At 72.7% G+C, this 57,252-nt stretch carries 45 protein-coding genes (2 of these 45 cut by a window edge); 17 read left to right on the top strand and 28 right to left on the bottom strand.

Features of this window, described 5'->3' with window-relative positions:
- Positions 1-2,540, bottom strand: partial view of an ATP-binding protein gene (locus OEIGOIKO_RS39490; protein WP_170251985.1) — the 5' portion only. The gene continues 145 nt to the left of window position 1, outside the view; the window shows 2,540 of its 2,685 coding nt (coding positions 1-2,540); the start codon lies at positions 2,538-2,540; its stop codon lies beyond the left edge, outside the window.
- Between the two features lie 612 nt (positions 2,541-3,152).
- Here OEIGOIKO_RS39490 and OEIGOIKO_RS39485 point away from each other — a divergent pair.
- The 3 genes from OEIGOIKO_RS39485 to OEIGOIKO_RS39475 all read left to right on the top strand — a co-directional run bounded on the left by OEIGOIKO_RS39485 (position 3,153) and on the right by OEIGOIKO_RS39475 (position 5,918).
- Positions 3,153-3,452 carry an alpha/beta fold hydrolase gene (locus tag OEIGOIKO_RS39485; protein WP_125058087.1) on the top strand — a complete coding sequence of 100 codons (300 nt, stop codon included), beginning with the start codon at positions 3,153-3,155 and terminating at the stop codon, positions 3,450-3,452.
- Positions 3,453-3,614: 162 nt separating this feature from the next.
- On the top strand, positions 3,615-4,892 hold the full coding sequence (locus OEIGOIKO_RS39480; RefSeq protein ID WP_125058086.1) for a tetratricopeptide repeat protein: 1,278 nt from the start codon (positions 3,615-3,617) through the stop codon (positions 4,890-4,892).
- Between the two features lie 87 nt (positions 4,893-4,979).
- A complete protein-coding gene (locus OEIGOIKO_RS39475; RefSeq protein WP_125058085.1) occupies positions 4,980-5,918 on the top strand; it encodes a hypothetical protein in 939 nt (312 codons plus the stop codon).
- A 123-nt stretch (positions 5,919-6,041) separates the two neighbouring features.
- Here OEIGOIKO_RS39475 and OEIGOIKO_RS39470 read toward each other — a convergent pair whose 3' ends face one another.
- Positions 6,042-6,323, bottom strand: coding sequence for a hypothetical protein (locus OEIGOIKO_RS39470; RefSeq protein WP_125058084.1), 282 nt, complete (start codon positions 6,321-6,323; stop codon positions 6,042-6,044).
- A 268-nt stretch (positions 6,324-6,591) separates the two neighbouring features.
- Positions 6,592-9,459, bottom strand: coding sequence for a nitrite reductase large subunit NirB (gene nirB / locus OEIGOIKO_RS39465; RefSeq protein ID WP_125058083.1), 2,868 nt, complete (start codon positions 9,457-9,459; stop codon positions 6,592-6,594).
- A gap of 220 nt (positions 9,460-9,679) precedes the next feature.
- On the opposite strand from nirB, the gene OEIGOIKO_RS39460 reads away from it, so the two are divergent.
- The gene (locus OEIGOIKO_RS39460) at positions 9,680-10,483 is read left to right on the top strand and encodes a sirohydrochlorin chelatase (protein ID WP_125058082.1); all 804 of its coding nucleotides are present in this window, start codon (positions 9,680-9,682) and stop codon (positions 10,481-10,483) included.
- 72 nt (positions 10,484-10,555) lie between these two features.
- Entirely contained in the window at positions 10,556-10,870 is a 315-nt protein-coding gene (locus tag OEIGOIKO_RS39455; RefSeq protein ID WP_170251984.1) for a hypothetical protein, read from the top strand.
- A 37-nt stretch (positions 10,871-10,907) separates the two neighbouring features.
- Here the strand turns inward: OEIGOIKO_RS39455 and pflA are convergent, their stop codons facing one another.
- Entirely contained in the window at positions 10,908-11,723 is an 816-nt protein-coding gene (pflA, locus tag OEIGOIKO_RS39450) for a pyruvate formate-lyase-activating protein (RefSeq protein WP_125058081.1), read from the bottom strand.
- Entirely contained in the window at positions 11,723-13,981 is a 2,259-nt protein-coding gene (gene pflB, locus OEIGOIKO_RS39445) for a formate C-acetyltransferase (protein WP_125058080.1), read from the bottom strand. The genes pflA and pflB overlap by 1 nt, the downstream gene beginning before the upstream one ends.
- A 246-nt stretch (positions 13,982-14,227) precedes the next feature.
- Here pflB and OEIGOIKO_RS39440 point away from each other — a divergent pair, with 246 nt between their 5' ends.
- Together OEIGOIKO_RS39440 and OEIGOIKO_RS39435 are read left to right on the top strand one after the other, a co-directional pair.
- On the top strand, positions 14,228-15,097 hold the full coding sequence (locus tag OEIGOIKO_RS39440) for a universal stress protein (RefSeq protein ID WP_125058079.1): 870 nt from the start codon (positions 14,228-14,230) through the stop codon (positions 15,095-15,097).
- 157 nt (positions 15,098-15,254) lie between these two features.
- Complete coding sequence (locus OEIGOIKO_RS39435; RefSeq protein ID WP_125058078.1) at positions 15,255-15,752, top strand: pyridoxamine 5'-phosphate oxidase family protein; 498 nt, start codon at positions 15,255-15,257, stop codon at positions 15,750-15,752.
- A gap of 47 nt (positions 15,753-15,799) precedes the next feature.
- Here the strand turns inward: OEIGOIKO_RS39435 and OEIGOIKO_RS39430 are convergent, their stop codons facing one another.
- Positions 15,800-16,807, bottom strand: coding sequence for an ArsR/SmtB family transcription factor (locus OEIGOIKO_RS39430; protein WP_125058077.1), 1,008 nt, complete (start codon positions 16,805-16,807; stop codon positions 15,800-15,802).
- Between the two features lie 154 nt (positions 16,808-16,961).
- On the opposite strand from OEIGOIKO_RS39430, the gene OEIGOIKO_RS39425 reads away from it, so the two are divergent.
- Both OEIGOIKO_RS39425 and OEIGOIKO_RS39420 read left to right on the top strand, forming a co-directional pair.
- Positions 16,962-18,200: an MFS transporter gene (locus OEIGOIKO_RS39425; RefSeq protein WP_125058076.1), complete on the top strand. Its 1,239-nt coding sequence runs from the start codon at positions 16,962-16,964 to the stop codon at positions 18,198-18,200.
- A gap of 131 nt (positions 18,201-18,331) precedes the next feature.
- The gene (locus tag OEIGOIKO_RS39420) at positions 18,332-18,844 is read left to right on the top strand and encodes an NUDIX hydrolase (protein ID WP_125058075.1); all 513 of its coding nucleotides are present in this window, start codon (positions 18,332-18,334) and stop codon (positions 18,842-18,844) included.
- A 63-nt stretch (positions 18,845-18,907) separates the two neighbouring features.
- On the opposite strand, the gene OEIGOIKO_RS39415 is transcribed toward OEIGOIKO_RS39420, so the two are convergent.
- Entirely contained in the window at positions 18,908-20,626 is a 1,719-nt protein-coding gene (locus OEIGOIKO_RS39415; RefSeq protein WP_125058074.1) for a sensor histidine kinase, read from the bottom strand.
- Between the two features lie 291 nt (positions 20,627-20,917).
- On the opposite strand from OEIGOIKO_RS39415, the gene OEIGOIKO_RS39410 reads away from it, so the two are divergent.
- Positions 20,918-21,628: a CBS domain-containing protein gene (locus OEIGOIKO_RS39410; protein ID WP_246177873.1), complete on the top strand. Its 711-nt coding sequence runs from the start codon at positions 20,918-20,920 to the stop codon at positions 21,626-21,628.
- A 167-nt stretch (positions 21,629-21,795) separates the two neighbouring features.
- On the opposite strand, the gene OEIGOIKO_RS39405 is transcribed toward OEIGOIKO_RS39410, so the two are convergent.
- The 12 genes from OEIGOIKO_RS39405 to OEIGOIKO_RS39350 all read right to left on the bottom strand — a co-directional run bounded on the left by OEIGOIKO_RS39405 (position 21,796) and on the right by OEIGOIKO_RS39350 (position 40,198).
- Positions 21,796-22,155 (bottom strand): hypothetical protein, encoded by a 360-nt coding sequence (locus OEIGOIKO_RS39405; protein ID WP_125058073.1) that lies wholly within the window; start codon positions 22,153-22,155, stop codon positions 21,796-21,798.
- 381 nt (positions 22,156-22,536) lie between these two features.
- A complete protein-coding gene (locus OEIGOIKO_RS39400) occupies positions 22,537-23,274 on the bottom strand; it encodes a response regulator (protein WP_125058072.1) in 738 nt (245 codons plus the stop codon).
- Between the two features lie 163 nt (positions 23,275-23,437).
- Positions 23,438-24,157: a respiratory nitrate reductase subunit gamma gene (narI, locus tag OEIGOIKO_RS39395; protein ID WP_125058071.1), complete on the bottom strand. Its 720-nt coding sequence runs from the start codon at positions 24,155-24,157 to the stop codon at positions 23,438-23,440.
- Positions 24,154-24,798 (bottom strand): nitrate reductase molybdenum cofactor assembly chaperone, encoded by a 645-nt coding sequence (gene narJ, locus OEIGOIKO_RS39390; protein WP_125058070.1) that lies wholly within the window; start codon positions 24,796-24,798, stop codon positions 24,154-24,156. The genes narI (OEIGOIKO_RS39395) and narJ (OEIGOIKO_RS39390) overlap by 4 nt, the downstream gene beginning before the upstream one ends.
- The gene (narH, locus tag OEIGOIKO_RS39385) at positions 24,795-26,549 is read right to left on the bottom strand and encodes a nitrate reductase subunit beta (protein ID WP_125058069.1); all 1,755 of its coding nucleotides are present in this window, start codon (positions 26,547-26,549) and stop codon (positions 24,795-24,797) included. The genes narJ (OEIGOIKO_RS39390) and narH (OEIGOIKO_RS39385) overlap by 4 nt, the downstream gene beginning before the upstream one ends.
- Before the next feature lies 1 nt (position 26,550).
- Complete coding sequence (locus OEIGOIKO_RS39380) at positions 26,551-30,270, bottom strand: nitrate reductase subunit alpha (RefSeq protein ID WP_125058068.1); 3,720 nt, start codon at positions 30,268-30,270, stop codon at positions 26,551-26,553.
- Positions 30,271-30,394: 124 nt separating this feature from the next.
- Entirely contained in the window at positions 30,395-31,921 is a 1,527-nt protein-coding gene (gene hemG, locus OEIGOIKO_RS39375) for a protoporphyrinogen oxidase (protein ID WP_125058067.1), read from the bottom strand.
- Between the two features lie 80 nt (positions 31,922-32,001).
- Positions 32,002-33,249, bottom strand: coding sequence for an MFS transporter (locus OEIGOIKO_RS39370; protein WP_125058066.1), 1,248 nt, complete (start codon positions 33,247-33,249; stop codon positions 32,002-32,004).
- Positions 33,250-33,419: 170 nt separating this feature from the next.
- Positions 33,420-34,202, bottom strand: coding sequence for a respiratory nitrate reductase subunit gamma (narI, locus tag OEIGOIKO_RS39365; protein ID WP_125058065.1), 783 nt, complete (start codon positions 34,200-34,202; stop codon positions 33,420-33,422).
- Complete coding sequence (narJ, locus tag OEIGOIKO_RS39360) at positions 34,199-34,960, bottom strand: nitrate reductase molybdenum cofactor assembly chaperone (RefSeq protein WP_125058064.1); 762 nt, start codon at positions 34,958-34,960, stop codon at positions 34,199-34,201. The genes narI (OEIGOIKO_RS39365) and narJ (OEIGOIKO_RS39360) overlap by 4 nt, the downstream gene beginning before the upstream one ends.
- A complete protein-coding gene (gene narH, locus OEIGOIKO_RS39355) occupies positions 34,957-36,501 on the bottom strand; it encodes a nitrate reductase subunit beta (RefSeq protein ID WP_170251983.1) in 1,545 nt (514 codons plus the stop codon). Before narH (OEIGOIKO_RS39355) ends, narJ (OEIGOIKO_RS39360) begins: the two co-directional genes overlap by 4 nt.
- Before the next feature lies 1 nt (position 36,502).
- Positions 36,503-40,198, bottom strand: coding sequence for a nitrate reductase subunit alpha (locus tag OEIGOIKO_RS39350; protein ID WP_125058062.1), 3,696 nt, complete (start codon positions 40,196-40,198; stop codon positions 36,503-36,505).
- A gap of 227 nt (positions 40,199-40,425) precedes the next feature.
- Between OEIGOIKO_RS39350 and OEIGOIKO_RS39345 the strand changes: the two genes are divergently transcribed.
- Positions 40,426-41,667 carry a TIGR04053 family radical SAM/SPASM domain-containing protein gene (locus OEIGOIKO_RS39345; RefSeq protein WP_170251982.1) on the top strand — a complete coding sequence of 414 codons (1,242 nt, stop codon included), beginning with the start codon at positions 40,426-40,428 and terminating at the stop codon, positions 41,665-41,667.
- Here OEIGOIKO_RS39345 and OEIGOIKO_RS39340 read toward each other — a convergent pair.
- A complete protein-coding gene (locus OEIGOIKO_RS39340; RefSeq protein ID WP_218040037.1) occupies positions 41,652-41,891 on the bottom strand; it encodes a hypothetical protein in 240 nt (79 codons plus the stop codon). The two genes, OEIGOIKO_RS39345 and OEIGOIKO_RS39340, sit on opposite strands and share 16 nt — an antisense overlap.
- A 10-nt stretch (positions 41,892-41,901) precedes the next feature.
- On the opposite strand from OEIGOIKO_RS39340, the gene OEIGOIKO_RS39335 reads away from it, so the two are divergent.
- Positions 41,902-43,029, top strand: a complete 1,128-nt coding sequence (locus OEIGOIKO_RS39335) for an acetylxylan esterase (RefSeq protein WP_246177871.1) — start codon at positions 41,902-41,904, stop codon at positions 43,027-43,029.
- On the opposite strand, the gene OEIGOIKO_RS39330 is transcribed toward OEIGOIKO_RS39335, so the two are convergent.
- A complete protein-coding gene (locus tag OEIGOIKO_RS39330) occupies positions 42,947-43,867 on the bottom strand; it encodes a helix-turn-helix transcriptional regulator (RefSeq protein ID WP_125058060.1) in 921 nt (306 codons plus the stop codon). The two genes, OEIGOIKO_RS39335 and OEIGOIKO_RS39330, sit on opposite strands and share 83 nt — an antisense overlap.
- Positions 43,868-44,022: 155 nt before the next feature.
- On the opposite strand from OEIGOIKO_RS39330, the gene OEIGOIKO_RS39325 reads away from it, so the two are divergent.
- Together OEIGOIKO_RS39325 and OEIGOIKO_RS39320 are read left to right on the top strand one after the other, a co-directional pair.
- Entirely contained in the window at positions 44,023-44,976 is a 954-nt protein-coding gene (locus OEIGOIKO_RS39325) for an aldo/keto reductase (RefSeq protein ID WP_125058059.1), read from the top strand.
- Between the two features lie 323 nt (positions 44,977-45,299).
- Positions 45,300-46,391 (top strand): serine hydrolase domain-containing protein, encoded by a 1,092-nt coding sequence (locus OEIGOIKO_RS39320; protein WP_246177869.1) that lies wholly within the window; start codon positions 45,300-45,302, stop codon positions 46,389-46,391.
- A 31-nt stretch (positions 46,392-46,422) separates the two neighbouring features.
- Here the strand turns inward: OEIGOIKO_RS39320 and OEIGOIKO_RS39315 are convergent, their stop codons facing one another.
- Both OEIGOIKO_RS39315 and OEIGOIKO_RS39310 read right to left on the bottom strand, forming a co-directional pair.
- Positions 46,423-48,042 (bottom strand): PucR family transcriptional regulator, encoded by a 1,620-nt coding sequence (locus OEIGOIKO_RS39315; protein ID WP_125058057.1) that lies wholly within the window; start codon positions 48,040-48,042, stop codon positions 46,423-46,425.
- A gap of 154 nt (positions 48,043-48,196) precedes the next feature.
- Positions 48,197-49,111 (bottom strand): NmrA family NAD(P)-binding protein, encoded by a 915-nt coding sequence (locus OEIGOIKO_RS39310; protein ID WP_125058056.1) that lies wholly within the window; start codon positions 49,109-49,111, stop codon positions 48,197-48,199.
- Positions 49,112-49,284: 173 nt separating this feature from the next.
- Here OEIGOIKO_RS39310 and OEIGOIKO_RS39305 point away from each other — a divergent pair, with 173 nt between their 5' ends.
- The gene (locus OEIGOIKO_RS39305) at positions 49,285-50,145 is read left to right on the top strand and encodes a helix-turn-helix domain-containing protein (RefSeq protein ID WP_125058055.1); all 861 of its coding nucleotides are present in this window, start codon (positions 49,285-49,287) and stop codon (positions 50,143-50,145) included.
- A gap of 17 nt (positions 50,146-50,162) precedes the next feature.
- Here OEIGOIKO_RS39305 and OEIGOIKO_RS39300 read toward each other — a convergent pair whose 3' ends face one another.
- On the bottom strand, positions 50,163-50,789 hold the full coding sequence (locus tag OEIGOIKO_RS39300) for a TetR/AcrR family transcriptional regulator (protein ID WP_125058054.1): 627 nt from the start codon (positions 50,787-50,789) through the stop codon (positions 50,163-50,165).
- 163 nt (positions 50,790-50,952) lie between these two features.
- On the opposite strand from OEIGOIKO_RS39300, the gene OEIGOIKO_RS39295 reads away from it, so the two are divergent.
- Positions 50,953-52,449, top strand: coding sequence for an amidase (locus tag OEIGOIKO_RS39295; RefSeq protein ID WP_125058053.1), 1,497 nt, complete (start codon positions 50,953-50,955; stop codon positions 52,447-52,449).
- Positions 52,450-52,479: 30 nt separating this feature from the next.
- Here OEIGOIKO_RS39295 and menC read toward each other — a convergent pair whose 3' ends face one another.
- The 4 genes from menC to OEIGOIKO_RS39275 form a co-directional block, all read right to left on the bottom strand.
- Positions 52,480-53,589 carry an o-succinylbenzoate synthase gene (gene menC, locus OEIGOIKO_RS39290; protein WP_125058052.1) on the bottom strand — a complete coding sequence of 370 codons (1,110 nt, stop codon included), beginning with the start codon at positions 53,587-53,589 and terminating at the stop codon, positions 52,480-52,482.
- 30 nt (positions 53,590-53,619) lie between these two features.
- Positions 53,620-54,390 (bottom strand): GNAT family N-acetyltransferase, encoded by a 771-nt coding sequence (locus OEIGOIKO_RS39285; RefSeq protein ID WP_246177864.1) that lies wholly within the window; start codon positions 54,388-54,390, stop codon positions 53,620-53,622.
- Complete coding sequence (locus OEIGOIKO_RS39280) at positions 54,387-55,469, bottom strand: M20 family metallopeptidase (protein WP_125059554.1); 1,083 nt, start codon at positions 55,467-55,469, stop codon at positions 54,387-54,389. The genes OEIGOIKO_RS39285 and OEIGOIKO_RS39280 overlap by 4 nt, the downstream gene beginning before the upstream one ends.
- 198 nt (positions 55,470-55,667) lie before the next feature.
- Entirely contained in the window at positions 55,668-56,690 is a 1,023-nt protein-coding gene (locus tag OEIGOIKO_RS39275; protein ID WP_125058051.1) for a dipeptidase, read from the bottom strand.
- Positions 56,691-57,208: 518 nt separating this feature from the next.
- Between OEIGOIKO_RS39275 and OEIGOIKO_RS39270 the strand changes: the two genes are divergently transcribed.
- Positions 57,209-57,252 carry the 5' portion of a fibronectin type III domain-containing protein gene (locus tag OEIGOIKO_RS39270; RefSeq protein WP_125058050.1) on the top strand. It continues 1,576 nt past the right edge of the window, so the window shows 44 of its 1,620 coding nt (coding positions 1-44); the start codon lies at positions 57,209-57,211; its stop codon lies off the right edge, out of view.

Genomic DNA, 57,252 nt, shown 5'->3' with positions numbered 1-57,252 from the left:
GCGATCAGCCGTTCCTGCGCGGTGAGCAGGCCCAGTGGGTCCTCGCCGGGCCGGCGCGGCTGTCCGCCGGTGGCGCGCAGTTCGCGGGCCGCGCGCTCGGCGAAGCCGCGGGCGCCGATGCACGACAGTGTGTCGTGCGCTGCCCGCAGTTCGTCACGGGCCTCGGCCCGCCGGTTCTCCCGGCGCAGCCATTCCCCGTACGTCAGGCGGGCGCGCGCGTGGAGCACCCGTACCCGGGTCCGGGCGAACTGGTCGATGGCCTGCCGGTACAACGCCTCGCAGTCGTCGCCCCGTTCGAGGAGGGCCTGTGCCCGGAGCCGTTCGGCGACGGCCCACGGGACGGGGTTCGCGCGGGCCAGCGCCTCCAGGTGGTCCATGGCCTCGGCCGCGTCCTCGCCGCGTCCGGCGCGCGCCGCGGCCTCGACCAGTTCGGAGTGGACGGCCCAGATCGAGTACGAGCCTGCCTGGTTCCGGCGCTGGGCCGTCAGCGCGGCGTCCAGTGCCGCTTCGTAGTTGCCGAGGCCGTTGTGCAGGACCGCCCTGGCGTAGTGTTCTCCGGCGGCTTCGAACGGCCGGCCCTCGCGTCCCACCAGTTCCCGCAGCTCGGCGAACCGTTCCTCGTCGCCTCGGAAGCCGGTGAGGACGAGTTCGGGACCCAGCAGGGGCACCGTGCCGGCCGCTTCGTCGACGGCCCGGGCCTCGCCGAGGCTGGCGGCCGCCTCGTCGAACCGGCCGACCGACACTCTGGCGACCGCCTGGTACCGCAGGGCCTGCGGCAGCGAGGCGAGGGAGCCCTGGCGCCGCGCCTCGTCCACCTGCCGGTCCGCGATCTCCTCCGCCGCCTCGTCGTCCCGCAGGTCGATGGCGACCTGACAGAGCAGGTTCATCCGCCACGGGCCCGGCGAGGAGTCGGCCGCACGGTACGCCGTCACCGCGTCGCGCATGGCCGGCACCGCCCGCTCCACGGGCAGCATGGCCTGGTCCAGCAGCGCGTCGAGCAGCAGATCGGCCGGCCCGGCGGTCTCCCGCTGCGGCGCCCGCTCCCGGATCCGGGCGCCGAGGTCCCTGAGGAGGCCCGGGTGGATGTCGTTGTACATGAACGACGCGAACGCTTCCAGGTAGGTGTCCCGCGCCTGCTCGGGAGGCGCCGACTCGGTCACGGCGTCGACGAGTCGGGCCGTTGCCCGCGGCGCGTGGGAACGCTGGTACTCGATCCGGGCCCGCAGCAGGCGCGCCTTGGCGCGGCCCTCGTCGTCCATCCGGCGCCGCTCCGCACGGGTGACCAGTGCGCGGGCCGCGTCGGGCGCCCCCGCCCGCAGCCGCAGGGAGGCCGCGACGAGCAGCCGCGTGGCCTGGCGGTCGGGGGCGGGGGTCAGCTGGCCCGCCCGCTCCATGAACGCGGCGGCCGCGGCGAATCCGCCGCGCAGGCGTGCCCGGTCGGCGGACCGTTCCAGTTCCGCGGCGACGTCCTCGTCGGCGTCGATGACGGCGTGGGCCCGGTGCCACGCCTGACGGTCGAGGTCGGTCTCCGGGTCGGTCACCGCCGCGAGGGCGCCGTGCATGCCCCGGCGTTTCTCCGGGGTGGCCGAGGCGTAGACCGCGGAGCGCACCAGCGGGTGCCGGAAGCGCAACAGCGGCCCCAGGACCAGCAGTCCGGCGTTCTCCGCGTGGGTGAACCCCGCGGCGTCCAGCCCGAGGCGCCGCGCCGCGCTGCGCAGCAGGTCGAGGTCGCCGACCGGCTCGGCCGCGGCGAGCACCACCAGCGACCGGGTGGCGTCCGGCAGCCGCTCGAAGCGGTGGACGAACTGCTCCTCCAGCGTGTCCACCACACTGGCCCGGAAGCGCCGGGGCCCGGGGACACCGAACGGTTCCGCGTGGTGGGCGAACTCCAGCAGCGCCAGCGGGTTTCCGTGCGCCTCGGCCAGGATGCGGTCGACGACCTCGGCGTCCGGCCCGATGTGCGTCGCGGCGCCCAGCAGGGCCCGGGCGTCCTCGTCGTCCAGGCCGGTGAGGGGCATCCGGGGCAGCTCGGCGAAGCCGGACGACGCGCCGGCGTCGCGGGTGGCGAAGACCATCGCGATCCGCTCGGCGGACACCCGCCGGGCCACGAACACCAGCACGCGCCGCGAGGCGTCGTCGATCCACTGGGCGTCGTCCACCACACAGCAGACCGGCGTGTCCTTCGCCACCTCGTGCAGCAGCCCCAGGACGGCGAGGCCGACCGTCAGCGGATCGGGCGAGGTCTGCGCGCCGAGCCCGAACACCGCCTCCAGGGCCCTGCGTTGCACCACGGGAAGCCCGCGCCGGTGGTCGAGGACCGGGGCGCACAGCTGGTGCAGCGTCGCGTAGAGCAGGTCGTGCTCGAACTCCGTACCGGCGGCCCGCAGCACCTGGAACCCGTCCAGCGCCTCCACCACGGCGTCGACCAGCGCCGACTTGCCGATGCCCGCCTCCCCGGCCACCACGACGGCCCCACCACGCCCGACGGCGGCCGAAGTCACCAATCCATCGAACTCTCGCCGCTCCGCATGTCTGGCCACGAGCTGCACCGGGATCTTCCTCCGAGTCGACAATGCTAGGAGTTCCTCACGTTCTTCTTCAGCCAGGCCACGGCCGGACCGCTCCCCACGGCGCGGCACACCGGTGCGTTCCCTCGACCGGCGCCCTCCTGACTGATCTCACGCTGGTAGATGACAGTCACGGCCGACAGGTTCTTGATCGATGGCGTCATTCGGCCAACGCCGGGAACGACCAGGGGCGTTCTCCGGGATGACGGCGAGCGCCGGGCCCGGCCCCGCCCGTGACGAGCGAACCTGACCTACCGCCACCTGCCCGGAGACGGCGCGCCGGACAGTTCGCCCGTGACCCGGACGAGCCGCCCCGGACTCCTGGCGCAGCCCGGCCGGGTCGACCGCGGTCACGGCCGTCCTCCCGTCCAGCTCCCAGTCCGTACCGTACGCCGCGGCGAGGGCGTCCTCGCCCAGCGCGGCCCGCCCCGGCGGCCGAGGTCACGAACCTGCCGGTCGGTACGGTCGTGAGCGCCGCGCAGCCGGGCGGCCTCCCACGCGTCGACCGGAACAGCATCTCGTAAGCGGGACGTCCTGCGCACAGGCATCAGAGACCGCATCACCGTCGGCGGGGAGAATCTGGTCGTGCGCAATTCCGCCGCCTTCCGGAGATTCGTCGACAACAGGGAATTCCTGCCCCAGGACGGCTTGCCGCAGCCGACGCTCTTTTCCGCGGGCGAGCACGACACCCTCACCCCGCTGGAAGCGCTCCGCTCCCTCGCGGAACGCTGCGCCGATGCCCGTCTGTTCTCCATTGACGATTGCGACCACCTGATGGCGCTGGAGCGCACGGACGAGGTCGCCGATCTGATATCGCGATTCTTCGGAGGGCAGAGTCCGGAAAATCTTCCGTACGGCCATCAGCTCTTCGCTCCGCCTGCCTGACGTATGGCCGGCCCGCCGGGTCCGGAATACGCGAGCACGTGTCGCGGACCGGGTTGGGTCGTTGTTCCGCGTGCGGGCCGGGAAATGCATGCGTGGCCCTGGGCAAGTCCTCCGTCCGATCCGGCGGAACGGCTACGGCGAGACGGGCGGACGGCAGCGCAAATGGCGACGGGAGTTTCGGCGGTGAAGGTGGCGGCGGGCACGGGGCTGCAAGATCAGGCGGTGACCGAGCTGCTGGCCCTGAGCGGGCGGGCCCTGCCCCTGCTGCGGCGGTGGGCGGCCGAGGACCCGGGCAGCGGGACGGCCCGGGCGCTGCTGACACTGGCGACCTCCGACAGCCTGAGCGACGCGGCGCTCAAGGACCAGTTGGTGGTCGCGCACCGGGACGCGCAGGCGGCGGGCGAGCGGGCGGCGAGCCTGGTGTACGGGGTGTACCTCCACACGCACCGGCAGTTCCGGCTGACCGCCGACCACCTGATCGCGCACTTCGCCCGGTGGCCCGCCGACGAGGTGGCCGGGCTGCTGATCGGCGCGTTCGCCGCCTGCGGGGAGGCTGCCTACCGCGTTCACGGTGACGCGCTGGTCGAGGAGCAGTCGGCGCTGGCCGGCCCGGACAGCTGGGCCTGGACGAGCTGGCTGGCCGTGACGAGGGCGGAGCAGGGACGCGTACGGGAGGCGCACCGGCTGGCCCGGCAGGCGCTGGAGATCCACCCCCGCTCGGGCGTGGCCGTGCACGCCCTCGCGCACGCGGAGCACGAACTGGGTGCAGGGCGGGCCGGCGTCGCGTACCTGGACGGGTGGCTCGCGGCGGACCCGCACGCCGTACAGGCGCGGCACCTGAACTGGCACGCCGCGCTGCACTCGATCGCCTGCGGCGACTTCCCCGACGCACGCCGGCGGGCCGACACGGCGCTGGAGCGCGGGGACGTGGGGATGCGGGCCGGGGTGAACTGGCGGCTCATGCTGGCGGGACAGACACCGGCAGGCCGTAGCGACGTGGCGCAGGTACGGGACCTGCTCGCCGGGCCGGGCGGTACGGCAGAGGTCTTCCACACCTTCAACCTCGCCCTGGCGCTGGCCGTCGAAGCGGCCACCGACGAACTGCACGCCCTGGCCTACCGAACGGCCACCGACCAGCGGTCCGACTTCCGCGACGTCCTGACGCCGGTGGTCCAGGCCCTGGCGCAGATCACCGAGGGCCGCCCCGCGGCGGCGGCCGCCCTGCTCAGCGCGCTGGGCGAGCGGACGCGGCGGATCGGCGGGGTGCGGGTGGAGCGCGAGATCATCCAGGACACCCTCGCCCGTGCCCTGGCCGGAGCCGGAGCGTACGAGCACGCCGCCCGGCTGCTGCGCCACCGCACGGCCGGCCGCCGGCACCACGTCTACGAGGACCTGCTGCTCACCGCCCGCGCCCCCGTCGCGGTGCCCGGCCCGCTGTGATCACCCGGTGCGGTGGACCGTCCGCCCGGTCCGCCCGCCCACCCGGGGCGGCCGGCCGCCCCGCCTTCCTTCGGACGGAGTTGTGCCATGGCCGTGCCTCAGATGATCGTCGTGTCGCTGCCCGGCAGCGGCACCCCGCTGCTGGCCGACATCACCACCGCACTCGGTTTCACCCCTTACGGCACGATGAGCGGCGACCCGCGCATCCCGGCCGGGCAGCCGGATCCCGGTGAGGTCTACCCGCTGCTGCGCGCCGCCTACGGCGCCGACCGCGCCGGGCTCCTGCTCAACCCGGCCGACCGGATCCGGAGCTCCGCGCTGCAGGACGCCTTCCAGGTCGCGGTCAGCGCCCTGTGGCGGGTGTGGTGGACGCGCCTGGGCCAGCCGACGACGCTCGTCCCCCCGGCCGCCCCGGACACCGAGGCCCGCCTGGCGCGCCTGCCGGAAGCCGAACTGCTCGGGCTGCTGCCGGGCCGGGGCTGCTGGTATCTCAGCGGCCTGGACCTGCACACGGCCGACGCGGGGTTCCTGCGCGCCTGGCACGCCGACGGCCGGCCGCCCATCGTCCTCCACCACCGCGATCTCCGCGACCGTATCGTCAGCCAGATCCACGCTCTCTCGCAGCCCGTGGACCGGGTCGGCTCGCTGCCGGGACACCTCGTCTACCACGACATCCTGGCCGCTCAGCCCACTCTGGACGCCAAGATCACCCTCGCCCTCAGCGATCCCGGCTTCCCCGGTATGCGCGAAGCGCGCCGCAGCCGGTGGCTGCTGCACCACCCCGCCGTCTGCGTGATCAGCCACGAAGAACTCGCCGGTCCCGCGCACGGCGGCACCACGTACGCCCGTGAACAGGCCCTCGCCCGCCTCCTCCGCACCATCGGCCACCCCGGCCCCGTCCAGGCCCTCGCCTCGGCGCTGCCCCCGCCCGCCTGCGACGCCGACGACCTGGCGACGGGCGCCGGACGGCAGCACTTCACCCCGGCGCACGAACGGCTGCTGTCCCGCCTCCACGGCGTCTGCTGATCCCCGGCCGCCGGCGGCTCCTCCGGCTTTCTTCCGACCGCACGAAAACGGGCCCAGGGGTGCTCCGGTAGCCCCTGGGCCCGTGATCCGTCCGCTCCCTGACGGATCAGGCCGTCCCGTCCGCTACTTCAGGCCGGCCCGGTGGCACCCGTCGAAGGCGATCTTCGCGGGGACGTAGGCCCGCCGCAGCTCGAAGTAGCAGGCACGATGGCTCTCCTTGGTTCCCTTGGCGCCGAGCTGACAGCCTCGTTCGACCACCTCGGGGTCGGCGTCGGGGTGCTGTTCCATCACGTAGTAGAAGCAGTTCTGCGGGGTCGCCTGGACGGCCGGGGCGGCGACGACGACTCCGCCGAGGGCGAGGGCGAGACCGCCGAGGGCAGCGGTGAGGCGCGGGACGAGACGCATGGTGGACGGGTCCTTTCGGGCGATGCACCGAGCCGGTGACCCAGTGCGAGTGATCCACTGCGGACAGTGCCCACCGCGGGGGCCGGTGACGCCATGGGGCGCGGGGCGCGAAAGGCGAACGGCAGGCGCGCGGGGAGCGAAACCGGGGGCTGGGCGTGCTCCGGCGCGCGTTCGCCCTGCCGCTGTGTACGGGGCGGCCGGGCGCCCGGGTGGGAAGGGAGTGCCCTGTCCCGCCCGGGCGCCCGGCCCGTTCAGCGTGTCCGGTGGATCACAGCACCCGGACCGCGTGCACGGAGAGGTGCTTGCCCTCGTCGTCCAGGCAGGTGCCGGTACGCAGGTCGAAGCGCTGTTTGTACATGGGTGAGGTCACGACCGGGGCGCCGTCGACCGCCCCGTAGATGCCGCGGGAGATGACTCCGGCCTGGGAGACGGGGTCGGTGTCGGAGACGGCGAAGACCTCGCCATCCGGTGAGCGGAAGAGCGCGACCGGGTCCGCTTCCTCGCCGACGCTGACCGGTATGCCGCGCCCCGGCTCCAGGTCGTCCAGCAGGCAGACGGACTGCCACTCGCCCTCGGGCGTACGGACCTGGACGTGTCCAGGGGCGGCCGGCCCGGCCGGAGCGGGGTAGGAGCTGGTGAAGCGGCGCAGTTTCGCCGGGTCTTCGAGGACGGCCCGCCATTCGTCGCTGTAGGCGTCGACGTGCCGCTGCATCTGGGATTCGAGTTCTTCGGCCAGCCCGAGGGAGTCGTGCAGGACGACGTCGCGTACGTGGGCGACGCCGCCGTCGATCCGCTCCAGCCAGGCCGCGGTGCGTTCCAGGCGGTCGGCGGTGCGGACGTAGAACATCAGGAAGCGGTCGACGACCCGGATCAGTTCCTCGTCGCCCAGGTCTTGCGCGAGAAGGTCCGCGTGGCGGGGTTTGACGCCGCCGTTGCCGCCCACGTAGAGGTTCCAGCCCTTGGCCGTGGCGATGACGCCGACGTCCTTGCTCTGTGCCTCGGCGCACTCGCGGACACAGCCGGAGGCTGCCAGCTTCAGCTTGTGCGGGGACCGCAGCCCCCGGTACCGCAGTTCCAGTTCCACGGCCATGCCGACGGAGTCGCGCTGCCCGAAGCGGCACCAGCGGGAACCGGCGCAGGATTTCGCGGTGCGCAGGGACTTGCCGTACGCGTGGCCCGATTCGAGCCCGGCGTCGACCAGCCGGCGCCAGATGTGCGGGAGCTGGTCGACGGTGGCGCCGAACAGGTCGATGCGCTGGCCGCCGGTGAGCTTGGTGTAGAGGCCGAACTCGCGGGCGACCTCGCCGAGCACGACGAGGTGGTCCGGGCTGATCTCCCCGGCCGGCAGGCGGGGCACCACCGAGTAGGTGCCGTCCTTCTGGAGGTTGGCGAGGAAGAGGTCGTTGGTGTCCTGGAGCGCGGCCTGCTCGCCGTCCAGGATGTGGTGCAGGCCCAGTTCCGGGCCGAGGGTGGCGAGCAGCGAGGCGACGGTCGGGCGGCAGACCGCGCAGCCGTGCGGCGGCTTGCCGTCCGGGCCGGGTACGCCGTACTCCCGGGCCAGCCCGGAGAAGCTGTCGATGCCGGTCACCCGGATGATCTCGTACAGCTCCCTGCGGGTCTGCGTGAAGTCCGGGCACAGGCCGCCGGGGCCCGTCTCGACGCCTTCGGCCGCCATCTGCGCTTCCATGATGGAGGTCACGGCGCCGACGCAGCCGCCGCACTGGGTGCCGGCGCCGGTGCACTTCTTCACCGCGGCCAGGTCGTGCGCGCCGCCCTTCACGGCCTCGCGCAGCGTCTTCTTGGTGACGCCGTTGCACGAGCAGATCACCGCGTCGTCGGGAAGCACCGCGGTGGTGTCCACCGGGCCCGACTCGTCGGCGGGCAGCAGGAAGGAGGCGGCCGGTCCGGGCAGTCGGGCGCCGACGAGGGGCCGCAGGGTGCCGTACGCGTCCGCGTCGCCGACCAGGATGCCGCCCATCAACTGCCCGTCCGGACCGAGCACCAGCTTCTTGTAGACACCCGAACCGGAGTCGGCCCAGAGCACCGAGCCGCCGGCGTCCGGGGCGAAGGGGTCGCCGAAGGAGGCGACGTCCGCGCCCAGCAGCTTGAGCTTGGTGGAGGTGTCGGCGCCGGTGAAGCTGCCCTCCTTGCCGGTCAGGGTGTCCGCCAGGGCTTCCGCCATCCGGTAGCCGGGCGCGACCAGCCCGTAGACGTTGCCGTCGGCGGCGCGGGCGCACTCGCCGAGCGCGTAGACCTCCGGCGCGGAGGTGCGGCACCGGGTGTCGATCACGATGCCGCCGCGGTCCGCGACGTCGAGGCCGGCCGCCCTGGCGAGTTCGTCGCGGGGCCGTACGCCGACGGAGAAGACGATGATGTCGGCCTGGACGCCGGCGCCGTCCGACAGTGACAGGCCGCGCACCCGCCCGTCCGCACCGGTCCACACCTCGGTGATCGCCGCGTCGGTGTGCACATGGACGCCCATCGCCTCCACGGTGTGGGCCAGCACGTCGGCGCCGCCCGTGTCCACCTGACCGGGCATCAGCCGGGGCGCGGCCTCGACCACGCTGGTCTCCAGGCCGAGCGAGCGCAGGGCGCCGACCGCCTCCAGGCCGAGCAGCCCGCCGCCGACGACGGCCGCGGTGCGGGCGCCGCGCGCCGCCTCCTGGATGGCGTGGACGTCCTCCACGGTGCGGTAGACGAAGCAGCCGGGCGCGCCCCGGCCGGGGACCGGTGGGACGAAGGCGTACGAGCCGGTGGCCAGCACCAGCGCGTCGTAGTGCCACTGGTCGCCGCTGCGCGTGGTCACCGTGCGGGTGGCGGTGTCGACGGCGGTGGCGGGGTCGCCGAGGCGCAGCGTGATGTCGTGCCGGGCGAAGAAGCCGGGTGCGGCGAGGTTCAGTTCTTCCGGGGTGGTCCCGGTGAACAGGGAGGAGAGGTGGACGCGGTCGTAGGCGCGGCGCTCTTCCTCGGCGAGGACCACGACGCGCCATCGCGCGCTGCCGTCCGGGCTGACGGGCCCATCCGGTCCGTCCGGTCCGGCGAGCGCGTCCCGTGCGGCGAGTTCTTCCAGCAGCCGCTGGCCGACCATTCCGTGACCGACGAGAACAAGGGTGGGCCGGTCGGTGGATGACACCATGAGAGCACTCCTGCCAGCTGCTTGGCGACGGGACGCGTTCTTCCGTTTTCCACGACTGCCGCCCGAACCCGCCGCCTCCCGGGCCGCAGCGCGTTCAGGCTATGCCCGCTCCGCACCCGTACCTCGCGCCGAACGGCCTTTTGACCAGGGCCGGTCGTCCCCGCGCAGCCGGGACCAGCAGTGCCTTACCGCGGCGCGCGTACGCCTTTAGCGTGACCGCATGGCCTCCTTTTCCCCTGTACTGATTGCCGCCGCTCACGGCAGTCACGAGGCCCGGGCGCAAACGGAAACACATCGGTTGCTGGCGCACGTGCGCGCACTGCGTCCGGCGCTGCGGGTGGACATCGCGTTCTTCGACATTCACCGCCCCACGGTCGACGAAGCCGTGGCTGCCCTGCACGGCACGCCCGCGACAGTGGTGCCTTTGTTGCTGGGGACGGGATTTCATTTCTCCGTGGATCTGCCCGCGCTGCTCGGGCATGCGCGCGCCGCGCGACCGCTGGCTCCGCACCCGCTGCTCGTCGACGCGCTCCTGCACCGCCTCCGGGAGGCCGAGTCGCACGCCGGGTTTCCGGCGGACGCCGTCGTCCTGGCCGCCGCGGGCTCGCGCCGGCCGGGCGGCAACGACAGCTGCCGGACCGCTGCCCGGGACCTGGGCGCGGCACTGTGCGCCCGGCGGGGCTCCCCCGTTCCGGTACGGCCGGCCGTGCTGTGCGACGGTGCCGCGGACGGTCCGTCGTTGGCCCGTACGGCGGCCGACCTGCGTGCCGAAGGCCGTACCCGCATCGCGGTGCTGCCCTATCTGATGGCCCCCGGACGCTTCTTCGACCGTCTCGCCGCGGAGGCCGGCCGCGCGGAGTGCGTGATCACCGCCCGTCCGCTCGGCGCCCAGGACGCCATGGCCCGCCTCGTCCTCGCCCGTTTCGACGCCTGCGCCCGGCCTGCCACGACGGAGCACGGCATGGGCGCCCGGGTGGCCCGATGGGGCGTACCAGGCGTGTCGGACACCGCTGGGCGTCGTTGACCGGACACCGGCCGGTCCGGCCGGTCAGCGTTCCGGAAGCCCGTTCCGGAAACCGTTCCAGAAAGAGGATGAATGATGCGCTTCTTGCGTCCGGTCGTCGTTGCTCTTGCGGGGCTCACTTTCGCCGCGACCCTCTCCACGGGCGAGGCGTCCGCCGCGAAGGGGTCGTTCATCTGGCTGGGGCCGGAGGGCAAGTCGTACTTGGTGGAGAATCCGCCGAACGGCCGGTGCCTGACGATGCAGCAGCGGGCACACGGTGCCCGCAATGCCACGAAGACACCGGCCGTCCTCTACTCGGGCAAGAAGTGCAAGGGGCGGGCCGTGCCGCTCGCTCCCGGCCAGCAGGCGCCGCGCGACGCGGCCTTTGCCAGCGTGCGGTTCGGCTGACGAAGGAGCGGGACCGACGCGCACCCCGATAAGCCTTTCACACTGCCGACAAACCGTGTTCCGCGAAGATGCCGCGTGCCGCCGCCACTTCCGGCGCGGTGGGAATCGGAGTGTCCCGCAGCGTGAAGTCCAGGCCGAGCCGTTCCCACTTGGCGGCGCCGAGTTTGTGGAAAGGCAGCACGTCGACCCGGGACACGTTGCCGAGCGAGGCGGCGAAGGAGGCCACTCCCTCGATGTTCGCCGGGTCGTCGGTCAGCCCCGGGACGAGCACGAAGCGTACCCACACCTCCTTGTCCAGCCGGGCCAGCCGCCGGGCGAAGTCCAGGGTCGGACGCAGGTGCCGGCCCGTGAGCCTCTTGTAGAGGGCGGGGTCCCAGGACTTGATGTCCAGCAGCACGAGGTCCGTGTCGCGCAACAGCGCGTCGGTGGCACGGGCGCCGAGGTAGCCGGAGGTGTCCAGGGCGGTGTGCAGGCCGAGTTCGTGCTTGAAGCGGTGCAGGAGTTCGCCGGCGAAGACGGGCTGGAGGAGGGGTTCGCCGCCGCTGAGGGTGGCGCCGCCGCCCGCGGCCCGGATGAACGCCTGGTACTTGGCCGCCTCGGCCACCAGGTCACCGGCCAGGACCCGCTTGCCGTCGCGCATCTTCCAGGTGTCCGGGTTGTGGCAGTACAGGCAGGCCAGGGGGCAGCCCGCCAGGAACGGCACGAAGCGGATGCCGGGTCCGTCGACGCCGGTGGACAGGTCCCAGGAGTGCACCGATCCGGCGACCGGCCGGTGCCCGGCCGCACCGGCCGGCGTCGCGGCTTCCAGGGCCCTCCTCGCTCCGGCGAGGGACACCGCGGTCTCGGAGGACATCACAGGGCTCCGTGGAAGGTGCGGTTGATGACGTCGAGCTGCTGCTCGCGCGTCAGCCGCACGAAGTTCACCGCGTAGCCGGACACCCGGATCGTCAGCTGCGGGTGCTTCTCGGGGTGCTCCATGGCGTCCTCCAGGGTCGCCCGGTCCAGCACGTTGACGTTCATGTGGAATCCGCCGCCGGCCGTGTAGCCGTCCAGCACGCCCGCCAGGTTCGCGATCCGCTCCTGCTCGGTGCGGCCCAGCGCGTCCGGGGTGATGGTGTTGGTCAGCGAGATGCCGTCCTCGGCGTCGTCGTACGGCAGCTTGGCGACCGACAGGGCGGAGGCGAGGTAGCCGTGCTCGTCACGCCCGTTCATCGGGTTGGCGCCGGGCGCGAAGGGCGCGCCCGCCGGGCGGCCGTCCGGTGTGGCGCCGGTCTTCCTCCCGTAGACGACGTTGGAGGTGATGGTCAGCACCGACTGGGTGTGCACGGCGCCCCGGTAGGTGGGGTGCTTGCGCACCTTCTGCATGAAGGTGCGGACGATGTCCCGGGCGATCGTGTCGGCCCGGTCGTCGTTGTTGCCGTACGCCGGGTACGTGCCCTCGGTCTCGTAGCCCGTGACCAGCCCGGTCTCGTCCCGGACGGCCCGCACCCGGGCGTACTTGAGCGCCGAGAGCGAGTCCGCGGCGACCGACAGCCCGGCGATGCCGCAGGCCATGGTGCGCAGCACGGTGCGGTCGTGCAGGGCCATTTCGAGGCGTTCGTAGGCATACTTGTCGTGCATGTAGTGGATGACGTTCAGGGCGTGGACGTAGGTCTCGGCCAGCCACTCCAGCATCGCGTCGTAGCGCTCGGCGACGGTGGCGTGGTCCAGGTACTCGCCCTCGACCGGCTCGAAGCCCGCCACGACGGTCTTGCCGGTGATCTCGTCCCGGCCGCCGTTGATGGCGTACAGCAGGGCTTTGGCGACGTTGACGCGGGCGCCGAAGAACTGCATCTGCTTGCCGACCGCCATGGCCGACACGCAGCAGGCGATGGCCGTGTCGTCGCCGTACTTCGGCCGCATCAGGTCGTCGGACTCGAACTGGAGGGCGGAGGTGTCGACGGCGGTCTTCGCGGCGAACTCCTTGAAGCCGCGCGGCAGCCGCGGTGACCAGAAGACGGTGAGGTTGGGTTCGGGCGCCGGGCCCAGGTTGTAGAGCGTCTGGAGGGCGCGGAAGGTCGTACGGGAGACGAGCGGGCGGCCGTCCTCGCCGATCCCGGCCAGCGACCAGGTGACCCAGGTGGGGTCGCCGGAGTACAGCTCGTTGTACTCCGGGGTGCGCAGGAACCGTACGATGCGCAGCTTGACGACGAAGTCGTCGATCAGCTCCTGCGCCCCCTCCTCGTCGAGGGTGCCGCGCTCGATGTCGCGGCGGAGGTAGATGTCGAGGAAGCTGTCGATGCGGCCGATGGACATGGCCGCGCCGTTCTGCTCCTTCACGGCGGCCAGGTAGCCGAAGTAGAGCCACTGCACGGCCTCCCGGCCGGTGGCGGCGGGCCGGGAGATGTCGTACCCGTACGAGGCGGCCATGGCCTTCAGCTCGTGCAGGGCCTTGATCTGCTCGGCGGTCTCCTCGCGCTCGCGGATGACGTCCTCGGTCGGCCACTGCGCGTCCGCCTCGGCCTTGGCGGCCTGCTTGTCCTCGATGAGCCGGTCGACGCCGTAGAGCGCGACGCGCCGGTAGTCGCCGATGATGCGGCCCCGGCCGTAGGCGTCGGGCAGGCCGGTGATGATGCCGGCGGAGCGGCAGGCGCGGATCTGCGGCGTGTACGCGTCGAAGACGCCGTCGTTGTGGGTCTTGCGCAGCCGGGTGTAGATCTCCTTGACCGCCGGGTCGGCCTCGTACCCGTACGCCGCGAGGGCGCTCTCGACCATGCGCCAGCCGCCGTTGGGCATGATGGCGCGCTTGAGCGGGGCGTCGGTCTGGAGGCCGACGATGAGGTCGCGTTCCTCGTCGACGTAGCCGGGCGCGAACGCGTCGATACGGGAAGGAGTGTGGGTGTCCACGTCGTGGATGCCCCGGTTCCGCTCGTCCGGGAACATGCCGAGCAGCTTCTGCCACACCTCGGTGGTGCGCTCGGTCGGGCCCGCGAGGAAGGAGGCGTCGCCCTCGTACGGGACGTGGTTGCGCTGGACGAAGTCGCGGACGTCAATGACGTCCCGCCACCGGCCGCCGCCGAACCCCTCCCAAGCTGTGCCGCCGGTCGTCTTCTCCACGGGTGTCGCGGTCATGGTGCGTGCCTTCCGAAGTGCTGTGAGCGCTGTGCCCGCGCTCACCCCCATTGCACTGCCGCGGCATGTCCACCGAGGTCGGCGTTGGTCCCGACCCGGAGGCCGAAGGGCCCTCGGCGGGCGACGGGCCGCGTGCCGGAAGGCCGTTGGTCCCCGGGCGCGGGACCTTGGGGCCGTCCCCGTGGTGCCCGTCGTGCCCCGAGAGTGGGGGCGGACGTACTTCCGTTCCTTCCTCAGGAGGCCCGTATGCCCGGCATCGTCACCGTCGGCCTGGACGGAACCGACCACAGTCTCGCCGCCGCCGGCTGGGCCGCCGCCGAGGCCGCACGGCGCGGAGCGCGGCTGCGGCTGGTGCACGCGTGGATCTGGCGCCCCCTGGACGTGCCGGTCGCGGCGGACGAGGAGGTGCAGCGCCGCTGGGCCGCCGAGGTGTTGCAGGAGGCCGCGGCCCGGGTGGCGAAGGACTTTCCCGACCTGCCCGTCACCCGGGAGATCCTGGCGGCCGAGACGGTACCGGCCCTGATCGCCGAGGCTGCCGCGGCGGACCTGCTGGTGCTGGGCTCGCGCGGCCACGGCACGCTGGTCGGCTATCTGCTCGGCTCGGTGGGACTGCACGTACTGCGGCAGGCGGCCTCGCCCGTGGTCCTCGTACGCAGCCCGCGTCCTGAGGAGGCGGGGCAGCCGCGGGACGAGGTGGTCGTGGGGGTGCAGGACGAGCGGGAGAGCGGACCGGTGCTGGAGTTCGCCTTCGCGGCCGCCGCGGCCCAGGGGGTGACCCTGCGGGCGGTACGGGCCTGGAACATCCCGCCGGTCCTGGTGTGGGGCGGCGAAGCCATGCGGGCGGCCGACGACGCCGGTGGCCTGGAACCGCTGGAGCGCAAGCGGCTGGCCGACGCCGTACGGCCGTGGCGGGAGCGCTTCCCCCAGGTGGAGGTCGTCGAGCACGTCGAGATGGGTGGCGCGGGGCAGGTTCTGCTGGCCGGCTGCGCACGGGCCCGGCTCCTGGTGGTGGGCCGGCGCAGCCCGGGCCGTCATGACCTGCGGAAGATCGGCGCGGCCGCGCACGCGGCGCTGCACCACGCGCCGTGCCCGGTGGCGGTGGTGCCGCACCCGTGAGCGCCCCGGCCGGGCACCCGGGGAACCGGCACCGGCGCTGCCGAAATGCCCCGCGCCGGGGTCCGTTCGGCCCTGTCGCCGGGAGCCTGCTCCGGGAAGGCTGGCAGGCAGGCAACGAGTGCCCGGACGAGCGCCGCCGGAGCAGAGAGTGTGCAGCATGAACGACGAAGACGCACAGCATGTCGAGGTACGCCGTGAGCCGGCGGCCCGGGGAATGCAGCAGCTGCCCCGGGAGGAGTCGCTGCGGCTGCTGGGCAGTGTCCCGCTCGGCCGGCTCGTGTTCACCCAGAACGCCCTGCCGGCCATCCGCCCGGTCAACCACCTCCTCGACGGGGAGGACATCGTCGTCCGGCTCAACGACGGAGCGACCCTCACCTCGATCGCGCCGCCCGCGGGCGAGGCGGGCCTCGTGGTCGCGTACGAGGCCGATGCCATCGATCCGCAGACCCGCCTGGGCTGGAGCGTCATCGTCACCGGGTACGCCCGGCTGGTGGCCGAACCCGCGCAGGTGGCCCGCTACGAGGAGCTGCTGCGGCCGTGGGTGGCGCAGACCATGAACGGCGTGCTGCGCATCCAGCCGGATCTGGTCACCGGTTTCCGGCTGGTGGCGCAGCACGCGGTCGCGGTGTGCGCCGCGGTCGGCAAGGGGCGATGAGGTGACGGCTCCTGGCGTCGGGGGCCCGTCCCCGGCTCTGCTGCCGCTCAGCGGTCGTCGGCCGGTGCTCCGCCGGCGGTGCCCGTGAGCCGGTCGCCGAGCGCGCTCCTCCGGTACAGCACATGCCGTCCGTCACGGGTCCGGTTGACCAGCCCGGTGGCGTGCAGGACACGCAGGTGCTGGGAGACGGCGCTCGGGGTGATCTTCAGGCGGCGGGCCAGCTCGACGGTCGGCAGCGGCTCTTCGAGGAGGCTGAGCAGCCGTGCTCTGGCGGCGCCGAGCAGGGATGTCAGCGCCGCCGTGCTGACGGCCGGCACCTCCGGGCCCCACAACGTGGCCACACCTCGGCTGGGGTAGACGAGACTCGGCGCCTCGTCCGGGCTGACCGGGGGCGCGGGCTTGTGCGCGAACACGGACGGGAGGAGCAGCAGCCCCCGGCCGGACGCCGCGACCCGGTGCCTGCTGATCATCTGGTGGATGTACAGCTCGCCGTCCTGCCAGCGCAGGTTCGGGTGCATGTCGGCGAAGAGCAGCCGGGCGCCGCCCAGGGCGAGCCGCCGGGCGCGGTAGGTCATGTCGGCTTCCAGCACCAGCCGGATCTGCGGCCACAGCGGCTCGACGGCCACCCGCCAGTACTGCCGCAGGAGGTCGCAGAGGGCGTCGCGGAGACCGGCGACCGACGCGTCGTCGGCGAGGGAGACATCACCCAGGGCCTCGGGGAGCGGGTCGGGGGCGTGCGCGAGCAGCAAGTCGTGGCGGACCCGGGCGGCGGGCACCCGGCGGACGAGGGCGAGTTCTTCCTCGAAGGCCGGTGCGAAGCTCGTGGGGTTCGGCGTCAGGAAGTCGGGGAGCGTGCGCCGCTGCGCGACCAAGGACATCAGCAGACCGGTGTCGAGCACCCCCAGCTTGCCGAGGACGGACCTGCGCCAGGGCAGGTGCAGCGCGGACAGGCCCGGGTCCTGGAGCACGCGCAGGCTGAACAGGGTCTCGTGCAGGGGCGACAGGGCGAAGCGGGTGTCCGCGAGGTCCTCGACGCCGAGTACGAAGCTGATCATTAAGCCGTAGGCTACATCGATTGGCGGCACACCGTCGATGCCGTGGACTTCCGGTCATGACCTACACAACTCACGGTCGGTGTCCGGCGCTTGCCGCCGGGACGGAGGGCGGCGTCGGCGCAGGGGCGGCCGGTCACCCCCGGGAGGCCGGCGAATGAACCGCCGAACCGTGCTGCTCCTCGCCGTCACCTGCGCGGTGGCGGTCGGCAACATCTACTTCCCGCAGGCCATCGGTCCGCTGGTCGCCGACGGGCTGCACGTGTCGCCCGACGCGGCCGCCGTGCTGGTGACCGCCACACAGATCGGTTACACGGCCGGGACGGTCCTGCTCGTACCGCTCGGTGACCGGCTGCCGCACCGCCCGTTCCTCGTCACCCTGCTCGGCCTGACGGGCCTGGCCCTGCTCGCCGCGGGCTGCGCGCCGGCGCTGCCGCCCCTCGTCGCCGCCGGCACCGTGGTCGGTCTGACCACGGTGGGCGCGCAGATCGCCGGACCTCTGGCGGCCGGTCTCGCGGGCGCCGACCGCCGGGGAGCGGTGCTCGGCACCCTGCTGAGCGGATCGACCGGCGGCATGCTGCTGGCCCGGACCTTCAGCGGCACGCTCGGCGAATGGCTGGGCTGGCGGGCCCCCTACCTGGTCGCCGCGGTCCTGGCCCTGCTCCTCGCCACCGTGCTGGCGTTCGCGGTGCCGACCACGGCCCCGTCCTCCCGCCAGCGGTACGCGGCCCTCCTGGCCGAGCCGCTGCGCCTGCTGCGCACCGAGCCGGACCTGCGCCGCTCGTGCTTCTACCAGGCAACCGTCTTCGCCGGGTTCTCCGCGGTCTGGACGTGTCTGGCACTGCTGCTCGCCGGCCCGGCCTACGGACTGGACGCCCGAGCGGTCGGCACGATCGCCCTGGTCGGCGCGGCGACCATGCTCTGCACCCCGCTCGCGGGCCGCCTGGTGGACCGCCACGGCCCCGACCCGGTGAACCTCGTCTGCCTGCTCGGCGTTCTCGTCTCGGCCGCCGTCCTCACCGCCGGTGCCCAGGGCGGCGTCCTGGGACTGGCCGCCCTGCTCCTGGGGACGCTGCTCCTCGACGTCGCGATGCAGTCCGGCATGGTCGCCAACCAAGTCCGCGTCTACGCACTGCGCGCCGACGCCCGCAGCAGGCTCAACACCGCCTACATGACCTGCGCCTACCTGGGCGGCAGCGCGGGTTCCTGGCTCGGTGTACGCGTCTGGAGCCGGGCCGGCTGGCGAGGCGTGTGCGCCCTCGTCGCGCTGCTCGCCGCACTCGCCCTGGCCCGCCACCTGCTGGCACCGCACACGGCGGAGAACGCCGAACGACACCGCCGTACCCGGCGCGAGCCTCAGCGGGTGCCCTCCGCGGCCTCGGACCGCAACGAGTGAAAAGCGCGGAGGTTCGGGTTCCAGCCCCTACGGACCGGCTCAGCCGCCCGCATGCGCCGTGGTGCTGCCGAATGCATCGAAGTCCGGCCCCCCAGTGACGTGCGCCACCGCGGCACTGGCAGGCTGACGCGATGCGCATACCCCGTACGCCCCGGAGAGCTGCCAGAGTCGCCGTCCTCGATCCGGCGGGGGCGGTCTTCATGTTCCGGTACGACAACGAGGAAGTCGGCGTCCACTGGGCGCTGCCCGGCGGCGGTCTGGACCCGGGCGAGTCACCGCTGGCGGCGGCCGAGCGCGAAGTGCGCGAGGAGACCGGATGGACCGACATCGAGGTCCCCGGCACCACGCTGTGCTGGTGGGAACACGACTTCACCCGGGCCGGGGTGCCGGTCCGTCAGCACGAGCAGATCTTCCTCGCCCACGGCCCCCGCCGGGACCCGTTCGGCGACCTCGCGGCCGCGCACGCGGCGGACCGGATTCTCCGGTGGCGCTGGTGGTCACCGGACGAGCTGTCCGCCGCCACCGAGCCGCTGTGGCCGCCGCAGTTGCCCGGACTGCTCGCCGCCGTACGGGAGAACGGGGCGCCGACGTCGCCCGTCGACCTCGGGTACGTCCCCAATGGGGCGGCGGTCGACGGGCCCTGACCCAGGCCGGAGCCAGGGCACCGGTCAGGCCACACGAGCCAGGGCCAGGACGCCGACAGCCCGTCAGGCGCCCCCGGACAGCGGAGCGCGCCACACCACCTGGCTTCCGCCGCCGTCGGGCGTACGGATCTCCATCGTCCCGTCCACCCGGTCCGCCCGTTCGGCCAGGTTGGTCAGTCCGCTGCGCCGGCCCGCCTCCGGGATGCCCCTGCCGTTGTCCGTCACGGTCAGCACGACCTCGTCGCCGGTGGCCTGCAACGCCACCTCGACCCGGGTCGCGTGCGCGTGCCGGGCCGCGTTGCTCAGCAGTTCGGTGAGGGCCGCCACGACGTGGTCGGCGACCTGGGCCGGTACGTCGGTGTCCAGCAGGCCCTCCATGCTCAGCCGGGGCGGGAAGCCCAGCGCCGTGCCGGCCTCCCCCACGGCGCGCGCCACCCGGGCCCGCAGGCTGGGTCCGGCGTCCTCCTCCCTGACCCGCAGACCGAAGATCGTCGACCGGATGATCTTGATGGTCTCGTCCAGGTCGCCGACCGCCCGGGTGACCCGCTCCGCGGCGCCGGCGTGCTCGACCAGCCGGGCGGCGCTCTGCAGCGTCATACCGGTGGCGAACAGCCGCTGGATGGCCAGGTCGTGCAGGTCGCGGGCGATCCGGTCGCGGTCCTCCAGCAGAGCGAGCTGTTCGGCGTCGCGCCGGCGTTCGGCCAGTTCCAGGGCGAGGGCCGCCTGCCCGGCGAACGCGTGCAGCGGGTCCAGCTCTCCTTCGGTGAACACCGCCTCGCCCTCGGCGCGCGCCAGCAGCAGCACACCCCTGGCGCTGCCGCCCTCGCTGTCCAACGGCACGGCCACCGCCGGTCCCAGGCCGTCGAACCGCCGGGGCCCGGCGGCGTACCGCTCGTCGCCCGCCAGGGCGGACGTGGTGACGGGCTTGCCCGCGACGAGGGCGGCGCCGGACAGCGTGCCGTCGACCGGCACCACCAGACCGCGACGCTTCTCGCCGTGCCCGCCGAGCGCCAGCTCGACGACCAGGTCACCGGTGTCGTGCATGGGGACGCAGACGTCGGCGAGCTGGGCCCGGGTGATCTCCTGGGCCCGGCGGGCGATCAGTTCCAGCACCTCCAGGCGCGGGATGCCGGAGAACAGGCTGTTGGTGATCTCCGCGCCCGCCTTCAGCCAGCGCTGCTGGCGCTGCGCGCCCTCGTAGAGCCGGGCGTTGTCGATCGCCACTCCGGCGGCGACCGACAGCGTGGAGATCACCGACTCGTCCTCCGCGTCGAAGTCGTGCCCGCCGCGCTTGTCGGTCAGGTACAGATTGCCGAAGACCTCGTCCCGTACCCGGATCGGCACGCCCAGGAACGTGCGCATCGGCGGGTGGTGGGCGGGAAAGCCGTACGACGACGGGTGGGAACCGAGGTCGGAGAGCCGCAACGGTTCGGGGTGCCGGATCAGTTCGCCCAGCAGGCCGTGGCCGGCCGGCAGCGGCCCGATCGCGGCGACCTCCTCGGGGGTCAGGCCGACGGTCAGGAACTGCGACAGCCGCCTGCCGTCCGGGCCGATCACGCCCAGCGCCGCGTACTGCGCGTCGACCAGCAGCGCCGCGGCTTCGACGATGCGCCGGAGCACTTGCGGCAGGTCCAGTTCCCGCCCCACCGAGACCACGGCCTCCAGCAGGCTGTGCACCCGGTCCCGGGTGCCGCGCGCGGCGTCGATGCGTGCCTGCAGTTCCTCCAGCAACTCGTCCAGTCGCATCTGCGGCATCCGCGACAACGGCTCCTGCGTGCCCACCGGCCCTCCTTCTTCGGTCGCCCGCCTTACCCGGCCAGCGTATCCCTGTTCGAACACCGCCATCGGACCCGGTGGCCGCCCGGTACCGGCCGCGGCGCGCGCGGAGCGTCCCGGGAGTGACGGACCACGTGCCGGGAGGCGACGGGTGACCTATCGGGGGCGAGTGGCCCTCGGACGGAGGCGGATGGACCCTCCTCCCGGGCCGCGGACTCGGCGAGACTCGGTCGGCGGGGAAAGGCGGCCGGCCCGGAGGCCGGTTCCGTGAGGCACCGAAGGAGGGGAGGTACCGCCGTGCGAAACCGCACCGTGGCCGAGGTGATGACGTGGGAGGTCGTACAGGCCCGCCCGGACACCCCGGCCAAGGAGCTGGCCCGGCTGCTCGACGTCCACCGGATCAGCGGCCTGCCGGTGGTGGACGGCGACGACAAGGTCATGGGGGTGGTGTCCCGCACGGATCTGCCCGCGCTCCCCGGTGGCCGGCCCGGGAGCCCGGCCGGGCGGCTGCCGCACCCGGCACCGCGCCGCCCGCCCGGCACCGGTGCGCTCGGCGGCGCGACCGCGGGCGAAGTGATGACGACACCCGCGGTCACCGTGCACCCGGAACACCGCGTCGCGGACGCCGCGCGCCTCATGCAGCGCCGGCACGTCGACCGGCTGCCCGTCGTGGACGAGGAGGACCGTCTCATCGGCATCACCACCCGCCGGGACCTGCTGCGGGTCTTCCTGCGGCCGGACGAGCAGATCCTGGTGGAAGTGGTCGGCGAGGTGCTGGGCCGTTCTCTGGGCGTGCCGCCGGACGCGGTACGGGTGTCGGTACGGGACGGCCTGGTGACCCTGCGGGGGACGCTCGTGCACGAGGACGACATCCCGGCCGCGATCGGCCTGACCTGGCGGGTGGACGGGGTGGTGGGGGTGGTCAGCCGCCTCGTCCCGCGCGCGGGTGACGACGGCGGCCCGTACGGAGAGCCGTCGGAGCCTGTGCCGTATCCCCCTGATCAGTGACCGGTCGAAGTCCTCCTCGCCCTCGGCACGCGGCTCCCTGGCCTTGTGGCGGATGCGCCAGGACCCGTCCGGCCCGGGGCGGACGTCAGGAACACCGCCGGGCAGCTCCCCGGGCTCCCGGGGACGCGAGCTGCCCGGCGGATCGGCGGCTTACCGCTGCCGGCGGATCAGCAGGCTCTGACGTACCAGACCGGGGTCCAGTTGACCGTACGGGAGTCGTACGCCGTGGAGGTGAAGAGCAGCCGGCGGTTCTTGTCGTAGAACCTCGCCACGGTACCCGGGGTCTGGTTGTTGACGAGGGGGCCCGAGCCGACCAGATTGGGCAGCTGGAACTCGAAGTTACAGGTCGTGTACTGGAACGAACTGCCGTTGGCGGCCTGGCCGCACACGGAGTAGTACGGGCAGTCGAGCTGAGGCTTCGGCGGGACCGTCCGCTCGGCGGCGGAGGAGCCCGAGGCTCCGATCAGCGAGCCGCCCACCAGCGTCCCGGCGGCGAGCAGGGGCATGACGAGTTTGCGCAGTCTCATGGAAAACTCCCTGAGTTCGCGGTTCTCGGGGGGGGCCGGTGAGTCGGCCCGGCATCAGTGTGGGCGGCGGGCCGTGGGTGGGCCAGCGGTTTCGGTGAGGCCCGAAAAGCGCAGGCCGGGTGCCCTGCCGGGTGTGCAGCCGCTGAGCCGGGCAGCGCCCGGCGGGATCAGGGGGTGCAGGACCCGAATGCCGGTTGCGGTCGCAACGTACGAGGTGGGTGGCGGCCAGAGCATGCACGTGCCGACTGACCGAGCACACGGCAGTGACCGGTCCCCCCGGCCGCGCGCGGCGGCGTCACGCCGCCCAGCCGGGGAGCCGGCCACGAAGGCCCCGTCGGTTCCGGCGGCCCCGTCGGTCGGGCACCGGGAACCGCCGCGTCCTCAGGCCCTCGGGCCGCCCGCGCGCGGAGTCGCGGAGGCAGCCCCCGTGCGGGGCTCCGGGGCCGCGGCGAGCGCCTGGGTGGCGATGACCGCGGCCTGGACCCGGCGTTCCACGCCGAGCTTGGCCAGCAGGCGGGAGATGTTGTTCTTGACCGTCTTCTCCGCGAGGTAGAGCCGCTTGCCGATCTCCCGGTTGGTCAGGCCCTCGCCCACCAGCGCGAGGATCTCCCGTTCCCGGTCGCTCAGCCCCGGCAGGCCCGGCTTCGGTTCCTCCTGCCGGGTCTCGCCGCGCAGCCGGGCCATCACGCGTGCGGTGGCACCGGCGTCGAGCAGCGACTGGCCCGAGGCCACCGTCCGTACGGCGTTGACCAGGTCGGTGCCGGTGATCTGCTTGAGCACGTACCCGGCGGCCCCCGCCATGATCGCGTCCAGCAGGGCCTCCTCGTCGTCGAACGAGGTCAGCATCAGGCACACCAGGCCGGGCATGCGGGAGCGCAGCTCGCGGCAGACGCTCACGCCGTCGCCGTCGGGCAGCCGGACGTCCAGGACCGCCACCTGCGGACGCAGGGCGGGGATGCGCACCAGCGCCTGTTCGGCGGTGTTCGCCTCCCCCACCACGGTCAGATCCGGCTCGGCGTCCAGCAGGTCGTGCACGCCGCGGCGCACCACCTCGTGGTCGTCGAGCAGGAAGACGCCGACCGGTGCCTTCGTCCGGGCGTCGGCAGGGTTCTCCGTCATCACACAGCTCCGATGTTCCTGGTGCGGCCCGCCCCCGCGGGCGGTGCCACGTGCAGCCTGCCGCACGCCAGGGCCGAAGAGCCAGGGCCGGACGGCCCTTCTTCCCGGACCTACGGCCCGGTGCCGGGCCGCCCGCTTCCGGTAGGGCCGAAGGTCCCGCCGTTCACCGGACGCGTTCCCAGCCCCGCCGGGGAGGGCGTGCGCCCAGCTGCGCGTCGCGGCTGCGGTAGACGATGTACGGGCGGGTGAGGTAGCCCAGGGGCGCGGTGAGCATGTGGACGAGCCGGGTGAACGGCCAGACGGCGAACAGGGCCAGCGCGCTGAGCGCGTGGAGCTGGTACAGCAGCGGCACGCCGCTCATCAGGGCGGGGGCGGGGCGGAAGGAGAGGACGGACCGGAACCAGGGGGAGATGGTGGTGCGGTAGTCGTACCCCGCGCCGGCGATGTTGGCGTCGACCGTGGCGGCCAGCCCCAGCACCAGGGCGAGGGTGAGCATGACGTACATCAGCTTGTCGTTGCGGGTGGTGGCGCTGAAGACCGGTCCGACGGTGCGCCGCCGGTAGACGAGGACGGCCAGGCCGCCGAGTGTGCACACGCCCGCGACGGTGCCCAGGGCGACGGCGGTGACGTGGTAGGTGTGCTCGGTGATCCCGGCGGCCTCGGTCCAGCCGTGCGGGATCAGCAGGCCGACGACGTGCCCGACGACCACCAGCAGGATGCCGAAGTGGAACAGCGGGCTGCCGATGCGCAGCAGGCGGTTCTCGTGGAGCTGGGACGAGCGGGTGGTCCAGCCGAACTTGTCGTAGCGGTAGCGCCAGACGTGTCCGCCGATGAACACGACCAGCGCGACGTACGGCAGCACCACCCACAGCAGGATGTTCACCGGCGGCCTCCCACCGGGTCGGGCAGGTGCGCGGGCGGTGCGAAGGGGGCCAGTCCCACCTGTTCCTCGGGCGGGCCTTCGGCGGCGAGCCGGGCGACGGCCGTCCGCTCGTCCCCGGCCAGCGGCGGCAGGGTCGCCGACACCGAGTCCAGGACGTGTGCCCAGGGCGCGGACGCGTCGTGCAGGGCCAGGCGGAGCAGTTCCAGACCGGCCCGGTGGTCCAGCAGCAGGCGCCGGCCGGGCTCGGGCTCGGCGGCGGCGAATTCCAGGACGACGGCGAGGTGGTCGGGGAGTTCGTCGTCGGACAGCCGCAGCCCGGCGGCGGCGTAGGCCGTCTTCATGCGGAGCAGCGCGACGCCGCGCTTGCGGGTGTCTCCGCAGGAATAGTAGGTCAGGAACGGGCAGCAGCGCTTTCTGTGGTCAAAGATCCGCACGTATGCGGCGGCCAGGTCCTCGGTGTCGGCCGCCGCCACGTGGTCGAGGAAGCGGAGCAAGGGGGCCGCGACCGGTTCGGGCAGCGCCGTCGCGGCCTGGCGGGCCAGGCGTACGCGCCAGGAGAAGTGCTCGTCGGGATAGGCCAGCAGCAGCGACTGGACCTGCCAGGCCGGTTCGCGTACGGGGGCGGGAGGGTGGTCGGTCACGGTTTCGGCTCGCTCTCGTCGTTCGGGCCGGTACCGTCGGCCGGCCCGGGCGGAGGACTTTCCCGGCTTCCGGACCGGCGCGGGAACAGCCCCTGCGGCCTGCCCTTGCCGTCCCAGTTGAGGAGGTTGACGCGGGCTTCCTCGTCGGCCGGGTCGGTGAGGGTGTCGGAGGTCTGGCGGTCGTGCAGCATGCGGAAGTTCTCCACGGCGACCGGCGAGTTTCCGCCCGAGGACTCCCCGAACGGGCCGGAGCTGCCCGCCGGGCGCCCCGCGCCGGGAACGTCGCCTCCCATGCCGGGCCCGCCCTCGCGGTCGAGGCTGCATTCGGTGGCCAGTTCCTCCAGGCCGTGGGCCTGTTCGGCGTGCGCGGGCGGGATGACGTAGCGCTCGTCGTACTTGGCCAGTGCCAGCAGCCGGTACATCTCGTACATCTCCTCCTCGCCCATGCCGACGGCTTCAGGGATCGCGGCGTCGGGCTCGCGGCCGAGGTTGATGTCGCGCAGGTAGCTGCGCATGGCGGCCAGCCGCCGGAGTACGGCCTCGACGGGTGCCGGGTCGCCGACGGTGAACAGTTCCGCGAGATATTCCACGGGGATGCGCAGCGCGTCGATGGCGGCGAACAGGTTGCGGCGGTCCTCCGCGTCGTGTCCGGTGCCCCGGACCGCGTCGACCACCGGCGACAGCGGCGGGATGTACCAGACCATCGGCAGGGTGCGGTACTCCGGGTGCAGCGGCAGGGCCACCCGGTACGTGCTGATCAGGGAGTGGACCGGCGAGCGCTGGGCGGCCTCGATCCAGTCGCGCGGGATGCCGTCGCGCCCGGCGGCGGCGATCACGTCGGGGTCGTGCGGGTCGAGGAGGACGCGGCGCTGGGCCTCGTACAGGTCCCGGTCGTCGGGGGTGGTGGCGGCTTCGAGGACGCGGTCGGCGTCGTAGAGGACCAGGCCGATGTAGCGCAGGCGCCCGACGCAGGTCTCGGCGCAGACGGTGGGCAGGCCGACTTCGACGCGCGGGAAGCAGAACGTGCACTTCTCGGCCTTGCCGGTGCGGTGGTTGAAGTACACCTTCTTGTACGGGCAGCCGGTCACACACATCCGCCAGCCGCGGCAGCGGTCCTGGTCGACGAGGACGATGCCGTCCTCGGTGCGCTTGTAGATCGCGCCGGAGGGGCAGGAGGCCACGCACGAGGGGTTGAGGCAGTGTTCGCAGATCCGCGGCAGGTAGAACATGAAGGTCTGCTCGAACTCGAACTTCACCTTGTCGGCGAGCCCGGCCAGCAGCACGTCCCGGGCGGCGTGCCGCGGTGCTCCGGCGAGGTCGTCGTCCCAGTTGGCCGACCAGGTGATCTTCATGTCCGCGCCGGTGGTCAGCGACTTGGGGCGGGCGACGGGGGTGTGCTCCTGGAGCGGGGCGTTGGTCAGGGTCTCGTAGTCGTACGTCCAGGGCTGGTAGTAGTCGTCCAGGGTGGGCAGCTTGGGGTTGGAGAAGATCGTGATCAGCTTCTTGAAGCGGCCGCCGGCCTTGAGCGTGAGCCGCCCGCGCCGGTTGAGCCGCCAGCCGCCCTGCCAGGTCTCCTGGTCCTCGTAGCGGCGCGGGTAGCCCTGTCCCGGCCGGGTCTCGACGTTGTTGAACCAGACGTACTCCACCCCGGTGCGGTTGGTCCATGCCTGTTTGCAGGTGACCGAGCAGGTGTGGCAGCCGATGCACTTGTCGAGGTTCATCACCATCGCCATCTGGGCCATGACCTTCATGTCAGTACGTCACCTCCTGGGAGCGGCGGCGGATGACGGTGACCTCGTCGCGCTGGTTGCCGGTGGGGCCGAGGTAGTTGAAGGCGAAGGACAGCTGGGCGTAGCCGCCGATGAGGTGGCTGGGCTTGATCAGCAGCCGGGTCAGGGAGTTGTGGATGCCGCCGCGGCGGCCGGTGGTCTCGGTGCGGGGGACGTCGATGAGCCGGTCCTGGGCGTGGTGCATGTAGACGGTGCCCTCCGGCATCCGGTGGGAGACGACCGCGCGGGCGACGACGACTCCGTTGCGGTTGACCGCCTCGATCCAGTCGTTGTCCGCGACGCCGATCTTCGCGGCGTCCTCCTGGCTCATCCACACCGTCGGCCCGCCGCGCGAGAGGGAGAGCATGAACAGGTTGTCCTGGTACTCCGAGTGGATGGACCACTTGTTGTGCGGGGTCAAGTACCGGACGGTGACGCCCAGTTCGCCAGTCGCGCCGACCTCAGGCTCGCCGAAGAGGGCGGCCATGTCCAGCGGCGGCCGGTAGACCGGCAGTCCCTCGCCCAGCTCCGCGATCCAGTCGTGGTCGAGGAAGAAGTGCTGCCGCCCCGTGAGGGTGTGCCAGGGCTTGAGGCGTTCGGTGTTGATGGTGAACGGCGCGTAGCGGCGTCCGCCGGCCTCCGAGCCGGACCACTCGGGAGAGGTGATGACGGGGACCGGCCGGGCCTGGGTGTCGGCGAAGGTGATCTGCTTGCCCTCGTGTTCGGCCGCCAGGTCCGCCAGCCGGGTGCCGGTACGGGCTTCGAGGGTACGGAAGCCCTGGGCGGCCAGGTGGCCGTTGGTGGTGCCCGACAGGGCGAGGATCGCCTCGCACGCCTGGACGTCGCGGGCGAGGGCGGGCCGCCCGTCGGCCACTCCCCCGCGTACGGTGCCGTTCTGGTGCCGCAGGTACTCCAGCTCGCGGCCGACGTCGAAGGTGACGCCCTTGGTGGTGGCGCCCAGCGTGTCCAGCAGCGGGCCCAGGGCGGCCATCTTCTCGGCGACGGCGGCGTAGTCGCGTTCGACGGTGACCAGCTTGGGCATGGTCCGGCCGGGGACGGGCGCGCACTGCCCGTCCTTCCAGTCCGTCACGCGGCCGTGCGGGGTGGCCATGGCATCGGGCGTGTCGTGGAGCAGCGGGGCGGCCACCACGTCGGTGACGGTGCCGAGGTGATCGGCGGCCAGGCGGCTGAAGGCCCGGGCGAGGGTGTGGAAGGTGTCGAAGTCGGTGCGGGTCTGCCAGGGCGGGGCGATGGCCGGGCTGAACGCGTGCACGTACGGGTGCATGTCGGTGGTGTTGAGGTCGTGCTTCTCGTACCAGGTGGCGGCCGGCAGCACCACGTCGGAGTAGAGGGTGGTGCTGGTCATCCGGAAGTCCATGGACAGCAGCAGGTCGAGCTTCCCGGTGGGGGCCTGCTCGCGCCAGGTCACGTCGCGGGGACGGGCGCCCTCGGGGGCTTCGGCGGCGCGGACGGCGGAGTCGGTGCCCAGCAGGTGCTTGAGGAAGTACTCGTTGCCCTTGGCGGAGGAGCCCAGCAGATTGGCGCGCCACACCGTGAGCACCCTGGGGAAGTTCTCCGGCGCGTCGGGGTCCTCGCACGCGAACCGCAGCCGCCCGGCCCGCAGTTCGTCCACCACGTACGGGCCCACCTCCTTCCCGGCGGCCTCGGCGTCGGCGGCGAGGGTGAGCGGGTTGCGGTCGAAGGTGGGGTAGGAGGGCATCCAGCCCAGGCGGGCGGACTGCGCGATGACGTCGGCCGTGGTCCGGCCGGCGAAGGTGCCGCCGGCGGAGGCGGCGGCGAGGGTGTCGGCGCTGAAGGGGTCGTAGCGGAACTGGTCGGTGTGCAGGTACCAGTAGGCGGTCTGGATCATCTGCCGGGCGGGCCGGTTCCAGTCGGCGGCGGTGGCCAGGACGGAGTAGCCGGTGATCGGCCGGACCTTCTCCTGGCCGACGTAGTGGGCCCAGCCGCCGCCGTTGACGCCCTGGCAGCCGGTGAGGGTGGTCAGGGTCAGGAAGGCGCGGTAGACGGTGTCGGAGTGGAACCAGTGGTTGGCCCCGGCGCCCATGATGATCATGGAGCGGCCGCCGGACTCCTCGGCGTTGGCGGCGAACTCCCGGGCGATCCGGGCCGCCTGCTCCGCCACCACACCGGTGATCGGCTCCTGCCAGGCGGGGGTGTACGGCTCCGCCGGGTCGTCGTAGCCCGCCGGCCACCGGCCGGGCAGTCCCTCGCGGGCCACCCCGTACTGGGCCAGCAGCAGGTCGTAGACGGTGGTGACGGTCTTCCCGGCGACCTGCCGGACGGGTACGCCGCGCAGCAGCCGCCCGGCCTTTCCGTCGGGGGCGTCGAAGCGGGGCAGTTCCACCCGTACGGGCGCCTCTCCCCCGCCGGCGGCCGTCAGCAGCGGGTCGGTGTCGCCGAGGTCGAGGTTCCAGCGGCCGGCGTCCGACGCGCCGTAGCGGTGGCCGAGCGTGCCGTTCGGCACCACCGGGCGGCCCGTGACGGCGTCCAGCAGTACCGTCTTGAACTGCGCGTTCTCCACCGCGCCCGCCTCGTGCGGCTCGCCGCCGAGGTCGGCGGCGGTCAGGAACTTGCCCGGCGTGTACCGGCCGGGCTCCGACTCGTCCAGGACGACCAGGAACGGCAGATCGGTGTAGCGCTTCACGTACGCGAGGAAAGGTTTTGTCTCCCGGTCGACGAAGAACTCCTTCAGCACGACGTGCCCCATGGCCATGGCCAGGGCGCCGTCGGTGCCCGGCTGGGCGGCCAGCCACTCGTCGGCGAACTTCACGTTGTCCGCGTAGTCCGGGGCCACCGCGACGACCTTCTGGCCCCGGTAGCGCGCCTCGGCCATCCAGTGCGCGTCGGGCGTGCGGGTCACCGGCAGGTTGGAGCCCCACATGATCAGGTAACCGGCGTCCCACCAGTCGCCGGACTCGGGGACGTCCGTCTGGTCGCCGAAGACCTGCGGCGAGGCGACGGGCAGGTCGGCGTACCAGTCGTAGAACGACAGCATCACCCCGCCGAGCAGCGAGTAGAACCGCGCCCCGGCCGCGTGCGAGACCATCGACATGGCCGGGATGGGCGAGAAACCCGCCAGCCGGTCCGGTCCGTACTCCTTGACGGTGTGCACATGCGCGGCGGCGACCAGCTCCGCCGCCTCCTCCCAGCTCGCCCGCAGCAGTCCGCCCTTGCCGCGCGCCGCCTTGTAGCGGCGGGCGCGCTCGGGGTCGGAGACGAGGTCCGCCCAGGCCGCGACCGGATCACCCAGGCGGGCCTTCGCCTCCCGGTACATCTGGAGCAGCACGCCGCGTACGTACGGGTAGCGGACGCGGGTCGGCGAGTAGGTGTACCAGGAGAACGCCGCGCCGCGCGGGCAGCCGCGTGGCTCGTACTCCGGGCGGTCGGGGCCCACCGACGGGTAGTCGGTCTGCTGCGCCTCCCAGGTGATGATGCCGTCCTTGACGTACACCTTCCACGAGCAGGAACCGGTGCAGTTCACGCCGTGCGTGGAGCGCACCACCTTGTCGTGCGACCAGCGGTCCCGGTAGAAGGCGTCCGCCGCGCGCCCGCCGATCCGGTACAGCGTGCGCTTGTCGTCCGACACCTGGGCACGGGTGAAGAAGCGGCGGCTGCCGACCAGCACCTCGGCCAGCGGGCCGTCCAGGCCCGTGCGTTGCTCCGGATGGGGTCCGGTACTCACCGCGCCACTCCGCTTCCGGGCACGCCTGCCCGTTCGAATCGCGATCGGTTCGCCGCTAGCGGCTACACGGTCACTTTCCACGGAAAGCGGGGGCACCGCACCATGAGTGCTGCGCCAGTTTTCCTCACCCCTGGCGGCGGGCGTCGAGCGACGCCGTGATCACCTCGGCCGCCCGCCCGGCACCCTCGACGCAACTGGTGATGCCGACGCCGTCGTACGCGGCCCCGCACACCGCCAGTGTGCCGAGCCGTCCGAGGTACTCCCGCACGCGGGCGATCCGGACGGTGTGGCCGACGGTGTACTGCGGCAGGCCGGTGGCCCAGCGGGTGACGGCGGTGTCGTACGGAACGGCCGTCAGGCCGGTCGCGGCGGACAGCTCGGTGCGCGAACGGGCCACCAGTTCCTTGTCGTCGAGGCGCAGGGCGGTGTCTTCCCCGTGCCGGCCGACCGACGTGCGCACCACGACCTTGCCGGGCGCGCACCGGCCCGGCCACGCCCATTTGCCGGTCAGGAACGTGGCCGCCTTGATGAGGCGCCCGTCCACCGGCGGGACCAGGAAGCCGCTGCCCGGCAGGCCGCCCGGCAGGTCGGCGCGGTCGAAGACCAGGGTGACCAGGGCCATGTCCGCGTACTCGACGACGCGCAGCGCGGCGGCCGCGGCCGGCACCTCGTCGGCCAGCAGCCGGGCGGCGGCGGGCGCGGGTACGGCGAGTACCACGGCGTCCGCTTCGAGCCGCTGTTCACCGCCTGCGCCCCGTACCGTCAGCCGCCACCCGTGTCCGGTACGGCGCAGCGTGCGGGCCGCGGTGGCGGTACGGATGTCCACGCCCGCGGCCCGGCACGCCTGGGCGACGGCCAGGGGCAGTCGGCCCAGTCCGCCCCGTACGCTCCGGAACGGGGGCACGGCCGCGCCGGGCCTCGGCGCCTCGGGCTCCGGCGCGCCGGGCGCCGGTGTCCGCATCCGGCGGATGCCTTCGAGCAGGGACCGCTCCTCGCGGGCGACGGAAAGCAGCTGCGGCAGGGCGGCGCGCAGGGAGATGCCGTCGGCGTGCCCGGCGTACACACCACCGAGGAGGGGTTCGACGAGCCGGTCGACCACTTCCTGCCCCAGCCGGGCGGCCACGTACCGGCCGACGGCGATGTCGTCGCCCACGTCCGTACGCGGGAGCGTCAGGTCCTGGCGGGCGCGCGCGAGGCCGTCGGCGGACAGCACGCCGCAAGCGGCCAGGGAGTCGAGGTCGGCGGGTATGCCCATCAGGTGGCCCCGGGGCAGGGGGCGGAGCGCGCAGCGGGTCCACAGTGCGGCCTCCGCCGTGGCCGGAGGCTCCAGTTCCTCCCCCAGCCCGACCTCCCGGGCCAGTTCCACGGCGGACGGCTGCCGCGCGAACAACGCCTCGGCCCCCAGGTCCACGGGTACGCCGCCGACCTCCCCGCACAGGAGCTTGCCGCCGAGCCGCCCGGCGGACTCCAGCAGCGTCACCCGGGCCCCGGAACCGCTGCCGCCCGCCGCGCCGCTGAGGCGGGCGGCAGCGGTCAGCCCGGCGATGCCGCCGCCCACGACCACGACGTGCGGCCGCTGCTCCCCCGGCTCTGGAAGGGTGGGCGCGGGCAGGGAGGAAGAGCCGGGGTGCGGGGTGGTGGTTGCGTTCATCGGGCTGCGCTGCCTTTCTGCGGGCGCCTCAGGGGTGCCCTTCTTCGGACCTGCTGAGATTCACCGGGCCGCTTGCGCCATCACGGTGACGTGCCCCCGGAAGCGGCGGCCCGCCGGACCCGGGTGACGGTGAAGGCCAGGGCGGCGGCCGAGACCAGGGCCAGGAGGATCAGGCCGAGGGCGTAGCTCCCCGTGGCGCTGAAGATCACGCCCATGACGATCGGGGGGACGAAGCCGCCCAGTCCACCCGCCGCACCGACCACGCCGGTGACCGAGCCGACCTTGTTCGCCGGGGCCAGCAGGGCCACCAGCGCGAAGGTGGCGCCGCTGCCCGCGCCGAGCGCGGCGGCCATGGCCAGGAAGGCGACGGTGCCCAGCGGGGCGAGTGGCGGGGTGGCCGACTGGACGGCGGCGCCCACCACGACGACCGCCAGGGACGCGGCGAGCACGCGGACCGAGCCCAGCTTGTCCGACAGCCAGCCGCCGACCGGGCGCATGGCCACCGCCAGCAGGACGAAGCCGGCCATCCGGTTGGCGGCGTCGGCCTGACCGAGTCCGTAACCGGTCTTCAGGTAGGTCGGCAGATAGACCGAGAAGGCGACGTAGCCGCCGAACGCCACGGCGTACAGGGCGGATGCCTGCCAGGTGACGGCCAGGCGGGCGGTGTCGGCGAGTCGGCGGGCCAGCGGCTCGGTCGGTACGGTACGGCCGGGCGCGTCCCGCAGCAGTACGGCCGCCAGCACCGCGTAGACGGCGAGCGCCGCCGCGGTGATCAGGAACGGGTTGGCCATGCCGTGCGCGTCGACCAGCTTGACGGTGGTCAGTGCGCTGATGGCGGTGCCGCCCATGCCCGCGCCGAAGACACCGATCGCCGTCCCGCGCCGTTCCGGCGGGAACCAGCGGTTGACGAACGGCACGCCGACGGCGAAGGCCGTGCCCCCGATGCCCAGGAAGAACCCGCCGATCAGCAGCGCGATCAGCGAGGAGTGACCGAACAGGCCCAGATAGAGCACCGGCACGATCGTCGCGGCTGACACCAGGGGGAACATCGCCCGGCCGCCGAAGCGGTCGGTCAGCGCGCCCACCGGGACGCGTCCCAGCGAGCCCACCACGACGGGCACCGCCACCAGCAAGGACTGCTCGAACGAGCTGAGGGCCAGGGTCTCCTTGAAGCGCGGGCCCAGCGGGCTGAGCAGCGCCCACGCCCAGAAGTTGACGGCGAAGCCCAGCGTGGCCAGCGTGAGCATCGTCCACGGCCGGCCGGCCGGGGAGGTGTGGCCCGCCGCCCTCGCTGACGTGCTGCCGGTGGTGTCCTCATGCGGGCGCATGGTGTGCCTCTCGGTCGTGTCGTTCCGCGAGCCGACCGGTGCGGGACCCGGGGTCCCGGCACCGCCCTGCGGCTCCCGTCGTTCAGCTTCATCGAACCCGCCCGTCAGGAGACGGGCCATTTTTCGCCGCGTTCCTCGGGAGCGGCGCCCGGGGTGTACGGCGGCCGGCTTCACCGGGACGCCTTGGCTCCGGCCGGGCCGCGCCGGGCAGGGGCGGCCGGGGACCGGTCGTACGCCGGAGCGGCCTGCTTGCGCCGGTAGACCAGGTACGGGCGGCGCAGGTATCCGACGGGCGCGCTCCACACGTGGACGAGCCGGGTGAAGGGCCAGGCCGCGAACAGCAGGCACGCGGTCAGGGCGTGCAGCTGGAACAACAGGGGTGCGCCGGAGATCGCCCCAGGCTGCGGCTGCAGCAGGAACAGTCCGCGGAACCAGACCGAGACGGTGGAGCGGTAGTCGTACCCGCCTCCGGCGATGTTGTGGACGACGGTGGCGGCGATGCCCAGTACCACGGTGACGGCCAGCAGCGGGAAGAGCACCTTGTCGCTGGAGCTGGTCCGGGTGCGGATGCGCGGGGCGAGCAGACGGCGGGCGCTGAGCATGCCCAGGCCCACGACCATGGCCGCACCGGCCACGGAGCCGAGGGCCACCGCCACGGTGTGGTAGGTGTGCTCGCCGATGCCCACCGCCTCCGTCCAGGACGCGGGCACGGCCAGGCCCACGACATGACCGGCGATCACGGCGAACGCGCCGAGGTGGAACAGCGGACTGCCCCAGCGCAGCCAGCGGTGCTCCAGCAGTTGGCTGGTGCGGCTGGTCCAGCCGAACTGGTCCTTGCGGAAGCGCCAGACGTGTCCGACGACGAAGACGGCCAGGCAGATGTAGGGGACGGCGACCCACAGCAGCAGGTCGGTGCCGTTCATCGCGGTGAGGGGACTGCTGGCGGCGCTCATCGGCGGGGCTCCGATCCCATGGGGCCGGTCAGAGGGGGCATCAGCGTCGGCCGGGCCGGTGCGGGCGGTACGAAGGTGCCGGGCGGGGCGAAGCCGGTGCCGCTGTACGGGTCGAGGCCGACGTCCTCGGCGGGCGGCCCTTCGGCGGCCAGCTTCGCCACCGCCGCCAGCTCCGCGTCGCCGGCCGGCGGCAGCAGGGACAGCAGCGCCGTCAGCAGCCCGGCGTAAGGGGATTGCACGTCGGACAGGGCGTGGTGGATGAGTTCCAGGCCGCGCCGGTGGCGGCGCAGCGGCGCTTCTCCGGCGCGTGGGCCGGCCAGCGCGGCGAATTCCAGGACGACTGGCAGGTGGTCGGGGAGTTCGCCGCTGTCGGCGCTCCACCCGGCGGCCCGGTAGGTCTGGGCGAGGGTGAGCAAGGCCATGCCTCGTCGGCGGGTGTCGCCGTGCAGGTAGTAGGTGAGGTAGAGGCTGCTCTTGCGGCGCAGGTCGAAGATTTCTACGTAGTGGCTCTCCAGTGCGTCGGCGGGCTGGGCCGCGAACCAGGCGGTGAAGGCGGCCAGCTCGTCGGCGGCGGGCGAGGGCGGCAGTGCGTTCACGGCCGCGGCCAGCGCGGGCCGCTCAGCGGTCAGTTCGGCGTCCGGGTACTGCAACAGGAGTGACAGCAGCCGCAGCAGGAGCGCGCGCTGAGCGGTCTCTTCGGGGCCAAGGCGGGCTGCTCGCCCGGCTGCCGGGCGGATGCGCGTACGCAGGGTGCTCATGCGGTGTCTACCGCGAGGCTGTCGGTGGTGGTGCGTCGCCGCAGGGCGGGGATGCCGAGCATGACTTTGCGGTCGGTGCCGGACGGGGCGCCGGCGCTCTCTACAGGGCAGCGGTCCTCCATCGCGCTGAGCGCGGCGGCGTCCTCCCGGTGGGCGGCCGGGACCACGTACCGGTCGGCGTACTTGGCGACGGCCAGCAGCCGGTGCAGATCCTCGGCCTGCGCGGAGGTGAGACCGACGGCCTTGAGGGCGCTTTCGTCGCCCTGCTCACCGAGGGTGCGCTGCCGCATGTGGCTGCGCAGCGCGGTCAGTTTCATCAGCACCCCGGCGACGACGTCGGTGTCTCCGGCGGCGAAGAGGTTGGCCAGGTAGTCCAGCGGGATGCGCAGCCGGGTGACGGCGGCGAAGACGTGGTCGGGATCCTCCGCGTTGCCGCCCGCCTCGCCGACCGCGTCCAGGACCGGGGACAGCGGCGGCACGTACCAGACCATGGGCAGCGTGCGGTACTCCGGATGCAGCGGCAGGGCCACCTTGTACTCGCTGATCAGGGCGCGTACGGGTGAGCGGCGGGCAGCGTCGATCCAGTCCTCGGGAATGCCGGACTTCCGGGCGTCGGCGCGGACTTCGGGGTCGGCGGGGTCGAGGAAGACGTTCCGCTGGGCGTCCAGCAGATCCTGCTCGTCGGCCACGGCAGCGGCCTCGCCCACCCGGTCGGCGTCGTAGAGCACCAGGCCGAGGTAGCGCAGGCGTCCCACGCAGGTCTCGGAGCAGACGGTGGGCTGTCCGGCCTCGATGCGCGGGAAGCAGAAGGTGCACTTCTCGGCCTTGCCGGTGGCGTGGTTGACGTAGACCTTCTTGTACGGGCAGGCGGTGACGCACATCCGCCAGCCGCGGCAGCGGTCCTGGTCGACCAGCACGATGCCGTCCTCGGCCCGCTTGTACATCGCCCCGGACGGGCAGGCGGAGACGCAGGCCGGGTTGAGGCAGTGCTCGCACAGCCGCGGCAGGTGGAACAGGAAGGTCTGCTCGAACTCGAACTTCACCTTCTCGGCCAGGTCCCCGCTCAGGTTGGGGTCGCCGGCCGCCGTCTCGGCCGCGCCGCCCAGGCCGTCCTCCCAGTTGGCGCCCCAGGTGATGGAGGTCGGCTTCCCGGTGAGCACCGAGCGGGGGCGGGCGACAGGCACGTCCTGGCCTGCCGGGGCGCTGACGAGGTTGTCGTAGTCGTAGGTGACCGGCTCGTAATAGTCCTCGATGGCCGGCAGGTCGGGGTTGGAGAACAGCGAGGCCAGGCGCTTGAGGCGGCCGCCGGAGCGCAGCACCAGGCGCCCGCGCCGGTCCAGCTCCCAGCCGCCCTTCCACTGTTCCTGGTCCTCGTAGCGGCGCGGGTAGCCGACGCCGGGCTTGGTCTCGACGTTGTTGAACCAGGCGTACTCCACGCCGGTGCGGTTGGTCCAGGTCTGTTTGCAGGTGACGGAGCAGGTGTGGCAGCCGATGCACTTGTCGAGGTTCATCACCATCGCCACTTGGGCCATGACACGCATGTCAGTACTCCACATCCTGGCCGCGGCGGCGGATGACGGTGACCTCGTCGCGCTGGTTGCCGGTGGGGCCGTAGTAGTTGAAGGCGTAGGTGAACTGGGCGTAGCCGCCGGCCAGGTGCGTCGGCTTGAGCAGCAGCCGGGTCAAGGAGTTGTGCATGCCGCCGCGCTTGCCGCTGACCTCCGTCTTCGGCACGTTCACCGTGCGGTCCTTGGCGTGGTACATGTACACCGTGCCCTCGGGCATCCGGTGGGTGACCACGGCGCGGGCCGCCACGACGCCGTTGCGGTTGTACGCCTCGATCCACTCGTTGTCCTTGACGCCGATCTTCTCGGCGTCGGCGGTGCTCATCCAGATCACCGGACCGCCCCGGGACAGGGCGAGCATGTAGGCGTTGTCCTGGTACTCGGAGTGGATGGACCACTTGGAGTGCGGGGTGAGGTAGCGGACCGTCACCTCGGCCCGGCCGTCCTCGCCCAGGTGCTCGTCGCCGTAGTGCCGGGCGGTGTTCAACGGAGGCCGGTAGACCGGCAGTTGCTCCCCCAGCTCGGTCATCCAGTCATGGTCGACGAAGAAGTGCTGGCGGCCGGTGAGGGTGTGCCAGGGCTTGCGGTGCTCGACGTTGATGACGAACGGGGAGTAGCGGCGCCCGCCGGTCTCGCTGCCGGACCACTCGTAGGACGTGATCACCGAGCGGGGCTGGACGCGGGTGTCGGCGAAGGTGATGCGTTCCGCCTCCCGCTCGGCGGACAGGTGCGCCAGCTCCGTGCCGGTCCGTTCCTCCAGCGCCTTGAAGCCCTCGGTGGCCAGCCGTCCGTTGGTGGTGCCGGACAGCGCGAGGATCGCCTCGCACATGTCTGTGGCGGTGGCCAGGGACGGCCGTCCGTCCGCGACGCCGCCGCGCCGGACGCCGTTGGTCCGCCGCAACCGTTCCAGTTCCTCGTCCGGCCGGACGGTGACGCCCTTCGTGGTGGTCCCGAGCCGGTCCAGGAGCGGGCCGACGGCACGCATCTTGTCCGCCACCGCCGCGTAGTCCCGCTCTACGGTCACCAGCTTGGGCATGGTGCGCCCGGGGACCGGCGCGCACTCGCCGGCCTTCCAGTCGGCGACGATGCCGCCGGGCTGGGCCAGTTCGTCGGGGGTGTCGTGCTGGAGGGGCACGGCCAGGACGTCGGTACGGGTGCCGAGGTGCTCCTTCGCCAGTTCGCTGAAGCGGTCGGCGATGGTCAGGAAAGTGTCGTAGTCGGTCCGTGCCTGCCAGGGCGGCGCGATGGCCGGGGTGAAGGCGTGCACGAAGGGGTGCATGTCGGTGCTGGACAGGTCGTCCTTCTCGTACCAGGTGGCGGCCGGCAGCACGACGTCGGAGAACAGTCCGGTGGAAGTCATCCGGAAATCCATGCTGACCAGCAGGTCGAGCTTGCCCTCGGGCGCCTCCTCGTGCCAGACGACGTCCCGTGGCCGCTTGCCCGGCGGCGTCTCCTCGGACCGGACCGCCGCGTCCGTCCCGAGCAGGTGCCGCAGGAAGTACTCGTTGCCCTTGCCGGAGGAGCCCAGCAGGTTGGCCCGCCACACGGTCAGTACGCGCGGGAAGTTGGCCGGGTCGTCCGGGTCCTCGGCGGCGAAGCGCAGGGTGCCGGACGTCAGCCCCTCGACGATGTGCTCGGCCACCGGACGGCCCGCGGCGGCCGCCTCGTCGGCCAGGTCCAGCGGGTTGCGGTCGAAGCCGGGGTGGCCGGGGGTCCAGCCCATGCGGACGGCCTGGGCCAGACAGTCGGCGGTGGCGCGCCCGGCGAACCGCCCTTCGCCCAGCGGGGAGGCCAGCTCGTCCGGGCCGAAGGCCTCGTAACGCCACTGGTCGGTGGCCAGGTACCAGTAGGACGTACCGGCCATGTGGCGGGTGGGCCGCTGCCAGTCGAAGGCGAATGCGAGGTGTTGCAGTCCGGTGACGGGGCGGACCTTCTCCTGGCCGACGTAGTGGGCCCAGCCGCCGCCGTTGACGCCCTGGCAGCCCGTCATGGTGGTCAGGGCCAGGAAGGCGCGGTAGATGGTGTCGGAGTGGAACCAGTGGTTGGTACCGGCGCCCATGGCGATCATGGAGCGGCCTTCGGTGCGTTCGGCGTTGCGGGCGAACTCCCGGGCGATACGGGCCGCCTGGGCCGCGGGGACCGAGGTGACGGTCTCCTGCCAGGCAGGCGTGTACGGCTGGGAGGCGTCGTCGTACGAGGCCGGCCACGTACCCGGCAGTCCCGGGCGGTGCACCCCGTACTGCGCCAGCATCAGGTCGAAGACGGTGGTCACCCGCCGGCCGCCGACCGTACGGACCGGGACGCCGCGCACCATCACGGCGCCGCCTTCGGTGGCGCCTTCGTCGAAGCGCGGCAGCGCCACGGCGGCTGTCGACCCGCCCTCTTCCAGCAGGGTCAACTCCGGTTCGGTGTCCCCCAGTTCGAGGTTCCAGCGCCCCTTCCCCGCGTCCCCCCAGCGGAAGCCGAGCGACCCGTTGGGGACCACCGGCTCGCCGCTGCGGCGGTCCACCAGGACGGTCTTGAAGCGCGCGTGCTCGTCGCTCTCCCCGAGGTCGGCGGCGGTCAGGAAGCGGTCCGGCACCAGGTCGCCGTCCCGCTCGCGCAGCGTGACCAGGAACGGGGCGTCGGTGAACCGGCGCAGATAGTCCTCGAAGTAGGGCGTGGCACGGTCGACGAGGAACTCGCGCAGGATGACATGGCCCATCGCCATCGCCAGGGCGCCGTCCGTCCCCGGATGCGGGGCCAGCCACTCGTCGGCGTGCTTGACGTTGTCGGCGTAGTCGGGGCTGACGGCGACGACTTTGGTGCCGTTGTAGCGGGTCTCGGTCAGGAAGTGGGCGTCCGGGGTCCGGGTGACGGGGATGTTGGAACCCCACATGACCAGGTACCCGGCGTTCCACCAGTCGGCGGCCTCCGGGACGTCCGTCTGGTCGCCGAAGACCTGCGGCGAGGCGACGGGCAGGTCCGCGTACCAGTCGTAGAAGGACAGCAGGGTGCCGCCGATCAGCGAGTGGAACCGCGCCCCCGCGGCGAAGGACGCCATCGACATCGCGGGGATGGGCGAGAACCCGGCCACCCGGTCGGGGCCGTAGGTCTTGACGGTGTGCACCTGGGCGGCGGCGACCAGCTCGGCGACCTCGTGCCAGTCGGCGCGCACCAGTCCGCCCTTGCCCCGGGCCTTCTTGTACGCGCGGGCCTTGGCCGGGTCTCCGGTGATCTCCGCCCAGGCGGCCACCGGGTCGCCGAGCCTGCGGCGCGCCTCCCGCCACATCTTCAGCAGCGTGCCGCGTACGTACGGGTAGCGGACCCGGCTGGGCGAGTAGGTGTACCAGGAGAACGACGCGCCGCGCGGGCAGCCCCGCGGCTCGTACTCGGGGCAGTCGGCACCGATCGACGGATAGTCGGTGGCCTGGTGCTCCCAGGTGATGATGCCGTCCTTGACGTAGACCATCCAGGAGCAGGACCCGGTGCAGTTGACGCCGTGGGTGGAGCGGACGACCTTGTCGTGGGCCCAGCGGTCGCGGTAGAAGCCCTCCCACCGCGGGTCCCCCGTGCCGAACACGGCGCGCCCGTCCTCGCTCACCTCGCGGCGGTCGAGCAGCCGCCGGCCGGCCAGCGGCCAGCCGCGTGCGTCATCAGCCGCCGACGGGCCGCTGAGCTTTTTGTTCTCCATGCAACCGAACCTAAAGCGGGCCCGTGCGGGGCACGGTGGGCGAAGCGTCCCGCGCCGCAGGGCCACAGGACCTCGAATGTTTTCGGCCACACGGGACCAACGTCCCTGCTCAGGGGCCGCCCCGCCCCCGGCGGCGGGCGCCTCCCCGGCCGCATGCTGGGGGTGATCACATCGGAGGTACCGCTCATGTACGACCACGCCCGGCGGCCGGCCGCCCGCCCCGTCCCGTGCCCGCCCCGGTGACCGGCGCCCGGCCGGTCCGCCGGCAGCACCAGGCGGTGGCGGACAAGCCGTTCATCGTCATCTGGGAGTCGACCCGCGCCTGTCCGCTGGCCTGCCTGCACTGCCGGGCCACCGCGACGCCCGCCCGTGACCCCCGCGAGCTGGACACAGCGGCCGCCAAGGGGCTGATCGACCAGGTCGCCGCCTTCGGCCGGCCCACTCCCCTGTTCGTCGTCACCGGCGGCGATCCCTTCCAGCGCCCGGATCTGCTGGAACTGATCGTTTACGGCACGCAGGCCGGGGTAAAGGTCGCCGTCTCCCCCTCGGGCACCCCGACCCTGACCACCGCGAACCTCCGCGCTGTGCACGAGGCCGGGGCGGCGGGCCTGTCCCTGAGCCTGGACGGCTCCACCGCCGCACTCCACGACGGCTTCCGCGGCGTCCCCGGCGTCTACCGCTGGACCCTGGACGCCTGGGACACCGCCCGCCGCCTGGGCATGAAGGTCCAGATCAACACCACGGTCGGCCGGCACAACCTGCACGACCTGCCGGAGATCGTGGCGCTGGTCCGCGAGCACGGGGTGATGCTGTGGAGCGCCTTCTTCCTCGTACCGACCGGACGCGGCAGCCAACTGGCCGCGCTCAGCCCGGCGGAGACCGAGGACGTCCTCAACTTCCTCCACGACATCGGACTGTCGGTGCCGGTCAAGACCACCGAAGCCCACCACTTCCGCCGTGTCGCCCTGCAACGCGCGATCCTGGCAGCGAAGGGCGCGGACCACGTCCGGACCCTCCGCCTCGGCCCGCTCTACCGCCGGCTCCGCGAGCGCGCCGAAGAACTGGACCTCTGCACCGGTCCCCGCCGGACCCGCCGCCCGCCCCTGGACGTCAACGCCGGCCGGGGCTTCGTCTTCATCTCCCACACCGGCACCGTGCACCCCAGCGGCTTTCTCCCCCTCGCGGCGGGCAGCGTACGCACCCGCCCGCTGACGGAGATCTACCGCGACTCGGACCTCTTCACCGCCCTGCGCGACGCCGGCCGGCTGCTCGGCCGCTGCGGCCGCTGCGAGTTCCGCCACGTCTGCGGCGGCTCCCGCTCCCGCGCCCACGCCGTCACCGGCGACCCGCACGCCGCGGAACCGTGGTGCGGCTACGAGCCCGGGTCGTTCCCCTACCAGCGGGAAGTGGAGGAGTTGGTGGCCGGCACCGGCCCCGACGGCGTACGGCCGGGTCAGAGCCGGTCGTAGATGCCCGACAGCCGGCGCAGCACCTCCGCCGCCGAGTCGAGGGCCGCCGCGTCGTAGTCGGCGAGCGCGGTGTCCAGTTCGCGGATGGAGAGCGGGCCGCTCTGAGTGAGCACCCGTAGGGCGCGTGCGTGGGTGAGGGAGAGCGCGCCGGGCGTGCGGGTGGCGCGGCCCCGCAGCCGGGCGTCGGCCGCGCCCGACTTCGACACGGTCTTCGCGCTCGTCAAGAGCGGCGCCATGCTCCCCAAGGCCTGGGCGACCGTCGCCGGCCAGGCCGAGCGGCGCGCCGCCCACCACGAGCGGGAGGGCTTCGCGCGCACCGCCGCCGACCTCTACCTGCGCGCCGCGGTGATGTGGGGCCGCGCCCAGTACTCCGTCTTCGACGCGGACGCCCCCCGCACGACGGCCTTCCGCCACCACACCGACCACTGCGTCGACCGCCTCGGCCGCCTGCGCGGGGACCGGGTGCGCCGCGTGGTGCTGGACTTCGAGGTGCAGCACCTCTACGCACTGCTGCACCTGCCGGCCGGGCCGGTGCACGAGCGGGCCATCAGCCGTTACCTCGACCATCTCGCCGGCCTGCCGGAGGTCGACGCCGGGCGTATCGGCAGGTTCGGCATCAGCATGAGCGGCTACTGGGGCCTGCGGGCGGCCGCCGCCGACCCGCGCCTGGCCGCGCCGGCCGCCTTCGAGGGCGTCACCGGCGACTTCGACACGATCTTCGGCCGGGCGCAGCCCACCGTCAAGCGCAACTACATGTACATGTCCGGCTTCCGCGACGAGGAGCGCTTCGACCGGGAGCTGGCCGCGCTGCTGCCGCTGGGCGACCTCGTCACCCGCCTCACCCGGCCGGTGCTGCTCGGCATCGGCGAGTTCGACGAGCTGACGCCGCTGGAGCAGGCGCGGGCCATCTACGAGCGCATCCCGGCCCCCAAGGAGATGCGCGTCTACGAGAACGAGCCCCACCCCCCTGGGCGGGGTCGCCGCCGAGGCCTTCCGCTTCGGCGCCGAGTGGGTCGAACGCGCCCTGAACGGCGAGCTGCGGGAGCCCGGCCGGGACGTACGGCACTACGTACGCCGCGACGGCACCACAGCCGACGGCACCGCCGACCCCGACTGGTGGCTCGGCGCCGCTCCGGCCGTGCTGGGCAGGGTCCGCCAGTCCCAGTAGGACTTTGCCAGGCGCTGTCTGTCCCGCGCGAGACGATGGTCGATGACCAACGGGCACGGGGGCTGCGCGCGGCCGGTCGAGTCCGCGCTCCGGCCTCCGGGCCGCGACGGATCAGAGCGGCCCGGGCCGAGGAGACCGGCGGGTGGGCGGTGCCGCCCGGGACTGCGTGGCCGCCCAACTGGCGAGGAGTTTGAGCCGGCCCTCGGACGCGGTGCCGGGTTCGGCGGTGTAGACGATCAGGTCGTGCACGGCTCGGCCCGGCAGGGGCAGGTCGAGGGACTGGAAGGTCAGTTCCAGGTGGCCGGCGTCGGGGTGCTGGAGCCGTTTGACGCCGTCGTGGCGCATCAGGACGTCGTGCGCGGCCCATCGGCCACGGAACTCCGGGCTGAGGGTGGAGAGTTCGCCGACGAGTTCGCGCAGAGCCCGGTCGCGGGGCTCGCGCCCGGCCTCGGCGCGCAGCAGGGCGGCGGTGGCGACGCCGGCGGCGTCCCAGTCGACGAAGAAGTCACGTGCACCGGGGTCGAGGAAGACATAGCGGGCGATGTTGGGGCGTCCGCGCTTGTCGACAGTGTCGCTGTCGAACATCGGCGCGAGCAGGGCGCGGGCCAAAGGGTTGCCGGCGACGATGTCCGTGCGGCCGTTGCGTACGAACGCCGAGGACATCGTCATGGAATCGAGCAGCCACTGGACCCGGGGCGGTACCTCGACGTCCCTGCGGCGCGACGGCGTTCGGCGCTCGGGCCGCGATGACCGGGCCAGGTCGAACAGGTAGGTGCGTTCGTCGTCGTCCAGTCGCAAGGCACGGGCGACCGCGTCGAGGACGTCTTCGGACACGCCGCCGATGTGGCCCTTCTCCAACCGCGTGTACCACTCCGTGCTCACGCCGGCCAGGACGGCGACCTCCTCGCGCCGCAGTCCGGCGACCCGGCGACGGGCGCTGGTCGGCAGCCCCACCTGTGCCGGGGTGATCCTGGCACGCCGGCCGGCCAGGAAGTCCCGGGTCTCGCCGCGGTTTCCGGGCTGTCGGTCCATACCGTTCATGGTAGCCGCCGGTCACCGGGCGAGAGGGGGGTGAGGTTGTACCCCCGACAGACGCGACCTTCTCCCGTGGCGGCGACCGCGGTCTCCTGGGGTTCGATCGTTGCGACACGATCCCGAGACCCCGAGAACGAACAACGGAGTACGACATGACGAGCAAGGCGCTGACGGTGCCGGCGGTGGCGTTGGGCACCTGGGCCTGGGGAGACAGCGGCGAGGCGGGCGACGGCTACTTCGGCAGTCGGCTGAGCGCGTCCGGCCTGCGAGAGGTCGTCGGGAAGGCGCACTCGAACGGGCTCACCTTGTGGGACACCGCCGTGGCGTACGGCATGGGCCGCTCGGAGACGGCCCTCGCCCAGGCACTGGCGGGCTGTCACCGCGGCGAGTACCAGCTGTCGACGAAGTTCACCCCGCAGCTCGCGGGCGACGGCGACGATCCGGTCGGCGACATGCTGGAGCAGAGCCTGGACCGCATGCGTACGGACTATGTGGATCTCTTCTGGATCCACGATCCTGCCGACGTCGCACGCTGGACGCCGTCTCTGATCCCACTGCTCAGGAGCGGCAAGGTCAAGCAGGTGGGCGTCTCCAACCACAACCTGAAGGAGATCGCTCTCGCCGATCAGATCCTCGGCGAGGCCGGCTTCCGCGTCGAGGCGGTCCAGAACCACTACAGCCTCCTGCACCGGAGCTCCGAGCGCGCGGGCATCCTCGCCCACTGCCGCGAGCACGGCGTGCGGTTCTTCTCCTACATGGTCCTCGAACAAGGAGCGCTGACCGGGAGGTACAGCCCGGCGCATCCGTTGCCGGAGGGGAGCAACCGGGCGACCGTGTACAACGGCATCCTGCCCCGGCTGCAGGAGCTGACGGACCGGATGGGGGCGATCGGCAAGGACCGGGGCGCGTCCGCCGCCGGTGTGGCCATCGCCTGGGCCATCGCCAAGGGGACCACCCCGATCGTCGGGGTCACGAAGGCGGATCACATCGACGGGGTGGTCCGGGCTCGCGGCATCGAGCTCGCCGACGAGGAGGTCGCGGAACTGGAGGCGCTGGCGGACGCCGCGGACGTCGACACGCGCGGCTGGTGGGAGAACGAAATGTAGCAGTGACCGGAACCGAAGAAGGGGCCGCGTCCATTCCGGGCGCGGCCCGCGAAGTCGGCCGTGCGGGGAGAACAGGCCGTGGACCGGCGCCTTCAGCGGCCCTTTGGCCGGACGCACAAAACCTGCGCGCGATCTCTGTACGGCCGTCGCATGCCCCGGACCGGGGCAACGGTAACGCTGTCCGCACGCACATCCAGCAAGTTCCGACGAGTTCCGGCGCGTTCTGACGAACAAGCGACACACGGGGCGGAACCGACCGAGCGCTGCGCGCATCAGTATGACTGAAGGAGACGTTCAACGTTATGCGATACGGAACCAGCGCCGTGGCTTTGGCATGCACCGCCTCTCTGATCACAGCGGCGCCTGCCGCGTCGGCCGCGGCACCGCGGTGCGACACCCGGCCCGTCCAGACCGCGCTGCGGGCGCTGGAAAAGGTCGGCGCCTCGGGAATCAGCGTCACGGTGAAAAGCCCCCGCTGCGGTGTACGGCACGGCGGTGTCGGCCTGGCCGACCTGCGGACGGGCCGTAAGGCCGTCGGCAACGAGCACGGCCGTATTGCCAGCAACACCAAGACCTGGACGGCCACGGTCGTGCTCCAGCTCGTCGGTGAGGGCAAGCTGAAGCTGGACGACACCGTGGACCGGCAGCTGCCCGGCCTGGTCCGCACCGAGCACTACGACGGGCGCAAGATCACGATCCGGCAGCTGCTGCAGCACACCAGCGGCCTGCCCGACTACCTGGAGGCGTGGGACGACCTGGAGGCGCACCGCTGGGAGCACATGGAGCCCCTGGAGACGGTCGAGCAGGCCCTGACGCTGCCCCCGCCCGACGACCGGACCCCCGGCGGCTTCTCCTACTCCAACACCAATTACAACCTGGTCGGCCTGATCGTCGAGAAGGTCACCGGCCGCGACATCGGCACCGAGATCGAGCAGCGGCTCATCGAGCCGCTCGGGCTGCGGCACACCTTCTGGCCCGGCGACCGGACCACGCTGCCCAAGCCGGAGATGCGCGGTTATGTGGACCGGGGCGGGAAACCGGCGGACCGGACGGAATGGAACGTTTCCGGGGCCGACGCGTCGGGGGCGCTGGTGTCCACCAGCGCCGACGCGACCACGTTCTGGACCGCGCTGCTCTCCGGAAAGCTGCTGGCCCCGGCCCAGCTCGCCGAAATGAAGAAGACCGTCGCGGACAGCTTCCCGAGTGAACGCTACGGCCTGGGGGTCGAACGCTACGAAACCGCTCCGGGCTTTGTCACCTGGGGTCACAGCGGCCATATGGAATCCGGCCACAAATTCCGTAACGCCGTCACCGACGACGGCCGGCGGGCCGTGACCCTGCTGATCGGCTCGGAGTCGTTCGACTCGGACAAGGTGGACGCGATCATCGGCAAGCTCATCCACGACCTCCGCTGACCGGGCCCCTCCCCCCGCTCCCCGGCGCGCCTCACGGCGTCCGGGGAGCGTCCGCGTTTCCGGCTCCGGCGGCGCCGCCGAGTCCCGCCAGCGTCCGCAACTGGAGCCACAGCACCAGGCGTTCGTCGGGGTCGTCGAAGTCGATCCCGAGTTGCCGGCCGGCCTGCTTCAGGCGGTAGCGGCAGGTGTTGGGGTGGACCGAGAGCAGCTTCGCCGCGCCCGCCACGTCGCAGCCCGCGTCGAACCAGGACACCAGGGTGCGGGCGTAGTCGGTGCCGTGCCCGGCGTCCGCCGCGAGCACCCGCTGCCAGGCACCCGCCCGCAGCCCCCGCTGTTTGTGCATGACGTCGGAGAGCCGCAGCAGCGTCACCCGGGGCCGCACCTCGTCGACCGTGGCCACCGGCAGGTCGTCGTGCAACAGCCGTAGGACCAGGTCCGCGTCCGCGCGCGAGTCCGCCACGTCGCCGAGGTCCCGTGCCACCTCGCCGAGCGCCGCCCGTACCGGAACGCGCAGCGACCGCCCGGCCCGGCGCACGATGTCCTCCGCCAGTTGCCGGTGCCGCTGGTGGGTGATCTTGTGCTCCTGCGGCGTGCGCGTTCCGGCACTCTCCTTGGTCGCCGGCAACAACGCGTACACCACCCCGTCCAGGAGGACGCACGCGTGCCGCCCGTATCGCGCTTCGCACTGCAGGCGTACGACATCGAGCAGCCTGAGCGAGGTCCGCTCGGCGTCGGGCACGCTCGCCGTGAAGTCCAGCTCGAACGCGGCCACGCGCACCGCGTCCCATCCCAGGCGGTGCGCTGCCGTCGAGGCGTCCGCCGAGCCGTCCAGCAGCCGGCGCAGCAGGTCGGTGTTCTGGTGACGGGCCAGTTCCTGGGCCGCGCGGGCGCGCAGCAGGAGCAGTGCCGCCGTGGACGCGCCCTGGGCCAGGGTCTCCTCGGCGTCCGGGGCGAGGGCGCCGCCGTCGATCACCCAGATCGAGCCGAGGGTCTCGCCGCCGGCCCGCACCGTGACGGCCAGTCGCGGCAGGTCCCCCGGTGTGAGCGAGGGGAGCCACACCGGCCCGTCCGCCGAGAGCACCTTCCTGACCTGCTCGGAGTTGTCCACGCTGCCCGGGACCTGGAGGCCGAGGATGCCTTGGCGGCGGTCCTCGTCGACCGGCTGTCCCGGCACGGTGGAGTAGGCCAGGATCCGTTGGCGCGGGTCCTCCACCGCCGTCGCCCCGCCGGTCGCCGCCGCGATCGCGTCGGCCAGCGCGAACAGGTCCCCGAGGCCGGCGGCGCTGTGCGCCGACCGGGCGCCGATCGCCGACGCCAGCATCAGATGGACGTGGTGCCAGGCCGCGTCCTCGTCGACGGCCAGCAGCGCCATGCCGTGCGCCTCGGCCGCGCCGACCGGCGGCCCGGCCGTGCCCCGCACCACGACGCCGGTCATCCCGGCCTCCGCCGCGGCCCGCATCAGCGGCCCGGCCGCGGCCGCCCGTACGCCGACCGCGAGCAGCAGGGCGCCGGGCGCACGGGGCAGCGGGGCGTGCGCGTCGTACAGCAGCGCCTCGGTGACCGGGGCGGCGAAACCGGCCGGAGCGGTGTGCAGCCGCAGGGGCGGGCTGCCGACGATGTCGATCAGGTCGCCGAGCGTACAGGCGTGCACAGGTGCTCCTCACCGCATGTTCCCGGATCCGGCCAGGCTGCTGCCCGGACAGCCCAGGTTGCTTCCTGGACGCGCCCGGGTGACTGGCCGATCGCAACAGGAACGTACGTTCCTGTTGTCCATCTGCACAACATGAGGGGCGAGGTCAGCGAGATCAGCCGGCTTTGGAGGGGTGCGCCGTGCGGAACCGGGGAGCGAATTCGTCCGCCACGAACCGTTCGATGGAGGTGGGAGTGGAGGTCCGGGCGGTACGCGGCTGCCGCATCCGTATGTGCCGGGCATTGATGGCCTCGCCGACCTCGGCCATCATGGCAGCGACATCGGCGGACACGCCTGCGGCCAGGAGGCCCGCGTGGAAGCCGGCGAGGCCGGTCCGCTCGTAGGTGAAGTCGTCCGCGCCCACCGCCTTGGCGATCACGTGCACGGCTTCCCGCATGCTCACGTCGCGTTCGCCCTGGAGCTCCAGGATCTCCGTACCGTGCCAGGTCCCGGTGGCCAGCAGCTCTCCGGCCCGCGCCCCGACATCGCGCGTGCACACGAACGGCAGGGGCAGGCCGGGGTCGAAGGGGGCGCTGATGCGGTGGTGGGTCCGGGCGGTGCCGAGATGGTCGAGCAGGTTCTCCATGAAGTAGCCCGCCCGCAGCCACAGCGTGTCGGCTCCGGGGACGGCCGAGAGGCGCTGCTCGAAGCGGTGGAGCCCCCTGACCGGTCCGGTGCCGCTCGCGTGCTGGGCTCCCCAGCTGCTGAGTCCGACGACGCGGGTCACCCCGGACGCGGCGACCGCCTCGGCCAGGGAGGCCGCGGCCTGGTCCTGGAAGGCGCCGAAGTCGGGGTGGTCGGGGAGGTAGTTGGGCTGGATCACCGCGTAGACACCGTCCGCGCCGCGGAAGGCGTCCGTCAGCGCGACGGGGTCGGCCGGGTCGGCCTCGCACACCTCGGCGCCCCGCGCGGCGAGGCCGGCGAGCCGCCCGGCGGAACGGCCGACAGCCCGTACGCGGTGCCCGGCGGCGAGGAGGTGTTCGGCGGCGGCCCGTCCGGTGCGGCCACTGGCGCCGGTGATGACGAACATCGACGTAACTCTTTTCCTTGACGGTCTTGGTGCCTGCCCGGCTGAGCCCCGGGCTCTCCGGCAGGCGTTCGACACGCTAGGCACCCGGCGATCCGTACGGGTAGGAGTGCCGCACCCACCCCGGAGCGGCAGCGCCTCGTCCTTACGCTGGGCCTCGTCCTTACGCTGGTGGGATGGACGTTTCGACTGGGCCCGGCGGAAGCACACCACTGGCTGCCTTCTTGCGCGCCCGGCGGGACCGGGTGCGGCCCGAACAGCACCGGCTGGCCGCTGGGGCGCAGCGCCAGGTGCCGGGGCTGCGGCGGGACGAGGTGGCGCTCCTGGCCGGGATCAGCACCGACTACTACGTGCGTCTGGAACAGGGGCGGGAACGTCGCCCGTCCCCCACCGTGGTGGAGGGCCTGACCAGGGCCCTGCTGCTGGACGCTGTGGCGGCGCGCTATCTGCGTGAACTTTCCGGGGCGGGTTCCGCTGCGGGTGCCGTCACGTCTTCGGCCCCGGGTGAAGAAGCACCCCGCATGGGTACGGAGCGCCTTGCGGCCGTACACCGGCTGCTCGACTCCCTGCCGGTGCCTGCCCTGCTGGTGAACCGATGGCTCGACATCGTCGGCAGCAACCCGCTCGGCGACCGTCTGCACGAGGGGCTGGAGCCCCGGGACAACTACGCCCGCCTGGTGTTTCTCGCTCCCGGTGCGCGGTCATTCTTCGCCGAGTGGCCCGAACTCGCCCGCTGCATGGTGGCCGCCCTGCGCGCCCAGACCGGCTCCGGGCCGGCATCGCCGCGGCTGACGCGCCTGGTGGCAGAGCTGTCCGCGAACAGCGACGTCTTCCGCACCGCCTGGCGCGAGCACCATCTCCACGAAAAGACGCTGGACCACAAACGGCTTCGGCACCCGAGGGCCGGAACGCTCGCCCTCGACCAGCACGTCCTGGAGCTTCCTGGCAGCGGAGGCCACCGGATCTGGGCCTTCCACCCGGCGGACGAAGCGACTTCGGACGCCCTGCCCGGCCTGGCTGCGACGGTCAGCCGGTGACCGCCCGCCGGTGACTGTCAGCCGGTGCTCGCCCGCCCCGCGTCGGATCGGGCGCCGTGCCGGTCCACGATCCCCTCGACGATCTTCATCAGCCGCTCCCCCGTCTGGTCGATGCTTCCGTTCTGCGTGCTGACCTGCGCGCCTTCCAGTACGAAAGTGATCTCGGCGGCGGCCTGCTCGGGGTCGGGCAGCCCGGCCTCGGCGCACATGCCGACCAGTCTGCGGGTCTGGCGGGCCTTGTGCTGCTCGATCACCTGCCGGGCGGGGTCGGACCGGTCGGGCAGTTCGGCGAGGGAGTTGATGAACGGGCAGCCCCGGTACGACAGCGTCGGCAGTCCGTCGGCGATGAAGCGGGCCAGGCCCAGGATCTGCTCCCTGGGGCGGCCGGGGTGTTCGGCCTCGACCCGGTCGAAGGCCGCCTGGTAGTCGGCGGCGACGATCCGCAGCCACTCCGCGACCAGGGCGTCCTTGGTCTCGAAGTGCCGGTAGATCGCCATCTTGGTGGTCTCGGCCCGCTCGGCGATCGCCTGGACGCCCACCCGCCGGATCCCCTCGCGCTGGAAGAGCTCTTCCGCCGCGTCGAGGATGCGCTCACGGGGCGGCAGTTTGGCCACCCTGCCCGGCCTTCTCGTGGTCACTGCCATGACTGCTCCGTGCCTCCGGCCCATCGTGGGGCTTGTCGGACCTGCTGGGTCTGCTGGGCCCGTGGGCCCCCGCAACTCCTGTTACGGTACCAGCCAGGCCCACGCGATACCGCTTGGTATCGTTCGGCACTCATCGGTATCCATCGTCCCTTTGGGAGTGACTGTGAGAGTTTCCGAGTACGTTCGCTTCGACGCTGTCGGGCTCGCGGAGCTGGTGGCCGGGGGCGAGGTGTCCCCCGCCGAGCTGGAGGCAGCCGCGCGCGAGGCCGTACAGGCGGTCGACCCGCGGATCAACGCCGTCGTGGAGACCTGGCCCACCGCTGACGAGCCCGGTCCCGACGCCCGTCCCGGCCCCCGCCTCCATTCCGGCAGCACACCGCTGACCGGCGTGCCCTTCCTGATCAAGGACATCGGAGTCGCCATGGCCGGGAGGCGGTCCGAGCTGGGGAGCCGGCTCGCGGCCGGCCATGTCGCCGGTGCCGACTCCGCCCTGATGCGGCGCTTCCGTGACGCCGGTCTCGTGACGTTCGGCCGTACCGCGACACCGGAGCTGGCCTACAGCATCACGACGGAACCCGTGCTGTACGGCGCGACCCGCAACCCGTGGAGCCCGGAGCTGAGCGCGGGCGGATCCAGCGGGGGCTCGGCCGCTGCGGTCGCGGCCGGGGTGGTCCCGATCGCGCACGCCACCGACGCCGCCGGCTCCCTGCGCATCCCCGCCGCCTGTACCGGCCTCTTCGGGCTGAAGCCCACCCGCGGCCGGGTGTCCATGGGCCCCGACGCCGACGAGACCTTCAGCGGCCTGGCCGTGCACGGCAGCGTCAGCCGCACCGTACGCGACAGTGCGGCGCTGCTCGACCGGATGCGCGGCCCGGAACCGGGCGACCCCTACTTCGCCCAAGAGCCTTCCCGGCCCTACGCGGAGGAGGTCACCCGCCACCCGGGCTCGCTGCGTATCGGTGTCCTCCCCCAGGCATGGGGCGGACGCCGCACCACCGCACCCGTGGCCGACGCGCTGGCCCGTACCGTGCGGCTGCTCGAAGCCCTCGGCCACCGTGTGGAGGAGGTCACGGTCGGCCTCGGGGTCGACTGGGAGGAGTTCGTCCTGGCCAACGCCCGCCTGTTCACGGTGCATCTCACGGCCTCGGTCGACGCGTTGGCGGCCGCCTTCGGCCGGCCCGTCGACTCCTCGACCCTCGAACCGGCGACCCTCGCCGGCCACCACTACGGGCAGCGGGTCAGCGGCCCCCAGTTCGTCACGGCTCTCACGGTCCGCAACCGGGTCGCCCGGAGCCTGGCGCGGTACTTCGACACCCACGACATCCTGCTCACCCCGACCTTGCCGGAACTTCCCATGCCGCTGGGCACCTACGCCGAGGGCGCGGCGGCGCTGGACGGTCTCGGCTGGATCGACCGCCTCAACGACCGCTCGCCGTTCACCATGCCGTTCAACGTGGCGGGCACACCTGCCATGTCCGTGCCGGTGACGGCCGACACGGAGACGGGGCTCCCGATCGGTATGCAGTTCGCCGCCGGGTACGGCCTCGAAAGCCGCCTCTTCCGCCTGGCCGGCCAACTCGAACAGGCAAGCCCGTGGTCGGGCCGGACCCCCGTGGTGTGGGCGGGAGATCACACCGGCACTGTCACACCCACCGAGTAGTGCCCGGGATCCGTCGCCCCGACGGCACCCTCACAGCGCCACCCATTCGCTGAAGCTGGTGACCTCGTCGAGGAGATCGGGCAGCGGCTCGACGCCGAGGCCGGGACCGGTGGGGACGTCGAGGTGGCCGTCGGCCAGGACGAACGGCTCCGTGATGTCGGTGGCGAAGTAGCGGCTGGAGCCGGAGGTGTCGCCGGGGAGGGTGAAGCCGGGCAGGGCGGCCAGGGCCACGTTGGCGGCCCGGCCGATGCCGGTCTCCAGCATGCCGCCGCACCAGACGGGTATGCCGTGGGCGCGGGCGAGGTCGTGGATGCGCCGGGCTTCGAGGTAGCCGCCGACCCTGGCCGGCTTGATGTTGATGACGGAGCAGGCGCCGAGGGAGATGGCCGCCGCGGCGTCGGCGGCGGACTCGATGGACTCGTCCAGGCAGATCGGAGTGCGCAGCAGCTTGGCCAGTTCGGCGTGCTGGACCATGTCGTCGTTGGCCAGCGGCTGTTCGATCAGCAGGAGGTCGAAGGCGTCCAGTCGGGCGAGCTGCCGGGCGTCCACCAGGGTGTAGGCGGCGTTGGCGTCGACCTGGAGGAGCAGGTCGTCACCGAAGCGCTCGCGTACGGCACGTACCGGCTCGACGTCCCAGCCGGGTTCGATCTTCAGCTTGATCCGGACGTACCCCTCGTCGACGTACTTCGCGACGGCGTCGAGGAGTTCGGCTACGGAGTCCATGATCCCGACCGAGACGCCGCAGGGCACCCGGTCCCGGGCGGCCCCCAGGTAGGAGCCGAAGGACTCGCCGGCGCCGCGGAGCTGGGCGTCCAGCACCGCGGTCTCCAGCGCGGCCTTCGCCATGCGGTGGCCGGTGAAGGGCCGCAGGACGCGTCCTACCCCGTGCGCGTCCATGCCGTCCTTCGGCAGGGCGGGGATCAGGAACGTGCGCAGGACCTCCTGGGCGCTGTCGACGTACTCGGAGCAGTAGCGGGGTTCGGACATCGCGGCACACTCGGCCCACCCCTCGCCCTCGGCGGTGACGACGCGGACCAGCAGCACGTCGCGGCTGGTCTCCACGCCGAAGGAGGTACGGAACGGGGCGACGAGCGGCATCGCGATGCGGCGCAGTTCGACGCCGGTGATCTTCGTCTGCACGACTGGTGACTCCTTGGGGGTGGCAAGCGGTCAGGGGCGGGCGCCGGGGCGCCGGACCACGTAACGGCGGCGTTCGTGGAAGCCGACGACGCGGGCGCCTTCGGCGAGCAGGCCGCCCAGGGTGTCCCGTACGGCCAGCCGCCAGGCCCGGGCGGCGCCGGGGTCCGTGCCGCGCAGGGCCTCGATGTCGTCGGGCAGGTCGACGAGGACGGTGGCGGCGTCGGTCGGCACGGTCCGCGGGCGGCCTTCGTCGTTACGGAGGACGTGCGCGGCGCCGGCGGGCAGTTCGGTCGTCCCGGGCGGCGGGGTGGGCGTGGTGAGGTTCCAGGCGGCCACGACCCGGTCGGATTCGTCGCCGCCGTTGATGACGTCGTCCATCGCGCCGTAGAAAGAGGTCAGGTACTCCTGCGGCCGGGCGCCGAGTTTGACGAGGTTGAAGTAGGCGTTGCGGCGGATGAGCGGGTCGTAGGTCCAGGTGATGCGCTCCAGGCGGCGGGCCATCGCCCACTGTCGCTGGTGCAGCTTGAGGGCGAGGCCCACGCCACGGCCCGTTTCGGCGCCGGTGATGTGCGAGTGCATGCTGGTGCCCACGGGTTCGCCGAAGAAGCCGACGGAGGCGCCGACCAGCCGGCCGTCCTCGTACGCTCCGGCCACGTAGTTGCCGGCGTGCGAGAGGGCGCGCATGACCTCGGCGGACATGGGTGAGTGGGCGGGCGGGGTCCCCCAGATGCCGGCGTAGAGCAGGCTGACGGCGTCGAAGTCCGCCATGAGGCGCAGCTCCCGGACGGTCGCCCCCTTCACCGCAGTGCTCCGACCAGGCGGGCCAGGAGGCGGGCGCGGTCCGGCATGGTGGCGGCCACGACGTGTTCGTGGTCGGCGTGCGCGCCGTCGCCCACCGCGCCGAGGCCGTCGAGCGTGGGGCACCCGACCCCGGCGGTGTAGTTGCCGTCGGAGGCCCCGCCCACGGCCGCTTGGCGCAGCGGGCCGAGGCCGAGCCGTACGGCCTCTTCGGTGGCCAGGGCGAACAGGTCGCGGGAGGCGTCGGGGGCCAGGGGCGGCCGATTGGGGCCGCCGTCGATCTGCAGGCGGGCGCCGGGAATCCGCGGGTGCAGGGACCGGATGAGCCGGTCGACCGCGTCCTGGGCGGTGGCGTCCGGGACGCGGACGTCCACGCTCAGCTCGGCCTGTGCGGGCACGGTGTTGTTCGCGGTGCCGGCCCGCATCGTGGTGGGGGTGACGCTCGTCCCGGGCCCGGTGGAGGCGTTGACGGTGCTCGCGACGCCGCCCAGGGCGAGCAGCTGGTGGGCGAGTTCGGTGGCCGCGTTGACGCCCTTCTCCGGCTCCAGTCCGGAGTGGGCGGCCCGACCGTGGACGGTGATGTCGTAGAGGGACACGCCCTTGCGGCCGGTCTTCAGCGCTCCGCCGGGTGCCGACGGCTCCAGGACGAACGTGGCCGAGCACCGGCGCGCGATGTCCTCGATCAGTGCGCGGGAGGTGGCCGAGCCGGTCTCCTCGTCCCCGGTGACGAGCACACAGAGGCCGTCCAGGGAAGGCAGCGACTCAAGAGCGTGGAACATCTGCACCAGGCCGGCCTTCATGTCGAAGACGCCGGGCCCGCGGACGACGCCCTGCTCCACCGACCAGGGATGCGTCTTGAGGGAGCCGGTCGGCCAGACGGTGTCGTGATGGCCCAGCAGCAGGATGCGCGGCGTTCCGAACGTCCACTGCACATGGGTGATGCCGTCGAGGGTGAGCGTCTGGGGCGAGACACCGAGCAGCCGGCGGCCCTGCGCGGCGACCACCTGACCGCTGCGGGCCACGGCGGCGTGGTCGTCGGAGAAGGACTCACAGGTCACCAGCTCTTCGAGGTCGGCGAGCATGGCGTCCAGGGATGGTGCTGACGGTGTTCCCGGTGTGTCCAGCGCATCCGGTGTGTCCGGTGTGTCGTCCGCCGGCGCGAAACGGCGTGCGGAGTCGTGCGGCACGGGTTGTCCTCCGTGAGGTGTCGGGTGAATGGCAGGGCCGGGATGACTGGTGCTGAGCCGCCATGCCCCGGCGGGCACCGTTCGGGCCGGGCGTCAGCCCATGTTCTTGCTCATGAGCCGCCGCATGTTGCCGCCGAGGATCTTGCGGACGTCCTCCTCCGGCAGCCCCCTGCGGAGCATCGCCTCGGTGACCCGGGGCAGGTCGGCCGGGCCCGCCAGATCGGGGAAGTCGAACTGCGGATCCTCCTCGTCGAGGTTCTCGCAGCAGGGCGGGGTCACGTCCGCCACCACCTCGCGGAGGAAGTCCGACCCGAGGCCGACGTGGTCGGTCCCGGCCACGGAGACGACATGTTCGATGTGGTCGACCACCAGGTCGACGCTCACCTTCGACTCGTCGTCGGTGAGGAAGTCCGGAACGAAGTTCACGCACACCACCCCGCCGGTGCCGGCCACACCGCGGAGCTGGTCGTCGGTGAGGTTGCGATGGTGATCCCGCAGGGCGCGGGCGCAGGAGTGAGTGGCGACGAGCGGGCGGGTCGCGAGTTCCAGTACGTGGGAGACACCGCTCGCCCCCAGGTGGGAGATGTCGAAGAGCATGCCCAGGCGTTCCATCTCCCGCAGCGCCCGCACGCCGGGGGCGGTCAGCCGGCTGCCGGTGGCGTCCTCCCGGCTGCCGTCCGCGAGCGGGGTGCGTCCCCAGTGGGCGATCGAGGCGATCCGTACGCCGAGCCGGAACAGGGTGGCGAACAGTTCGACGGAGGCGTCGATGCCCGGCGCGCTCTCCAGGGCGAGCACCAGAGCGATCTTCCGCTCGGCGAGGGCTTCGTCGATGCCGGCTCCGTCGGTGCACAGCGCGACGTCTGCGGCGTTGGCCTCGGCGAGGACATGGGCGCACTCGATCATGCGGAGGGTCTGCCGGAGCGCGCCCTCGGGACGGTACTGGTCGTCGATGAAGACCGGCAGGACCTGGATGTCGATGCCGCCCTCGCGCAGCTGCGGCAGCCACCGGTCCCGGAAGAAGGCGCCCCAGCGTTGCGGGGGACGCGCGGCAACGGCCATGAGGAGGTCGTTGTGGGCATCGGCGACGACGGCGCGGTGGTGCAGGTCCAAGGACACGTCGGGGCCTTTCGCGTGGAGGGGAGCGGAGGCGGCACGGCGCCGGGGGGGGGCTCGGTCAACTGGGCCGCAGCGTACGCACGGCGGCCTTCCGGGTTCTTGGTCCGGGAGGACGAATCAGCAGGTCGCGTGTTGTGCGTCGGGACAAAGGCGGGGTGGGGCGGAGGGTCTTGCGGTACACGGCCGGGCCTGCCCGTGGCCCGCCGCCCACCGGGGAGCGCAGCCCCACGTACTCCCGTATCCCCGTACCTCTTCCCCCACCACCGGCACAGTTCTTTCCGGGAATTGCACCGGACGCATCCGCACCACGCTCCGCGGCGTCGTCCCGGAATTGCGCCACTTCCCGCGCACTCTTCCGGCCGGTCCGGCACTGGCCGATTTCCCTGATTGACGCAGGCATGTGCCGTGCCTAGGTTCCCTGTCGCAACGGGATCGCAACGAGGCGACAGGTTCACAACGGGGTCGCGACGGGGGGAGGCACGTCCGGGAACCGGACGTCGGAAACGAGGGGTGGGGACATGGCAAAGCAGTACGTCACGCCGGAATGGGAATCTCCTGGCGA

Source organism: Streptomyces paromomycinus, assembly GCF_003865155.1.
Classification (GTDB): domain Bacteria; phylum Actinomycetota; class Actinomycetes; order Streptomycetales; family Streptomycetaceae; genus Streptomyces; species Streptomyces chrestomyceticus.
The sequence above is the reverse complement of the archived record's forward strand: the minus strand, read 5'-3'. Positions and strand labels throughout refer to the sequence as shown.

Excerpts from the sequence above, each read along its gene's own strand:
- OEIGOIKO_RS39480 (WP_125058086.1), top strand. The coding sequence starts at position 3,615 with ATGGCGACGGGAGTTTCGGCGGTGAAGGTGGCGGCGGGCACGGGGCTG.
- OEIGOIKO_RS39475 (WP_125058085.1), top strand. The coding sequence starts at position 4,980 with ATGGCCGTGCCTCAGATGATCGTCGTGTCGCTGCCCGGCAGCGGCACC.
- OEIGOIKO_RS39470 (WP_125058084.1), bottom strand. The coding sequence starts at position 6,323 with ATGCGTCTCGTCCCGCGCCTCACCGCTGCCCTCGGCGGTCTCGCCCTC.
- nirB (WP_125058083.1), bottom strand. The coding sequence starts at position 9,459 with ATGGTGTCATCCACCGACCGGCCCACCCTTGTTCTCGTCGGTCACGGA.
- OEIGOIKO_RS39460 (WP_125058082.1), top strand. The coding sequence starts at position 9,680 with ATGGCCTCCTTTTCCCCTGTACTGATTGCCGCCGCTCACGGCAGTCAC.
- OEIGOIKO_RS39455 (WP_170251984.1), top strand. The coding sequence starts at position 10,556 with ATGATGCGCTTCTTGCGTCCGGTCGTCGTTGCTCTTGCGGGGCTCACT.
- pflA (WP_125058081.1), bottom strand. The coding sequence starts at position 11,723 with ATGTCCTCCGAGACCGCGGTGTCCCTCGCCGGAGCGAGGAGGGCCCTG.
- pflB (WP_125058080.1), bottom strand. The coding sequence starts at position 13,981 with ATGACCGCGACACCCGTGGAGAAGACGACCGGCGGCACAGCTTGGGAG.
- OEIGOIKO_RS39440 (WP_125058079.1), top strand. The coding sequence starts at position 14,228 with ATGCCCGGCATCGTCACCGTCGGCCTGGACGGAACCGACCACAGTCTC.
- OEIGOIKO_RS39435 (WP_125058078.1), top strand. The coding sequence starts at position 15,255 with ATGAACGACGAAGACGCACAGCATGTCGAGGTACGCCGTGAGCCGGCG.
- OEIGOIKO_RS39430 (WP_125058077.1), bottom strand. The coding sequence starts at position 16,807 with ATGATCAGCTTCGTACTCGGCGTCGAGGACCTCGCGGACACCCGCTTC.
- OEIGOIKO_RS39425 (WP_125058076.1), top strand. The coding sequence starts at position 16,962 with ATGAACCGCCGAACCGTGCTGCTCCTCGCCGTCACCTGCGCGGTGGCG.
- OEIGOIKO_RS39420 (WP_125058075.1), top strand. The coding sequence starts at position 18,332 with ATGCGCATACCCCGTACGCCCCGGAGAGCTGCCAGAGTCGCCGTCCTC.
- OEIGOIKO_RS39405 (WP_125058073.1), bottom strand. The coding sequence starts at position 22,155 with ATGAGACTGCGCAAACTCGTCATGCCCCTGCTCGCCGCCGGGACGCTG.
- OEIGOIKO_RS39400 (WP_125058072.1), bottom strand. The coding sequence starts at position 23,274 with ATGACGGAGAACCCTGCCGACGCCCGGACGAAGGCACCGGTCGGCGTC.
- narH (WP_125058069.1), bottom strand. The coding sequence starts at position 26,549 with ATGAAGGTCATGGCCCAGATGGCGATGGTGATGAACCTCGACAAGTGC.
- hemG (WP_125058067.1), bottom strand. The coding sequence starts at position 31,921 with ATGAACGCAACCACCACCCCGCACCCCGGCTCTTCCTCCCTGCCCGCG.
- OEIGOIKO_RS39370 (WP_125058066.1), bottom strand. The coding sequence starts at position 33,249 with ATGCGCCCGCATGAGGACACCACCGGCAGCACGTCAGCGAGGGCGGCG.
- narI (WP_125058065.1), bottom strand. The coding sequence starts at position 34,202 with ATGAGCGCCGCCAGCAGTCCCCTCACCGCGATGAACGGCACCGACCTG.
- narJ (WP_125058064.1), bottom strand. The coding sequence starts at position 34,960 with ATGAGCACCCTGCGTACGCGCATCCGCCCGGCAGCCGGGCGAGCAGCC.
- narH (WP_170251983.1), bottom strand. The coding sequence starts at position 36,501 with ATGCGTGTCATGGCCCAAGTGGCGATGGTGATGAACCTCGACAAGTGC.
- OEIGOIKO_RS39350 (WP_125058062.1), bottom strand. The coding sequence starts at position 40,198 with ATGGAGAACAAAAAGCTCAGCGGCCCGTCGGCGGCTGATGACGCACGC.
- OEIGOIKO_RS39335 (WP_246177871.1), top strand. The coding sequence starts at position 41,902 with ATGCTCCCCAAGGCCTGGGCGACCGTCGCCGGCCAGGCCGAGCGGCGC.
- OEIGOIKO_RS39330 (WP_125058060.1), bottom strand. The coding sequence starts at position 43,867 with ATGGACCGACAGCCCGGAAACCGCGGCGAGACCCGGGACTTCCTGGCC.
- OEIGOIKO_RS39325 (WP_125058059.1), top strand. The coding sequence starts at position 44,023 with ATGACGAGCAAGGCGCTGACGGTGCCGGCGGTGGCGTTGGGCACCTGG.
- OEIGOIKO_RS39310 (WP_125058056.1), bottom strand. The coding sequence starts at position 49,111 with ATGTTCGTCATCACCGGCGCCAGTGGCCGCACCGGACGGGCCGCCGCC.
- OEIGOIKO_RS39305 (WP_125058055.1), top strand. The coding sequence starts at position 49,285 with ATGGACGTTTCGACTGGGCCCGGCGGAAGCACACCACTGGCTGCCTTC.
- OEIGOIKO_RS39300 (WP_125058054.1), bottom strand. The coding sequence starts at position 50,789 with ATGGCAGTGACCACGAGAAGGCCGGGCAGGGTGGCCAAACTGCCGCCC.
- OEIGOIKO_RS39280 (WP_125059554.1), bottom strand. The coding sequence starts at position 55,469 with ATGCTCGCCGACCTCGAAGAGCTGGTGACCTGTGAGTCCTTCTCCGAC.